Source organism: Streptomyces gamaensis, assembly GCF_042656465.1.
Lineage (GTDB): Bacteria > Actinomycetota > Actinomycetes > Streptomycetales > Streptomycetaceae > Streptomyces > Streptomyces gamaensis.
Genome location: NZ_JBHSPB010000004.1, coordinates 164,431 through 221,060, shown reverse-complemented (window position 1 = coordinate 221,060; position 56,630 = coordinate 164,431). Strand labels below are relative to the sequence as shown.

Genomic DNA, 56,630 nt, shown 5'->3' with positions numbered 1-56,630 from the left:
GATCATCGGCGGCACCGCCAATCTCACCCGCTTCGGCCACGACTTCCCGCTGACCATCCGGCCCGTGCTGGAGGCGCTGGAGGAGCAGGTCGTCCTGCTTCGGCTGCTGGGCGAGGCCACGGACTCGGGCATGACGGTGCGCATCGGCCATGAGAACGCCCACGAGGGGCTGAACTCCACATCCGTCGTCGCCGTCGGCTACGGTTCGGGCGACGAGGCTGTAGCCAAACTCGGCGTGGTCGGACCGACCCGCATGGACTACCCCGGAACGATGGGAGCGGTACGCGCAGTGGCACGTTACGTCGGACAGATCCTGGCGGAGTCGTAAGTGGCCACGGATTACTACGCGGTCCTGGGCGTCCGGCGCGATGCCTCGCAGGACGAGATCAAGAAGGCGTTCCGCCGGCTCGCCCGGGAGCTGCACCCGGATGTCAATCCGGACCCGAAGACCCAGGAGCGGTTCAAGGAGATCAACGCCGCCTACGAGGTGCTCTCGGACCCGCAGAAGAAGCAGGTCTACGACCTCGGCGGCGACCCCCTGTCCAACTCCGGCGGTGCCGGGGCGGGCGGCTTCGGCGCGGGCTTCGGCAACTTCTCGGACATCATGGACGCGTTCTTCGGGCAGGCGACGCAGCGCGGCCCGCGCTCGCGCACCCGGCGCGGCCAGGACGCCATGATCCGGCTCGAAGTCTCCCTGGACGAGGCCGCGTTCGGCACGACCAAGGAGATCCAGGTCGACACCGCCGTCGTCTGCACCACGTGCAGCGGCGAGGGCGCCGCCCCCGGCACCTCCGCGCAGACCTGTGACATGTGCCGCGGCCGCGGCGAGGTCTCCCAGGTCACCCGCTCCTTCCTCGGCCAGGTCATGACCTCCCGGCCGTGCCCGCAGTGCCAGGGCTTCGGCACGGTCGTGCCGACCCCGTGCCCGGAGTGCGCCGGTGACGGCCGGGTCCGCTCGCGCCGCACCCTCACCGTCAAGATCCCGGCGGGTGTGGACAACGGCACCCGCATCCAGCTCGCGGGCGAGGGCGAGGTCGGCCCGGGCGGCGGTCCGGCGGGCGATCTGTACGTGGAGATCCGCGAGAAGCCGCACCAGGTCTTCCAGCGGCGCGGCGACGATCTGCACTGCACGGTCACCATCCCGATGACGGCGGCGGCGCTCGGCACGAAGGTGCCGCTGGAGACCCTGGACGGCCCCGAGGAGATCGACATCCGTCCGGGCACCCAGTCCGGCCAGTCGATCCCGCTGCACCAGCGCGGTGTCACGCACCTGCGCGGCGGCGGCCGCGGTGATCTCGTCGTGCACGTCGAGGTGATCACCCCGGCCAAGCTCGACGCGCAGCAGGAGGAGCTCCTGCGCCAGCTGGCGAAGCTGCGCGGCGAGGAGCGGCCGATGGGCGAGTTCAAGCCGGGGCAGCAGGGGTTGTTCTCCCGTCTGAAGGATGCGTTCAACGGGCGGTAGCCCCCGCACGGTAAGCCTCAACAGGCGTTACGGCCCCCCAGGGTTCGATTCGGCGCGCGACGTCGCCCATGACACGATGTGGCCATGGCTTACGAATCCAGGGGGGCCGCCGCGCTGACCGGGCTCTTCCGGTGTCCGATCGTGCAGGCCCCCATGGCGGGCGGCGCGTCGGGGCCGGCGCTGGCGGCGGCGGTGTCGGAAGCGGGCGGTCTCGGTTTCCTCGCGGCCGGGTACAAGACGCCGGCGGCGATGTACGAGGAGATCAAGCAGCTGCGGGCGCGCACCTCCCGCCCGTTCGGTGTGAACCTGTTCATGCCGCAGCCCCCGGCGGCCGATCCGGCCGCCGTCGCGGTGTACGCCGAGCAGCTGGCCGCCGAGGCCACGTGGTACGAGACCCCGCTGGGCGATCCCGACCAGGGCTGCGACGACGCCTACGACGCGAAGCTCGCGATCCTGCTGGACGATCCGGTGCCGGTGGTCTCCTTCACCTTCGGCTGCCCCGAGCGCGCGGTCGTCGAGGCGCTTGCCCGTCTGGGGACGGTGACGGTCGTCACGGTGACGTCGGTCGCGGAGGCGCGGGCCGCGCGGGCGGCGGGCGCGGACGCGCTGTGCGTCCAGGGCGTGGAGGCGGGCGGCCACCAGGGCACGCACCACGACGACCCGCAGGCGGACGGTACGGGCGCGGGCCTGGGGCTGCTGCCGCTGCTGACGCAGGTCCGCGCGGAGGTGCCGGGGATGCCGCTGGTCGCGGCGGGCGGGCTGATGCGGGGCGCGCAGATAGCCGCCGTGCTGGCTGTCGGCGCGGTCGCGGCGCAGCTGGGCACGGCGTTCCTGCCCTGCCCGGAGTCGGGCGCGCACCCGCTGCACAAACAGGCGCTGACGGACCCGATGTTCACGGGTACGGAGCTGACGCGCGCGTTCTCCGGGCGTCCGGCGCGCGGGCTGGTGAACCGGTTCATGCGGGAGCACGGCCCGTACGCGCCCGCCGCCTACCCGCAGGTGCACTATCTGACGGCCCCGCTGCGCAGGGCGGCCGCGGCGGCCGGTGACCCGCAGGCGGTCAACCTGTGGGCGGGGCAGGGGCACCGGCTGGCCCGCGAGCTGCCGGCGGGCCGGCTCGTCGAGGTGCTCGCCGCCGAACTCGGCGCCGCGCGGGGCGAAGTGACCCGCGGGACGCCGGCCCCGTAACCGCACGGCACGCAACACCCGCACCAACACGCAAGAAACGCAAGGGAGCGCGACATGACGGCCCCGGTCTTCCTGGTCGAGGAGGGCGCGCTCACAGGCGTCTTCCCCGGCACCCTCTTCCCCCTGGGCGGCCCCGAGGGCCGGCACGCGGTCTCCGTGCGGCGGCTGCGCGTGGGCGAGGAGATCACGCTGACGGACGGGGCGGGCAACGGGGCCTTCGGCACGGTCGCGTCCGTCGAGGGCAAGGACCGGCTGGAGGTCGCCGTCACCTCGGTACGGTCCGAGCCGCTGCCCGAGCCGCGCATCACGGTCGTCCAGGCCCTGCCCAAGGGCGACCGGGGCGAGCTGGCGGTGGAGACGATGACGGAGACGGGCGTGGACGCGATCGTGCCGTGGTCGGCCGCCCGCTGCATCACCCAGTGGAAGGGCGAGCGCGGGGCCAAGTCGCTGGCCAAGTGGCGCTCGACGGCCCGTGAGGCGGGCAAGCAGTCGCGGCGGCTGCGTTTCCCGCCGGTCGCCGAGCCGATGACGACCAAGCAGGTCGCGGTGCTGCTCGCGGACGCGGACTTCGCGGCCGTCCTGCACGAGGAGGGCCACAGCGCCCCGCTGGCGACTGCCGGACTGCCCGCCTCCGGCAGTATCGTGCTCGTCGTCGGACCCGAAGGGGGCGTCTCCCCCGAGGAGTTGGCGGTCTTCGCGGACGCGGGCGCGCGTCCGTACCGGCTGGGCCCCAGCGTGCTGCGCACCTCCACGGCGGGTACGGCGGCGACGGCGCTGCTGCTGGGGCGTACGGGCCGCTGGTCCTGAACCGGCCCGTACGGCCCGTACCGGCGGCCCCGGAGCGTGCGCCGGAGTGGGAAAGGCGCAGGCCAGGAGCGCCGGATAGGAAGTCCTTCCTATGGCACGGGCCCCGCGTGTGCCGCAGGATCGAAGGCGTGGGAGGCGCCGCCGCCGACCGCGGGGGATTCGGTGGCGGCGCCCTGCCGACGGACCGCGGGGCCGACGCGAACCGGCCAACTCCGCCGTCCTGTACGGTCCCGGCGCCGGAGGGGAGGGCCGGGGCTGCCGTCGCACGCCTGCCCGGCTGGGCTCCTGGCGTGCCGTTTGCCATGCTGCGTACATGGCACAGCTCCAGATCCGGGACTACGAGCGCATCCTCGACCTCGTCCAGGCGGTGCTCCACGAGGGCGACCCCGACTCCGCGTGGCATCTGACCGCCGAGCGGCTGCACGCCGCGGTCGGCTGTGTCTCGGTGATCCTCGCCAGGCTGCCCTCCGACGGGCTGCCGGGCGTCGCCGACGGCTGGTCCCCGTACTGGCTCGGGCCCGACGTCGGTGAGCTCATCGCGCGCCGTATGGAACAGGGGCACCCGATGGTGCCGTATCTGCTCGCCGGGAACACCGATCCGGTCCGGGTGACCGACCTGTGCGACGACTGGCGGCAGGCGCCCTGGTACACCGAGGCGCGGGACCTGTGCGGTACGACGCAGCAGATCGCGCTCCCGCTGCCCGGCGGCCCGCCCGGCCACCGGGCCCTGAGCTTCGGGCGCGTGGGGGACTTCCACGACCGCGATGTCGAATTCCTGCGGCGCGTCCAGCCCTTGCTCGTCACCATGGACAGCCATCTGCGGGAGCTGAGCCGGCTGCGGGCCGCCGTGGCGGCCGCGCCCACCCCCGACGACCACGGGCTCACCCCGCGCGAGACGACCGTCCTGGGGCTGCTCGCGGAGGGGCTCACGACCCAGGCGATCGGCCGCCGCCTGGGGATCTCCCCGCACACCGTCAACCGTCATCTGGAGAAGGTCTACCGGAAGCTCGGCGCGAACAACCGGGTCACGGCGGTCGCCCTGGCCAGGCGCGGCGGACTGGTGGCATAAGGGACCGGAACGGAATATTCCCGAGCCAACTGGAACCATCGCGACCGAACGTCCGGAATCCGACCGGGACTTCCCGCACTCCATTGCCGAGCCGCCGCACGTGCCGCTTGCATGTCCCTCGCCCGAAATCCACAGGCGCTCGACATCCACAGGCGCCCGAACGCCATCAGCGTGTCGCGGAGGGGGAACACCTTGCGCAGCAACCGAGCACGTAAGGCGAGACCGAGAAGATCCACGGGGAGCGGAGCGTCCAGACCACACAGCGGCATATCCGGAATATCCGGTGCGGCGGCGCTGATCGGCGCCGCCGCACTCGTGGTCACGGCGGTGCCCGCCCACGCGGCGCAGCCCAAACCCCCGGGCCCCGGGGAGGTGGTCCCCGGGCAGCGCACCGAGACGCCCGCGCTGGTCGAGGGGATCCGGGAGGCGGCGAAGCCGGACGCCAGCGCGGCCGACGCCGCCCGCGGGCACCTGGCCGACAAGAAGAGCCGCTACCGCATCGCCGATCCGCAGCGCGACCTGAAGCCCGTGGGGACCACCACCGCAGGACGCACGGAGATCGTGCGCCTCCAGCAGAAGTACCGGGGCATCGACGTCCTCGGCGGGCAGTACGTCGTGCGCATGGAGAACAGCGGAAGCAAACGCGTCGTCACCGGCACCTCCGGCAAGTACTTCACCGGACTGAAGGCCGCCACCGAACCACAGGTCGAGACGGACCTCGCGATCGAGCGGGCCGTCGACGCGGTCACCGCGGGACTCCCCGCGCCGGGCGGCGGAGGCCAGGAGCCCGAACTGACCGGCACCGACCAGGGACTGGTCGTCCTGCCCAAGGGCGAAGGCGTCCTCACCCGGCACATCACCGTGCGCGGCACCGCCCCCGCCACCGGCGAGCCGGTCCTCCAGGAGGTGTACGTCGACGCCGCGTCCGGATACCCGGTCCTGCGCTACAGCTCCCTCAAGACCTTCGAGGGCCCGCAGCCCTTCCCGGCCGCGGGCCCGGCAGCGCGGGCGGCGCACCGCAGCGAAGCGGCCGCCGACGGCATCCAGGGCTCCGGCGCGAAACTCGACGGCACCACCGTCCCGTTGCAGATCACCCGCGACGACGCCCGCAAGCTGTACGTGCTGCGCGACCGCACCCGCTCCCAGGACACCAGTGAGAAGAACCGGATCGCCACCTGGGACGCGCGCGCCAAGAGCGTCGGCGACGTCTCCGGCACCTGGCCCTGGGACATCAAGGAGTTCGCCTCCCCGGCCCCGGCCTTCGGCAAGGACGCCACCGAGGCGGGCGCCGTCGACGCGCACTGGGCCGCCGGCAAGGTCTACGACTACTACAAGCAGCAGCACGGCCGCACCAGCCTCGACGGCCGGGGCATGGCCCTCAACTCCCTCGTCGGCGTCAGCTGGTACGGCATGCCGTACGTCAACGCCTTCTGGGACGGCACCAAGATGGTCTACGGCAACGGCGACAAGGAGTACCGGCCGCTGTCCGCCGGACTCGACGTCGTCGGCCACGAGATGACCCACGGCGTCGTCCAGAACACCGCCGACCTCGTCTACGCCGGACAGTCCGGCGCCATGAACGAGGCGCTGGCCGACTACTTCGGCAACGCCATCAAGACCGACACCTACGGCATCGCCATGGACAGCCCCGACTCGGGCCTCCTCGGCGACACCCTGTGCCGGACCAGGACCCCCCGCCAGTGCGCCATCCGCGACATGAACGACGGACGGACCACCTCCACGTCCTTCCTCGGCGTCGCCATCGGCACCGACAACGGCGGCGTCCACCTCAACTCCACCATCTTCTCCGGCGCGTTGTGGGACATCCGCAAGGACCTCGGCGGACCGCTCGCCGACAAGCTCGTCTACACGGCGCTCAGCGCGTACCTGACCCCGCTCGACGGCTTCACCGAGGGCCGCGCCGCCGTCCTCGCCGCCGCCCGGGACCTCAAGCTCACCGACGGCCAACTGCGCGCCGTCGAACGCTCCTTCAACGCCCACGGCATCGTGCCCGGCTGGGAGCTCGCCATGGGCGTGGACTCCGACGTGCTGCTCGCCGCCGTCAACACCGACGGCTCCCGCGTGGGCGCGGGCGGCGGCTGGTGGGCCGCGTCCGCCTCCAACGAGACCGGCACCGAGCCGTACTCGGTGTGGGCCGGCCGTACCGACGGCAGCGGACAGCGCAAGCTGATCAGCCCCAACAACGGCGCCTACAACGTGCACCCGGCCACCGACGGCAAGACCGTCGTCTGGCAGTCGTACCAGCGCCGGGTCGTACGCGTCCTGGCCCGGCCGATCGCGGGCGGCCCGGTCAAGGAGCTGTACGTCGCCCGGCGCGGTGTCGGCAACGTGCGCGTCGAGGGCGACATCGTGACGCTGGACGTCGGCTACCCCGCCCGGCACCGGCACGTGATGTACACGCGGCTCAGCGACCCGACGCACCGCTGGACCCCGGTGGACGCCGGCGGCACGACGTCCCTCGACGGATCGATCGGCCACGGCCGGATCGCCTACACCACCTACGACTTCCGCAAGAAGTCCTCGGACGTGGAGATCCTCGACCTGAGCACCGGCAACCGCACGCGGGTCCAGCAGCCCGCCTCGGCCGCCGGCTTCGGCCCCACCGCCATCAGCGGCAACAGCGTCTACTGGCTGGCCCCCGGCGCCACCTGGAAGGACCCGACCGTGGTGCGCCGCGCGAACCTCGACGGCACCGGCGTGAAGGACCTCACCCCGGCGCAGGGCCCGGACGCCCTGCGCGCCGTCGGCCTGACGGCCTCCGACGACGCCCTGACCGTCAGCGCCGTCAGCGTCCAGCCGGCCGACAGCCGGCCGCGCAACGAATCCCTCGCCAAGCTCTGGCAGTTCACGGCCGACGGCTCCCCGCGCGGCCGGGTCTCCTGCAACCGCGGTGAGCAGTCCGCCGCCGCCGCGGCCGGAGGCCGGCAGGTCGTCTGGGTCGACGCCACGACCGGCTCCACCGACCTCGTCACCCGCAACCGCCCGGCGGGCAACTGCGGCTGACCGGAACGGACCACCGCCGGGGCCCCGGACCGCGCGTCCGGGGCCCCTATGCGCACGTACGGCCCTTGCGGGACGCCAGGCGCCCGGCACGCGGCAGGTAGACGAGGGCCTCCGTGGCCGCGAAGCGCACCACGAAGGTCGTCAGCAGGGCGAGCGCGGTCGCGGGCAGCACCCCGATCCGCACCACGCCCACGAACAGGGCGATCAGCGGAATGCGCAGCAGCAGATCGGCGTTGGCGAGCAGCGCGAAGCGCGCGGCACGGTCCAGCCAGTGGCGGTGCCGCCGCCGGTCGCGGAAGAGCACCACATCGATCAGCAGGAAGTTCCACAGCACGCCCGCCTGGTTCGCGGCGATCTCCGCGGGCACGTAGTGCAGCCCGGCCGCCGTGAGCAGCTGGAGCGCAAGGAGGTTGGGGGCGAAGCCGGTCAGGCCGATGAACCCGAACAGCAGCATCCGCACGAAGGGGGGAGCGGTGCCCAGCCTGCCGAGGACGGCGGCGAGACGGCCCCCGTCGGCGCGCTCCGCGGCCTCGGCGCCGGTGCCGGAGAGCGTCATCGGGCGCTCCCGCGGGCGACCCGGCGGATCTCGATACGGTCCGCTCCCCCGCCGAAGACCGCGACGGGCCGGGAGTGCTCCAACGCGCCCTCGACCACGGGCAGGTCGACGGCGTCACGGCGCACCGTCGGGGAGGCCACCACGTAGTCGACGTCCCGCCAGCCGTGCGGCAGCCGCGCCCTGATCGCCGGGTCGAGGTCGGCCTTGTAGAACCAGATGGCGCCGGTGCCGGGGGAGTAACCGCGGTGCACGAGGTCGAGCCAGACCGCGTCGTCGGCGAGCACCCGCGCCCGGCCCGGGTCGGCGACCTTCCCCCGGTCGCCCAGCCAGGAAACGGCCTGCCGGTAGGGCCCGTTGAGCTCGCGGGTGACGGCCGCCCGGTCGCCGTCGTACCAGCGCGGCACGGTCCAGCCCAGCGCCCCGCCCGCGAGCAGCAGGACGGCCGTCCAGCGCGCCGCGTACCAGCGCCGCCGGAAACCGGGAGGGGTGTGCAGGATCCGCGCGGGCACGGCCGCGGCCAGCCCCGCCAGGCACAGCGCGAGGAACGGCAGCAGCTGGATGACGTACATCGCCGGCAGATAGCCGGAGGGGCGCAGCACCATCGCCGTCAGCGCGGCCACCGCCAGGGCCGGCCCCAGCAGCCGGCGGCCCGTCGTTCCCGGCCGCCGGGCGGTGACCAGCAGGACGGACGCGGCGGCGAGCCCGGCGAGCGGCAGGACACGGTCGTAGTACAGCCACGAGCCGAGCACCCGCCGCGCGCCCGTGCCCGGCGACAGCACGAAACCCGAACCGGCCCTGGTGAGCTGGTACTTGATGCCGTCGGCGAGCGAGACGTGGTCCGGTCCCGGGAACAGCTCGTGGTGGAGCAGCGCGAACAGCGGATAGGCGAGCCCGGTCAGCACACAGGCCGTCACCGCGCCCGTCACCGCGAACTTCCGGGTGGCACGGTGACTGTGCTGCCACAGCGTCACCAGCAGCGCCGGCAGCACGATCAGCATCGTCTCCTTCGACAGCACCGAGACCGCCGCCGCGAGCCCGGCCGCGAAGTGGTGCCACAGATGACGGCGCGGCGAGGCGGCCAGACAGAAGGCCAGCAGCATCCACACCACGGCGATGTTGTCGAGGAAGATCTGCCGCTGCAGCACCACCGACAGCGGCGAGAGCCCGTAGAGCAGCGTCGCGAGCCCCGCGACCCAGTGCGGCAGCCCCAGCCGGCGGCCCAGCGCGTAGCACAGGACGGCCCCCGCCGCGCTGACGGCCAGCATCGCCCAGCGCATCGGGGCGACCGTGAACAGCTCCGGGGAGACGACGGACGGCAGCCAGGTGACGGCGGCGAGCTGCAGCCAGCCCAGCGGCGGGTGGTCGTACCAGTAGGTGTAGTGGGCCAGGCCCCGGCCCTGCTGGACGGCCCACGCCTGGGCGAGGTAAGTCCCCTCGTCGTCACTGAGGTTGGGATAGCCGGTGATGTTCCAGCCCTGCACGCACAGGACCGCGCACAGCAGCGCCCCGCACAGCAGCACGTCCGGCGGGGAGTTGCGCAGGCGCAGCACCGGGCGGACCCTGGCCCGGGCGTGCCGGGGCCCCGCAGCGGGCCGGGCCGGTGCGGTGGGGAGGGTGGCGGTCACGAAAGGGCGTCCTCTCGGGTCAGATGCGCGCCGACGTGCCGGGTCAGTTCCCATTCGCCGCGGCCGCGCTGCTCCCGCCACACCGCGCGGATCGCCGCGACGGCCAGCAGCAGCTGGTAGAACGGCCCGCCGACGACGAGCTTGACGTAGTGGACGAAGCGGACACGCAGCCCGTACTGCGCGCCGAAGTCGTGCAGCCCGACGACCTCGAAGACGAAGGTGACGAAGGCCGTCACCGCCGGCAGGAAGGTGAGCACGGCGATGTGCACGGGGACGTGCAGGACGAGCGCGACCAGCACGTTCAACGGGATGACCACGCCGGTGAACGCCTGCATGAAGGGCGTCATCAGGGTGTGGCGGGCGAGCATGCGCTGCCCGAGCGTGGGCAGCCGGCGCCAGTCCCGCTTGCGGAAGACCTGGAGGAAGCCCTGGTTCCAGCGGGTGCGCTGCCTGAGCAGGCCCAGCAGGGAACCCGGCGTCTCCTCACGGGTGACCATCTCGCTGTCGTAGGCGACGACCACGCGCTTGCCCGCGCTGGACAGCCGTACACCCAGATCGCAGTCCTCCGCGAGACAGTCCGGATCCCAGCCGCCCGACGCGCGCAGCACGTCCGTGCGGACGAAGACGGTGTTGCCGCCGAGCGGGATGAAGCCCTTCTGCGCGTGCAGATGGAGTCTGCTGCGGAACCAGAAGAAGTACTCCAGGCAGTTGCGCAGGCTGTACCAGCTGGAGTGGAAGTTGATCAGCTGGACGCCGCCCTGCACCACGTCGGCGCCGGTGGCGCGGAAGGCGTGGTCGACGTGCGTGAGCAGCTCCGGGTGCACCTGGTCCTCGGCGTCGAAGACCCCCACGACCTCGCCGAGGCAGTGGGGGAGCGCGGTGTTGAGGGCCCTGGGCTTGTTCTTCACCGCGTGGGTGTCGGTGATGACCCGGACCCGGTTCGGGGAGAGGGCCGCGACCAGCTCGGCGACCTCGGCGGTCCCCGGATCGTCATGGCCGACGATCACCAGGACCTCGAAGCGGCGGTGGGTGGACCGCAGCAGCCCTCTGACGGTGTGTTCGAGCACGGCCTGTTCGTGCCGGGCCGGCACCAGCAGCGAGAACGACAGGGCGCCCGCGCCGCTCGGGGGCTCGAAACGGGTCGCGGCGAGCGTCTCCGGGGTGCGCCAGGCGTGCATCTGCCACCAGAGCGTGAAGGCCGCGATCCAGAACAGCGCCAGCGACACCAGGCAGACCACTACGGACGTGAGCAAGGAAGTCCCCCCTAGGACCCTCGCGCGACCCCCCGGTGCGCGCGTGTCTCTCCTTCGCAGGAGAAAGCGTAGGGGGAGCGGGTGAAAGTCAGGCGCTCAATGGAGAAAACCCGTGATTCCGAACTTGTGGGCGACGGACGGGAGTTGGCGGAGAAATGTGCCCCCGGCGCACGGGCGCACGGCCGCCCGGAGCGGCCTTCCGCCGGGGCCCGGCCGATGGGAAACTGTCCCGTATGGGTGCATCGCGGCGCTCAAGAGGCGGAAAGGCATGGTGTGCGGCAGGCGCGCTGGCGCTGCTCGCCCCGGCCGCCCTCGCCCTCACCGGATGCGAACCGGCGGGCGGCGGGCTGGACGTGTCCACGGTCTCCTACACCACCGGCGACCTGGCGGCCGCGCGGCTCAAACAGGCCGGATACGACGTGGCCTGGCTCGACTGCCTGGGCAAGGCGGACGCGGGCGGCGGCACCCCGGCCTCGGGCTCCCCGCGCCCCGTGACGGCCGTCGGCGTCGACTGCAAGGGCATGACCGCCGACAAGCGCGCGATCATCGTCTACGGGCGCGTCACCGGCATCGACGGCACCTCCTGCCTCCGGGGCCGGCTGACGGCGAAGGTCGCCGGCAAGGAGGTGTTCACGGCGAGCGTCCTGGGCGACTGTTCGGGCACGGGCACGGCGACGGGCAGGGCCACGGGCACCGACACGGCCGCGCCCGGCACCCCGACCGCGGAGTGCACCTGCCCTCCGGGCGCCTCGCCCTCCCCGACGGGCGCGCCCCCGAAGAAGCCGCAGAAACCCCAGAAGCCGCCGCACAAGCCACCGCCGTCCCCACCGTCCCCGACGTGCACACCGGACCCGCCCGGCGGCAAGCAGCAGCACCCTCCGGCCGCCAAGTAGCCTCGGCGCGAGGCGCGTTGCCGAAGCGGGCGGACACAGCGCCGTACGGCCGGGTGCGACAGGGGCGGCGCCCTCGCCCAAGGCCGTACGGAACCGGGTTCCGCACCGGACCCGTCCCGCCGCCCGGCACCGTCAGGTGCCCCCGGTAACATCCGGTCCGTACGATCCCGTACGGACCCACGACCCGGGAGGAGCCACCGGTGGCGGGAGAACCGCAGGCCGACTGCCTGTTCTGCAAGATCGTCGCCAAGGAGGTGCCGGCGACGATCGTCCAGGAGACCGACACCACCGTCGCGTTCCGGGACATCAACCCCCAGGCGCCCACCCACGTCCTCGTGATCCCCAAGGCGCACTACCCCGACGCCGCCTCCCTCGCGGCCGCCGAGCCGGGGATCGCCGCCGACATACTGCGCGAGGCCCGCGCGGTCGCGGTCATGGACGACATCGTCGACAAGGGCTACCGCGTCGTCTTCAACACCGGCACCGGCGCCGGCCAGACCGTCTTCCACGCGCACGCGCACGTCCTCGGCGGCCGCGGCCTGAACTGGCCTCCCGGGTAGGCGTCTTGTCCGTCCGCGAACTCGTCGTCCTCGGCACCGCCAGCCAGGTGCCCACCCGGCACCGCAACCACAACGGCTACGTCCTGCGCTGGGACGGCGAGGGCCTGCTCTTCGACCCCGGTGAGGGCACCCAGCGCCAGATGGTGCGGGCCGGGGTCGCCGCCCACGACCTGAACCGGATCTGCGTCACGCACTTCCACGGCGACCACTCGCTCGGACTCGCCGGCGTGATCCAGCGGATCAACCTCGACCGGGTGCCGCACCCGGTCACCGCGCACTACCCGCGCAGCGGACAGCGCTTCTTCGACCGGCTGCGCTACGCCACCGCCTACCGGGAGACGGTGGACCTGGTGCGGGAGCCGGTCTCCGGGCGGGGCGGGGAGCTCGCCCGTACCCCCGCCTACAGCCTTGAGGCGCGCCGGCTCTCGCACCCCGTGGAGTCCTACGGCTACCGGCTCGTCGAGCCGGACGGCCGCCGCATGCTGCCCGAACGGCTGGCCGCGCACGGCATCACCGGCCCGGACGTGGGCCGGCTGATGCGCGAGGGCGAGCTGCGCGGGGTCACCCTGGACGAGGTCAGCGAGGTACGGCGCGGGCAGCGCTTCGCGTTCGTGATGGACACCCGGCTGTGCGAGGGCGTGCACGCCCTCGCCGAGGGCTGCGACATGCTCGTCATCGAGTCGACGTTCCTGCACGAGGACGAGGCGCTGGCCACCGAGCACGGCCATCTGACGGCCGTGCAGGCCGCCCGCGCCGCCGCCGACGCGGGCGTGCGGCACCTCGTCCTCACGCACTTCTCGCAGCGCTACGACGACGCCTCGGAGTTCGAGCGGCAGGCCCGGGCGGCCGGCTTCGACGGCGAACTGACCGTCGCCCGGGACCTGTTGCGCGTCCCCCTCCCCAAACGGCGCTGACGACGGCGGCGGTTACGGCAGGTAGTACATCGGGTTCGGCAGCTTGTACGTACGCTCCGCGTAGCCGCCGCTCAGGTCGCTGTACTGGTCGCCGAAGTTGGCGACGATGCGGTAGCCCTGCGACTCGATGTGCTTGCGGGTCCCGGACTTGAACTCGATCGTCGAGCAGGCCGAGCCGCACGGCAGGTAGGCCGGCGGGTTCTTCTTGTTCTTCAGGTAGAAGTGCTCGGCGTCGGCGGCGGGCTTGTAGCCGGCGTTCTTCAGGTTGCGCACGCTCCACTCGCGCTGGTGCTCGTCCCGGCCGGTGACGAAGAAGACCGTCACACCCTTGGACTCCGCCCAGTTGACGAGCTCCGGCATCCCGAAGACCGGGCCCATGTCGGTGGACTTCAGATACGCGTCCTGCGACTCGGGCGTGAAGTGGAAGCCCTGCTGCAGCTCGTAGTTGTACGTCAGCAGCGTCGTGTCGTCGACGTCCAGCACGATCGCCGGCCGGCCCTTGGCGTGCTTGTTCCTCACCGCGCGGTCGATCTGGGCCTTGGCCTTCTTCTGGATGTCCGCGAGCTGCTTGGCGTAGTTGCTGCCCGGCGACGCGTAGTGCTGGCCGTTCTTGTCGACGGTGTCGCCGTAGAACGCCTTGATCTTGTCCTCGACCTGGGTCAGGTTCGGGATCTCCTTGTCCGTGCGCGGCGTGGAGTGATCGGCGCTCGCCGCGCCCGCGGTGTACAGACCGGCGCCGAGGGCGAGTGCCGCACCGGTGGCGGCGATCTTGACGCGCTTGGAGGACAGGGAAAGGGAGGGGGACACGCGGTGCTCCTGAATGGCAAGGATGATGCAGCGCGAAATTAGGGGGCGGGGTGGGGTGAGGCAAGACCTTTGAGCACAGAGAGTGCAACGTCACATCTGTGACAGGATGATCTCCGATGTGCAGGCAAGCACCCCACCCGCACCCCACCCCACCCCCGTACGCCCCCTACGCCGCGTACTCCCGCATCCGTTCCAGAATGCGTGCCGCCACCGCCGGCGAGTCCACCAAGGGATGCAGGGACAGGGCCCGCAGAGCCGCCCCGCGGTCCTCGCCGACCGCCGCCTCGATCGTCGCCCGCTCCACCGCCTTGAGCTGGAGCATCAGCCCGAGCTGATCCTCGCGCAGGGGCGCGGACGGCACCGGCTTCGCGCCCCGCGCACTCACCTCGCACACGGTCTCGATGATCGCCTCGGGATCCAGCTCCGGCACCGTCTTGCCGTTGCGGACGTTGAGGACGAGCCGCGTGCGCTCGTCGCGCGCGATGGCCCGCATCAGGGCGAGCGCCACCCGGTCGTAGCCGCCGCCCTCCAGATCGCAGGAGTCCCGCTCCCAGCCGCCGCTGGCCGCGCGGCTCTCGGCCATGTACGTCTCCTCGCGCCGCAGCCGGGTCCGCTCCCACAGCTCGTACGCCCGTTCCGGCGCGAGCGCCGCGTCGCGGAAGAAGCCCGACTGCTGCCGGTCGAGGAACTCCCCGCGCGTCTCGTCCCCTTGGAGGACCGAGTGCAGCGCCTCGCGCCGGAAGTAGTAGTAGTGCAGATACTCGTTGGGCAGCAGGCCCAGCGCCCGCAGCCACTCCGCGCCGAAGAGTCTGCCCTCCTCGAAGGAGGCCAGCGCCCGCTCGTCACCGAGCAGCCTCGGCAGCAGCTCCTCCCCGTCGAGCGTCAACGAGCTGAGCCAGCCGAGGTGGTTGAGACCCACATAGTCGAAGACGATCCGGTCCGGATCCGCGCCCAGCGCCCGCGCGGCACGCCGCACCAGCCCCACGGGGGAATCGCAGATGCCGATGACGCGCTCACCCAGCACGGCGGCCATCGCCTGGGTGACCATCCCGGCGGGGTTGGTGAAGTTGATGACCCAGGCACCGGGGGCGACTTCGGCGATACGGCGCGCGAGGTCCAGCGCCACGGGGATCGTCCGCAGCCCGTACAGCACGCCGCCCGCGCCGACCGTCTCCTGCCCCAACACCCCCTCGCCCAGGGCGATCCGCTCGTCGCGCACCCGCCCCGCCGTACCGCCCACCCGGATCGCCGAGAAGACGAAGTCCGCGCCGCGCAGGGCTTCGTCAAGCTCGCGCACGACCCGTACGGAGGGCGCGTCCGGCACCCCCGCCGCCTGCTCGGCCAGCACGGTCTCGATCACCTTCAGCCGGCCCGAGTCCGTGTCGTACAGCACGAGTTCCGTGCAACGGCCGGGCGCCGCCCGCCGTGCGTCGTCCAGCAAGGCCCGGTGCACCAGAGGCACCCGGAATCCGCCACCACCGAGAATCGTCAGCCTCATGGCCGGAACGTACCGCAGGATCGGGCACACTGTCCGTCACCCGCACCCGAGAGAGGAGCAGCGAGCGAGCATGACGACCACTTCGCCGCACGCGGCACGTCAGCAGGGCTTCCGCAGCGAGCGCTTCCAGGGGCGCGAGGGGTGCGCGTCCGACGGCTTCGAAGGGGCGGCCCCCGCCCTCGACCCGCTGGCCGACGTACGGGCGCCGGGCGATCCGCTGACCGACGTCTATCTGACCGGAACCGTGTTCCTCGACATCATCCTCACCGGCCTGGACTCGGCCCCCGTGCGCGGGACCGAGTCCTGGGCGCGCGGCATGGGTTCGAGCCCCGGCGGCATCGCCAACATGGCCACCGCCCTGGCCCGGCTGGGGCTGCGCACCTCGCTCGCGGCGGCGTTCGGCGACGACATGTACGGCGAGTACTGCTGGGACGCCCTCGCGCGCGGCGAGGGCATCGACCTGTCCCTCTCCCGCACCGTGCCCGGCTGGCACTCGCCCGTGACGGTCTCCATGGCCTACGAGGGGGAGCGCACCATGGTCTCCCACGGCCACGAGGCACCCCCGCCCGAGGAACCCGCCCCCGAGTGCCCGCCGCCCGCGCGCGCCTGCGTCGCGCTGCTGGAACCCGGCGCCCGCGAGGAGTGGATCGCCGCGGCGGCCCGGCGCGGCAGCCGGGTCTTCGCCGACGTCGGCTGGGACGACTCCGGCCGCTGGGACCCCGCCGACCTGGCCGACCTGGAGCACTGCGAGGCGTTCCTGCCCAACGCCGAGGAGGCCATGCGCTACACCCGCGCCGAGGACCCGCGCGCCGCCGCCCGCGCGCTCGCGGAACGGGTCCCGGTCGCGGTCGTCACGATGGGCTCGGAGGGCGCCTTCGCGGTGGACGGCGGGACGGGGGAGAGCGCCGAGGTACCCGCGATCGCCGTCGAGGCCCTGGACCCCACCGGCGCCGGCGACGTCTTCGTCGCGGGCTTCGTCACCGGCACCCTGGCCGGCTGGCCGCTCGCCGACCGGCTCGCCTTCGCCGGACTGACCGCCGCCCTGTCCGTGCAGGAGTTCGGCGGCTCCCTCTCCGCGCCGGGCTGGGTGGAGATCGCGGCCTGGTGGAAGCACGTGACCTCCTACGACGACCTGCCCCCGGCCACGCTGCGCCGCTACGCCTTCCTCGACGGCATCCTCCCCGCGGCCGTCCGCCCCTGGCCCCTGCGCCGGGCCGTGCCCACGCTGGGCTTCCGGCAGCCGTGACGGGGGCGGGTGCCCGTCCCGCTCACGTCACGCGGCGGTGCCTGCGCAGGGCCGCCACCACCATCACCATGGCGAACAGCGGCAACGCGATCCCCGCCGCGAGCAGAGGCCGTCTCTCCTCCCGTGCCACCGCGCCGCTCACCCGGCCGTCACCACGGCCCGCACCGTCCCGTCCGGCCCCGCCAGCAGCACGCGCGTGGCCGGGCCGCCCAGGTCGCGTACCGCCGCGCGGTCCTCGTCCGTCACAGCCTCGGCGTCCGAGACGACGGCCGCCGCCTCCAGGGACTTCGCTCCGCTGGCGACGGCCATCGCGACGGCGGTGCGCAGGGCGCTGAGGCGGAGCGAGTCGAGGGCGACGGTGCCGGCCACGTACGTGCGGCCGGTCCCGTCGCGTACGGCGGCGCCCTCGGGTACCGCGTTGCGGGCCCGTGCCGTACGGGCCAGGGTGACGATCTTGCGGTCCTCGGGGTCCAGGGGGGTCTCTGCCGTCTCCGTCATACGGGGAGCATAGGCGGCGGTCCGGCCGCCATGATCAAGAGGGCGTGATCAGGAGGCCGGTGGTCAGGAGACCGTGGCCTCCCCGTCCCGGGCCTCCTTCGGCTCCGCCGGTTCGACCAGGACCGTCACGATGCGGTTGCGGCGGCCCGCCGGGGCCTCCGCGACCAGGCGCAGGGCGGCCGGGCCCTGCTCGTAGTGCTCGTGGCGCCCGTACACCGCGAGGTCGACGACGGCCGTCGCGCCCGCGATCGGCACCCGGCCCAGGGACTTGGCGAGGAGGCCGCCCACGGTCTCCACGTCCTCGTCCTCGATCTCCAGCCCGTACAGCTCGCCGAGGTCGCCGAGGTCGAGGCGGGCGATGACGCGGTAGCGGCCCTCGCCGAGGTCCTCGACGGGGGGCAGCTCACGGTCGTACTCGTCGGTGATCTCGCCGACGATCTCCTCCAGGATGTCCTCGATCGTCACGATGCCGGCGGTGCCGCCGTACTCGTCGATGACGACCGCGCAGTGGTTGCGCTGCTGCTGCATCTCGCGCAGCAGGTCGCCCGCGTTCTTGGTGTCGGGGACGAACACGGCGGGCCGCATCGCTGTCGAGACCAGCTCGGACTCGGCGTCCCGGCTGATGTGCGTCTTGCGGACGAGGTCCTTGAGGTAGACGACGCCGACGATGTCGTCCTCGTTCTCACCGGTCACCGGGATCCGGGAGAAGCCTGAGCGCAGTGCGAGGGTGAGCGCCTGCCGGATGGTCTTGCCGCGCTCTATGACGATCAAGTCGGTGCGCGGGACCATGACCTCGCGCACGAGGGTGTCGCCGAGTTCGAAGACCGAGTGCACCATGCGGCGCTCGTCGTCCTCGATCAGCGACTCCTTCTCCGCGAGGTCGACCAGCGCGCGCAGCTCGGCCTCGGAGGCGAAGGGGCCCTTGCGGAAGCCCTTGCCGGGGGTGAGGGCGTTGCCGACGAGGATCAGCAGCTGCGGCACCGGGCCGAGAACCCGGGCGAGCGGCACCAGCACCTGCGCGGCGGCGATCGAGGTGCCGACGGGGTGCTGGCGGCCGATCGTGCGCGGGGAGACCCCGACGGCCACGAAGCTGACCAGCACCATGACGACGACGGCCACGGTCAGCGCCTGCCAGGTCTCCGCGAAGGCGCTCAGACACAGATAGGTGACGGTCACGCCCGCCGCCATCTCGCAGGCGACACGCAGCAGCAGCGCCAGGTTGAGATAGCGGGTCGGGTCGGCCGCGACGGCGGCCAGCTTCCGCCCGCCGCGCTTGCCCGTACGCAGCGCCTCCTCGGCGCGGAACGGCGAGATACGGGCGAGCCCGGCCTCCGCGCAGGCGGCGAGCCAGGCGAGGACGAGCAGCAGGACCGCGACCGCGATCAGCCGGCCGGTCACGTGAACGTGGGGGCCGGGGAGGGGCCCTCGATACCGCGCTCCGCGCGCCAGCCGTCGATGATCGCCGCCTGGAGGCCGAACATCTCGGCCTTCTCGTCGGGCTCCTCGTGGTCGTAGCCGAGGAGGTGCAGAACGCCGTGGACGGTGAGCAACTGCAGCTCCTCGTCCATGGAGTGCTTCGTCGGCGCGTCCTCGCCCTGCTTCTTGGCGACCTCGGGGCACAGCACGATGTCGCCGAGGAGGCCCTGCGGCGGCTCCGCGTCGTCCTTCGCCGGCGGACGCAGCTCGTCCATGGGGAAGGACATCACGTCGGTGGGGCCGGGCAGGTCCATCCACTGGATGTGCAGCTGTTCCATGGCCTCGGCGTCGACGACGATGACCGAGAGCTCGGAGAGCGGGTGGATGCGCATCCGGGCGAGCGCGTAGCGGGCGACGTCGAGGATCGCCTGCTCGTCGACCTCGGTGCCGGATTCGTTGTTGACGTCGATGGCCATGGTGCCGGTCGCTCTTACTTCCCCTTGCGGCTTTCGCCTTGTCCATTGCGGCTGTCGTACAGCTCGTACGCGTCGACGATACGGCCGACGAGCTTGTGCCGGACGACGTCCGTACTGGTCAGCCGGGCGAAGTGCACGTCGGGCACGCCCTCCAGGATCTCCTGGACCTGGCGCAGCCCGCTCTTGGTGCCGTTGGGGAGGTCGATCTGGGTGATGTCACCGGTGATGACGATCTTGGAGTCGAAGCCGAGCCGGGTGAGGAACATCTTCATCTGCTCGGGGTTCGTGTTCTGCGCCTCGTCGAGGATGATGAAAGCGTCATTGAGCGTGCGCCCGCGCATGTATGCGAGGGGCGCGACCTCGATCGTCCCTGCGGCCATCAGGCGCGGGATGGAGTCGGGGTCGAGCATGTCGTGCAGCGCGTCGTACAGCGGGCGCAGATACGGGTCGATCTTCTCGTAGAGCGTGCCGGGCAGGAAGCCGAGCCGCTCGCCGGCCTCGACCGCGGGCCGGGTCAGGATGATCCGGTTGACCTGCTTGGACTGCAGGGCCTGGACCGCCTTGGCCATGGCCAGATAGGTCTTGCCGGTACCGGCGGGGCCGATCCCGAAGACGACCGTGTGCTTGTCGATCGCGTCCACGTAGCGCTTCTGGTTGAGCGTCTTGGGGCGGATCGTGCGGCCGCGGTTGGAGAGGATGTTCTGGCTGAGGACCGAGGCGGGGGTCTCGCCGCCGCCCTCGCCGTTCTCGTCGCGCAGCATGGCGATCGACCGTTCCACCGCGTCCTCCGTCATCGGCGCACCGGTCCGGAGCACCAGCATCATCTCGTCGAACAACCGCTGTACGAGGGCGACTTCGCCGGACTCCCCGGCGGCACTGACCTCGTTGCCCCGGACGTGGATGTCGACCCGGGGGAAGGCCCTCTCGATCACGCGCAGGAGCGCGTCACCGGACCCCAGGACCGAGACCATGGGGTGCTGTGCCGGGACTGTGAAGCGGGCGGTTGCTGTCGCTGCGGCCTGCTGCCGTGTGGGTGTCGAAGTCATGGGCCGGCTCTGTGGCCTGCTCGTCCCTCTTTCCGAAGTCGGCTTCCCTTGAGTACCAAGGGTACGACGGGGTGGATGGGACCCGGCGACGAATTTCCGCGGCCCATGAGCGGCCCGTGAGCGGCATACAGCGGCACAGAGGGCGCACCGCTGGTCCAGGGTTTTGAAACGATCGGGGAGAATGTTCTCCATGGAAAGAGCGTCCTCCCCCTCCCAGGCCCCCCACCGCGCGGGCTTCGCGTGCTTCGTCGGCCGGCCCAACGCGGGCAAGTCGACCCTGACCAACGCACTGGTGGGGACGAAGGTCGCCATCACCTCCAACCGCCCGCAGACCACCCGGCACACCGTGCGCGGCATCGTCCACCGCCCCGACGCCCAGCTCGTGCTCGTGGACACGCCCGGTCTGCACAAGCCGCGCACCCTGCTCGGCGAGCGCCTCAACGACGTCGTGCGCACCACCTGGGCCGAGGTCGACGTGATCGGCTTCTGTCTGCCCGCGGACCAGAAGATCGGCCCCGGCGACCGGTTCATCGCCGGTGAGCTGGCGGAGATCAAGAAGACGCCGAAGGTCGCGATCGTCACCAAGACCGACCTGGTGGACTCCAAGACGCTGGCCGAGCAGCTGCTGGCCATCCAGAAGCTGGGCCAGGACCTGGGCATCGAGTGGGCGGAGATCATCCCGGTCTCGGCTGTGGCATCAGAAGGGGCGGGGCGAAGCCCCTCCACCAAGGGCGGTGGTGGGCGAGGGGCTGGCCAGGTGGGTCTGCTGGCGGATCTGCTGGTTCCGCTGCTTCCCGAGAGCCCCGCCCTCTACCCGGAGGGCGATCTCACCGACGAGCCCGAGCAGGTCATGGTCGCGGAGCTGATCCGCGAGGCCGCTCTCGAAGGCGTGCGGGACGAGCTGCCGCACTCCATCGCCGTCGTGGTCGAGGAGATGCTGCCGCGCGAGGGCCGCCCGGCGGACAAGCCGCTGCTGGACATCCACGCCAACGTCTACATCGAGCGCCCCAGCCAGAAGGGCATCATCATCGGCCCGAAGGGCGCCCGGCTGAAGGAGGTCGGCATGAAGTCCCGCAAGCACATCGAGGCCCTGCTCGGCACTCCGGTCTACCTCGATCTGCACGTCAAGGTCGCCAAGGACTGGCAGCGGGACCCCAAGCAGCTCCGCAAGCTCGGCTTCTGACCGGCGGGCCGCACGGCTCTCACGCGCCCTCCTTCAGCACCAGCCGGATCAACTCCCTCTGCTCGTGCGTGAGATGGGGATCGGCGCAGTGGATCCGCCGGCCGTCCACCGTGATCTCGTAGTGGAAGCCGTCGGGGACGCCCCGCACGGGGGCGTCCCGTCCCGGGGCGAGCGCCCGGTGGGCCAGCGCCTCGACGTGGGTGGCGTCGGGCCGGCCGGAGGTGTCCAGCTCGGCCCGGCGCTCGATGCCGGCGAAGCCGCCGGTGCGGGTGATGGCGATGCGCATGGAGCCATCCTTACCCCGTCGGCCCCGCGTTACGAGGCGGGGACGCCCACCTGGGACCACGCCTTGAGCACGGCCTGCGTCTGCCCGCCCTCCCCGTAGCGGGCCCGCGCGGCGGCGGCGGTCTGCCGGGCGAAGGCCGCGAAGTCGGCGTCGGAGGCGAGCTGCCCGCCGGTGAGGGTGTCGTACCAGATCTGCCCGGCCTGCTCCCACGCGTGCCCGCCCAGCGCGGTGGCCACCAGGTAGAACGCGTGGTTGGGGATGCCCGAGTTGAGGTGCACGCCCCCGTTGTCCTGCGGGGTGTCCACGTAGTCGTCCATGGTGGCGGGCTGCGGGTCCTTGCCGAGCTGCGGGTCGTCGTAGGCGGTGCCCGGCGCCTTCATCGAGCGCAGCGCCTGCCCGTGCACGCCGGGGGCCAGCAGCCCGGCGCCGATCAGCCAGTCCGCCTCCGCGGCGGTCTGCCCCAGCGCGTACTGCTTGATCAGCGATCCGAAGACGTCGGAGACCGACTCGTTGAGCGCGCCGGACTGGCCCTGGTAGTCGAGGTTGGCGGTGTACTGGGTGACGCCGTGGGTCAGCTCGTGGCCGATGACGTCGACGGGGATGGTGAAGTCCAGGAACAGCCTCCCGTCGCCGTCGCCGAAGACCATCTGCTCGCCGTTCCAGAACGCGTTGTCGTAGGAACGCCCGTAGTGGACGGACGCGTTGAGGGGCAGCCCGGCGCCGTCGACCGAGTGCCGCCCGTAGACGTTCAGGTACAGGTTGAAGGTGGCGCCGAGCCCGGCGACGGCGCGGTTGACCGTGGCGTCCTTGGAGGGCTTGTCGGTCTCGGCGTGCACCTCCTTGCCCGGCAGCGTCTGCTGGTGCCCTGAGTCGTAGATCGTGCGGTCGGGCTTGTCGGAGAGCGCGGCGGCGGGTTCGGCGACGGCCGCGCGGGCCGCGGTGAGGTGGCGGTGGGTGCGGTGCAGCGCGTCGTGTTCGAGGGTGCGCCGCGCGGTGGCGGCGATCGTCTCGTCGTCGTGGCGGGCGAGCTTGTCCAGCAGGTGTGGGGGGACGATCGTGCAGAAGACCGGGGTGGCGGTTCGGTTCACAGGCCGATGCGTGCGCTGGTTCATGGCCTGCAATGTGACACCGGCCCTCGCCCCTGTCATCGCCTCGCACGAGGATTAGCACATTCGAGTGATAAGCCTGCCAAGTGCGGGGATGTGTTCCGGACCGTGCCGCGTCCCGCATGCTGATACGGGGGCGGCGGCGCGCACCGTGCTCGGTTATCGTGCTGCACATCATGCGTTACGGGCAGCTTCTTCTTAGCCGCCGCGGCGAGGGCCCGCAGTCGTAGGCCGACCCCCTCCCCGCGGAGTCCGGTGCTGCGGTCCCTTCGATGACCAGCCCCCGTCGGCCGTCCCCCAGGACAGGACGAGGAGCCCTGCGCAGATGTCCAGTATTTCGGTCGGCCGTCCCACCCCCGTCACCGCCGCGACCGTCACCCAGCGCCCCTCCGGGATGCCGGTGCACAAGTACGGCCCGTACGAGGCCGTGCACCTGCCCGACCGCACCTGGCCCGAGGCCCGGATCACCAAGGCGCCGCGCTGGCTGTCGACCGATCTGCGCGACGGCAACCAGTCGCTGATCGACCCGATGTCCCCGGCCCGCAAGCGGGAGATGTTCGACCTGCTGGTGCGCATGGGCTTCAAGGAGATCGAGGTCGGCTTCCCCTCCTCGGGTGCCACCGACTTCGACTTCGTCCGCTCGATCATCGAGGAGGACGCGATCCCCGAGGACGTGACGATCTCGGTGCTCACGCAGGCGCGCGAGGAGCTGATCGAGCGCACCGTGGAGTCCGTGCGCGGGGCGCACCGCGCGACCGTGCACCTGTACAACGCGACCGCGCCGGTCTTCCGCCGGGTGGTCTTCCGCGGCTCGCGCGAGCAGATCCGGCAGATCGCGGTCGACGGGACCCGGCTGGTCATGGAGTACGCCGACAAGATCCTCGGCGAGGAGACCGTCTTCGGCTACGAGTACACCCCGGAGATCTTCACCGACACCGAACTGGACTTCGCGCTGGAGGTCTGCGAGGGCGTCATGGACGTCTGGCAGCCCGAGGACGGCCGCGAGATCATCCTCAACCTGCCCGCCACGGTGGAGCGTTCGACGCCCAGCACGCACGCGGACCGCTTCGAGTGGATGTCGCGCAACCTCTCGCGCCGCGAGTTCGTGTGCCTGTCCACGCACCCGCACAACGACCGGGGCACCGCCGTCGCCGCCGCCGAGCTGGCCGTGATGGCGGGCGCGGACCGCGTCGAGGGCTGTCTGTTCGGCCAGGGCGAGCGCACCGGCAATGTCGACCTGGTCACCCTGGGCATGAACCTGTTCTCGCAGGGCGTCGACCCGCAGCTCGACTTCTCGCAGATCGACGAGATCCGCCGTACTGCCGAGTACTGCAACCAGATGGAGGTCCACCCGCGCCACCCCTACGCGGGCGACCTGGTCTACACCGCCTTCTCCGGCTCCCACCAGGACGCCATCAAGAAGGGCTTCGAGGCCCTGGAGGCGAGTGCCGCCGCGGCCGGCAAGAGTGTCGACGACATCGAGTGGGCGGTGCCGTACCTGCCCATCGACCCCAAGGACGTGGGCCGCTCCTACGAGGCCGTCATCCGCGTCAACTCCCAGTCCGGCAAGGGCGGTATCGCCTACGTCCTCAAGCACGACCACAAGCTGGAGCTGCCGCGCCGGATGCAGATCGAGTTCTCGAAGATCATCCAGGCGAAGACGGACGCCGAGGGCGGCGAGGTCACCCCGCAGGAGATCTGGTCGGTCTTCCGCGACGAGTACCTGCCGGCCGACGGCCAGGGCGAGAGCTGGCGCCGGATCGCGCTGCGCGGCGCCACGAGGACCTCGGCCACGGGCGAGGGCACGGACGCGCTGACCGTCGAGGCGGTCGTGGACGGCGCGCAGACGCTGCTGACCGGTACCGGCAACGGTCCGATCTCGGCCTTCGTCGACGCGCTCGCCGGCATCGGCGTGGACGCGCGGCTGCTGGACTACACCGAGCACACGATGAGCGAGGGCGCGAGCGCCCAGGCCGCCTCGTACATCGAGTGCGTGATCGACGGACAGGTGCTGTGGGGCATCGGCATCGACGCCAACACCACGCGCGCCTCGATCAAGGCGATCGTCTCGGCCGTCAACAGGGCGTACCGCGGCCGCTGACGAGCGCTCGCCGGGCCGTGCTTCCGGCGCGGTCCCGGCACGCCGCCGTCGTCAAGGATTCGCCGCCCGAATCACCGTATCCGGTGAGGGGGTGGTGAATCCGGCCAACGTGCCCTGGTCATCGGCGTACGGGGTACTGACGCCACCTCGACGATGTGGCTAACATCACGTCAACGCGGCGACAGGGCCGTGGTGTTCAGGAGGTACGCCGTGATGCACGCGCAAGGCCGAGCCGACCGGGACCGGAGTGTGGTGGGCGTACGCACCGTGTGGCGCACCGTGGGCGACGGCGAGTTCTTCTGCCCCGGCTGCGGCGGCGACCGCAACTACCGCCGCCGCACCGGCCGCCGCCGCCTCGTCGCCTTCGGGGTGCCGCTGCTGCCGCGCGGTCCGGTCGGCCCGGTCGTGGAGTGCACCGCGTGCCGCGCCCGGCACGGGACGGACGTCCTCGACCACCCGACCACCACCCGCTTCTCCGCGATGCTCCGCGACGCCGTGCACACGGTCGCCCTCGCCGTCCTCGCCGCGGGCGGCACCGAGGCGCACACGGTCCGCCGCGCGGCGGTCGGCGCGGTGCGCGCCGCCGGGTTCGCCGACTGCAGCGAGGAGCAGCTGATCACGCTGATCGAGGCCCTCGCGGCGGACACGGGCCGGCTGGCCGCCTCGTACGGGGCGGGCGGCACGTCGGACGCGGACGGTGCGGGCGGTACGGACCGTACGGGCGGTACGGGCGCGGGCGCGCCCGGTGACGGCGGCGCGGCGGCCGCCGCAGCGGGCCGCGAGGGCTTCGACGCGCGCGGCACCGCGCTGGCCATCGAGCTCCACGAGGCCCTCGAACCGCTCGCCCCGCACCTGGCCCCCGCCGGCCGCGAGTCGATCCTGCTGCAGGGCGCGCGCATCGCCCTGGCCGACGGACCGTACCGGCCCGCCGAGCGGGAGGTGCTGGCGACGGTGGGGCGGGCGCTGATGCTCTGCCCCGAGGACACCGACCGGCTGCTGGCGGCGGCGCGCACGCCCTCGTGAGAGCCGGGGACTGAGCGCGGTGCGGGCCTGCCCGCCGCGTACGCAACAATGTCCCCATGAGTCTGTTCCGCGACGACGGCATCGTGCTGCGCACCCAGAAACTGGGCGAAGCGGACCGGATCATCACCCTCCTCACCCGCACCCACGGCAGGGTGCGGGCCGTCGCGCGCGGGGTGCGCCGCACCAAGTCGAAGTTCGGGGCCCGGCTGGAGCCCTTCACCCACGTCGACGTGCAGTTCTTCGCGCGTGGCAGCGACCTGGTGGGCCGCAGCCTGCCGCTGTGCACGCAGAGCGAGACCATCGCCGCGTACGGCAGCGGCATCGTCACCGACTACGCGCGCTACACCGCCGGCACCGCGATGCTGGAGACCGCCGAGCGCTTCACCGACCACGAGGGCGAGCCCGCCGTGCAGCAGTACCTGCTGCTCGTCGGCGGCCTGCGCACCCTCGCCGCCGGAGAGCACGCCCCCGGCCTGATCCTCGACGCCTTCCTGCTGCGCTCGCTGGCCGTGAACGGCTACGCGCCCAGCTTCGAGGCGTGCGCGCGCTGCGGGATGCCGGGGCCGAACCGGTTCTTCTCGGTCGCGGCGGGCGGGGTCGTCTGCGGCGACTGCCGGGTGCCCGGAAGCGTCGTACCCTCCTCGGAGGCCGTCGCCCTCCTCGGCGCGCTGCTGACCGGGGACTGGGCGACGGCGGACGCGTGCGAGGCGCGGCACGTCAGGGAGGGCAGCGGCCTGGTGGCCGCGTATCTGCACTGGCACCTGGAGCGGGGGCTGCGCTCGCTCCGTTACGTCGAGCAGTGACCGAGCAGTGACCGAGCAGCAAGAATCGGCGGCGACGCCGTAACCGACCGACGCCGTAACTGAGCAGGGACCGAGGAGAAGTGGCAGCCATGGCACGACGCGGCATTCTGGGCCGTTCCCGACGCGAGTACCGCGCACCCGACCCGCACCCCTCCGGCGCCCGCCCGCCGAAGATTCCGGGCGAGCTGGTGCCCGAGCACGTCGCGATCGTCATGGACGGCAACGGCCGCTGGGCGAAGGAGCGCGGCCTGCCCCGCACGGAGGGCCACAAGGTCGGCGAGGGCGTCGTCCTCGACGTCCTCAAGGGCTGTCTGGAGCTGGGCGTCAAGAACCTCTCCCTGTACGCCTTCTCCACCGAGAACTGGAAGCGCTCGCCCGACGAGGTCCGCTTCCTGATGAACTTCAACCGCGACGTCATCCGCCGCCGCCGCGACGAGATGGACGAACTCGGCATCCGCATCCGCTGGGTGGGCCGCATGCCGAAACTCTGGAAGTCCGTCGCCCAGGAACTCCAGGTCGCCCAGGAGCAGACCAAGGGCAATGACGCGATGACCCTGTACTTCTGCATGAACTACGGCGGCAGGGCGGAGATCGCGGACGCCGCGCAGGCCATCGCCCGCGATGTCGCGGCGGGCAGGCTCGACCCGTCGAAGGTCAACGAGAAGACCTTCGCGAAGTACATCTACTTCCCCGACATGCCGGACGTGGACCTCTTCCTGCGCCCCTCCGGCGAGCAGCGCACCTCCAACTACCTGATCTGGCAGAGCGCTTACGCCGAAATGGTCTTCCAGGACGTCCTGTGGCCGGACTTCGACCGCCGCGACCTGTGGGCGGCCTGCCTGGAGTACGCGCAGCGGGACCGGCGGTTCGGCGGGGCGGTTCCGAATGAGGTGCGGGGGGCGGAGAGCAGGGGCTGAGACGGCTTCCGGGTGGACGGTGCGGAGGGCGGCGGGCCGGTTGGGGTGAAACGCTGTATCGAGGTTGACGGCGGAAGGCCGTGGAGACCGTTTCCCTGGCACACTGGTGTTTGCCCGGAGGAGGTGAGGGACTCGTGAGCGTCGCGCATCAGCACAGCGGGCCGTGGACGTTGGACGATGTTCTGGCGTTGCCGGAGGACACGAGCCAGCGGGTCGAGCTTGTAGGGGGAGCACTGATGATGAGTCCCGCGCCGGGGCAGCCCCACCAGCGGGCGTCATACCGGTTGCACGTGCTGCTGGAGCGGGCGGCCGAGGCTGCCGATGCCCCGGTCGAGGTGCTTGAGGGGATCAACGTCATCGTCCCGGACGGGCTGCTCATCCCCGACCTGGCCGTTGTCGACGAGGCTGCCGACCCCGACAGGGTGACCATCAACGCACACGACGTCCTCATGGTGGTCGAGATCGCCTCGCCGTCGACCCGGATCGCTGACCGCAAGCTCAAGCCGTCGCTCTACGCGGCGGCCGGCATTCCGCACTACTGGCGAGTGGAGCTGGAGCCCGCTCCACGGGTGCTGACCGGTCGGCTGCGGAACGGCTCGTACGTGGACGAGCCGCCCCGCCTTGCGGGCGCCGTGGCCCGGATCGAGCAGCCGTTCCCGGTCGAATTCGATCCGGCGGTTCTGGTCGGCCGCAGGTAGCCCTGCGGGCTGCTTGATCAGGCCTTCTTGACCACGCTCGACTTCAGCTGCATCGCGCCGAAGCCCTCGATCTTGCAGTCGATGTCGTGCCCCGCCACCCCGCTCACCAGGCGGATGTTGCGTACCTTGGTACCGGCCTTGATGCCGGTCGGGTGGCCCTTGACCTTCAGGGTCTTGACCACGGTGACGGTGTCACCGTCGGAGAGCACGTTGCCGACGGAGTCACGGACGACCCCTTCCTCAGCGGCGCCCGCCGCGTCGGCGGCAGCGTTCTCGGGCGTCCATTCGTGCCCGCACTCGGGGCACACGAGCAGGGCGCCCATCTCGTAGGTGTAGGTGCTGGAGCACTCGGGGCAGGGGGGAAATGTCTCACTCACGAAGAAAGTGTATTTCACGAAGCGGGGCCCCGCCCCGCCGAGCCGTGCCCGCGTACGGGACCCTACCGCTGTTCGCGGGGCGGCCGGGACGCGTTCCCGGCCGCCCCGCGCGCCCGTGCGGCTACTCCTCCGTGTGCGGAGCAATGAACTCCAGGGTCCAGGTCTCCTGGAACTCCGGCTTCGGCGGGACCAGTTCGAGCTGGGCGCCGCGGTGGCCGGCCCGGAGGGCCAGGCCCTTCTCGGAGAGAATCTTGACGCCGCCGATGACCCGCTCGAACGTGAACTTCGCCCACTCCGGGCGCGGGACGGCGTTGACCCACAGCTTGTCCTCGTGGACCACGAGCCCCGCCGCTTCGTGATGCGCCAGGTGGATCACGTACGGGGAGCCGGGTACGGGCTCGACGGGGTCGATGGCCCATTCCTGCTCGATCGGGAGCGGGTTGAGGCGGTCGGTGATGACGGGGGCGCCGTACTGCACGGCGTGCTCGGTCGCCGTCACCAGGGAGGTCGGGCCGATGATGTGGGCGTGGATCTTGTAGATGCCAGGACGTACCGGGATCGGAGGCATGTGCCACTTCCTCTCTCGCGGTTCGTTCCACCACTGACGGCATGTCAGGGCGCGCCCATCACGTTCGCCGATGGTCCGCGCCCGGCCTAGGGCGAGTTGTCGCCAAGTCCACTACGGCTCGGACCGTTCGGTCAGGGGTGCGAGCCCGCCGATGAGGTGGAGTGGCGGGGGCCTGGGCGGTAGGCTCGGGCCCAGTCATGGGGAAGCCACTCTTCCTTGATGACCAGGCCCTCGACCGGGATGCCAGTCCTGTCGGGGGCCGTCTGCGTGTCCGGTGTTCTCGCCGTGAACGTACACACGCAACTCGCCCCGCATCCCGCGTACTTCGGCAACAGGGCTGGAAGGCCGCCGAGTTCAGCTCCGCGAGGCCGGTTCGCGCACCGCGCGGGCGTACCAGCCCGGTCCGGCACCCACGATCCGTTTGAAGTTCCGTGCCAGGTGCGACTGGTCGCAGAAGCCCGTGCCGGCGGCCACCGCGTGGGCGGGCTGTCCTTCCAGCAGAAGACGGCGTGCCCGGTCCACGCGGCAGGCCGTCAGATACTGGTGGGGTGCGATCCCGAACTCGCGGCTGAACGCCCGGACGAGGTGCGTGGGGTGGGCGTGCAGCAGGCCCGCCGCCTCCTGGAGCGTGAGACCTTCGAGGACGCGCTCGTCGAGGAGGTCGCGCAGCCGGCGGGCCAGGCCGCTGCGGTCGGGGCGGGACGGGGGCGGGGGGACGCGGCGGCCCAGGTGGCCGAGGAGGCGCTCGCAGATGAGGGAGAGGCGGGACTCGGCCTCCAGGTCCTCCCCGCGTTCGGCGAGGACCGTGTGCAGTTGGTGGATGCGCCGCCGTAACAGCGGGTCGTCCAGGGCGGGCCCGTCCACGGCCCGGCCGATGTGCTCCTCGCCCAGCACGTCCGCGTCCAGGTACAGGACCCGTTTACGGAATCCGCGGGGTGTCACCGGGCAGCCGTTGTGCGGCACGTGCGGCGGGAGGAGGGTGACCAGGTCGCTCAGCGCGCCGTGCTCGTGGCGGTCCAGGTCGTAACGGACCATGCCGTCGTCGACGATCAGGAGGGTCCATGTGCCGTGCGCGTGCATGGGGTAGACGTGGTCGGTGAAGTGGGCGTGGAGGACCTCGGCGACCCCGGCCACGGCCGGCCGCCACGCCGTGAGGTCGGGGCGGGCAACCATGCAAAGATCGTACAAGACCCGGGTCGTTGTACCAGGTCACAATCCGGTGCATGGAAACCGAGAACGCGCCCGTCCGCTTCGACACCAAGATCGCCGTCCTGCTCCGTGACGACCTGCACACCTGGCAGCGCCTGAACGTCACGGCCTTCCTGGTCAGCGGCATCGGCACCGCGCTCCCCGAGGTGATCGGCGAGCCCTACGGGGACGCCGACGGCACCGAGTACCTGTCGATGTTCCGGCAGCCCGTGCTGGTCTTCGAGGGCTCGAAGGAACTCCTGACGACAGCGCACAGCCGCGCCCTGGGCCGCGGCATCCCTCTGTCGGTCTTCACCTCGGACCTGTTCACGACCAACAACGACCGCGACAACCGCGCCGCGGTGCGCGCGGTCGGCAAGGGCCGGCTCGACCTGGTCGGCATCGCCCTGTACGGGCCGCGCAACGGCGTGGACAAGGTGCTCAAGGGTGCCAGGATGCATCCCTGATGCGACCCGACAGGCCGTCGGGTCGGGTCAGGGTGTGCCCGAGGTGATCACGCAACTCGCCCCGCATGCCGCGGACTTCGGCACCTCGCCGATGGAGCGAGCCTGGCCCCGGGAGGCGGTGTGCTCTGTGCCTCGGGTGCCCGGCCATATCATTGAGGCTGCCGGCAGCGAGCGTCGGCGCGACGTCGCCCGAGCTCAGGAAGGATCGCCACCCGTGGACCCGCGTCACTTCGAACTGCTCGAAGCAGCCCGCCGTGCCCTGCCCGAAGGCTTCAAGACCGAGCTGTCGGGCGACATCATTGTCATGCAGGCATCGCCGTCAGCCATGCACCAGCTCAACCTCAGCAAGGTCCGCCAGCAGTTCGATGCGCACGTCCCGCCCGGCTACATCGATTCCGGCAACACGGACCTCGAATCCCCGCAGACGGCCAAGGTCCGCAACCCGGATCTCACCTATCTGCCCGAAGAGGCCATGGCCACCACGGAAAGCAGCGTCCCGGCCGAACTCGCGCTGATCGCTGTGGAGATCGTCTCCCCGTCGAATCCCGAGAACGACTGGGTCGGCAAGCTTCGCGACTACCCGCTGATGGGTATCCCGCTGTATCTCATCGTCGACGCGCGGCAGAAAGTCGTGACCCTCTTCAACGAGCCGGAGAACGGCCGCTACCGGCTGCGCGAGGACGCTGCCTTCGGGGAGACCGTGCACATTCCGGAACCCTTCGGCTTCGCGCTCGACACGGGCGTCTTCCGGCCGTACTGACCGTACCGAGGAGCACCTGCGGAGAAAGCCCCCGGCAGCGCCGTGAAACGCCACCGGGGGCTCCCCGAACCTCGCAGCAACAAGCGTCAGCTCTTCGCCGCGCACTCCCCGCACGTCCCGAAGACCTCCACCGTGTGGGCCACGTCCACGAAGCCGTGCTCGGAGGCGATCGCCTCGGCCCACTTCTCCACGGCCGGGCCCTCGACCTCGACGGCCTTGCCGCAGACGCGGCAGACGAGGTGATGGTGGTGGCCCTGGGAGCAGCGGCGGTAGACGGCCTCGCCCTCGCTGGTGCGCAGGACGTCGACCTCGCCGGCGTCGGCGAGGGACTGCAGGGTGCGGTAGACGGTGGTGAGCCCGACGGACGCGCCGCGGTGCCGGAGCATGTCGTGGAGCTCTTGCGCGCTACGGAACTCGTCCACCTCGTCCAGCGCCGCCGCGACGGCGGCCCGCTGTTTGGTGGACCGGCCGCGTACCGGGGGACCCGCGGTCGCCACAGTTGCCTCCTCATGCTCGCGTGAACGCCCATCCGCACATGTCGCGTGGCCAATTGTGCCAGCCCGTGCGGTCAGGTGTGGCAACCCTAAGCCGTGAGCTCGGTCCCTGGGGGTGGTGCGGGGGTCAGTGGGCCGGAGCGCGGACCTCCACATCGTCCGCCCCCTTGGCGGCCGCGCGGGCGCCCGGTACGGGGAGGGTGCAGCCTTCCCCGGCGGTGGCTCGCGCACGGCGGGCGCGTTTCTTCGCGAGCGGTGCGGCGAGCGCGGTGAGCAGGACGAAGACACCGATGGCGAGCAGCACGATCGTGGCGCCGGGCGGTACGTCCAGGTAGTACGAGCCGGTCGTGCCGAAGACGGTGACCAGGACGCCGAGGCCCAGGGCCGCCGCGAAGGTCGTCGCGAAGCTGCGGGTGATCTGCTGGGCGGCGGCGACGGGGATGACCATGAGCGCGCTGACGAGCAGCAGGCCCACGACGCGCATGGCGACGGTGACGGTGACGGCGGCGGTGATCGCGACGAGCAGGTTCAGCAGCCGTACCGGCAGCCCGGTGACGCGTGCGAACTCCTCGTCCTGGCAGACCGCGAACAACTGGCGGCGCAGCCCGAGGGTGATCGCGAGCACGACGGCGGCCAGGGCGCAGATCGCGACGACGTCCTCGTCGGAGACCGTGGTGATCGAACCGAAGAGGTAGGACATCAGGTTGGCGTTGGAGCCGCCGGAGAGGCTGGTGAGCATCACGCCGCCCGCCATGCCGCCGTAGAACAGCAGGGACAGCGCGATGTCGCCGCGTGTCCTCCCGTACCAGCGGATCAGCTCCATGATCACCGCGCCCGCGACGCACACGCCGGTGGCCACCCACAGCGGGCTCGCGTTGAGCAGGAAGCCCAGGCCCACGCCGGTGAGGGCGACGTGTCCGATGCCGTCGCCCATGAGGGCCTGGCGGCGCTGGACGAGGTAGACGCCGATCGCGGGGGCGGTCACGCCGACGACGAGGGCGGCGAGCAACGCCCGCTGCATGAAGGCGATGTCGAGGATTTCCATCAGGAGAGCAGCCCCGTCCGGATCGGTTCCGCCGCCGGGCCGGCGTGCGGGTGGACATGGTCGTGGCCCGGGAGGGCATGCTGGCCGACGGCCTCCGGGGGCGGGCCGTCGTGGACGACGCAGCCGTCGCGCAGGACGACCGCGCGGTCGATCAGCGGCTCCAGCGGGCCGAGTTCGTGCAGGACGAGCAGGACGGTCGCGCCCCGGGCGACCTGTGCGCGCAGTGCCTGCGCGAGGACCTCCTGGCTCGCGAGGTCGACGCCCGCCATCGGCTCGTCCATGATCAGCAGTTCGGGTTCGCCGGCGAGGGCGCGCGCGATGAGGACGCGCTGGTGCTGGCCGCCGGAGAGCGCGTCCACAGGATCCCCCAGGCGGTCGGCCATGCCGACCAGCTCCAGGGCCCGGACCACGGCCTCCTTGTCGGCGCGGCGCAGCGGGCCCAGGCGCGTACGGGCCAGCCGCCCGGCGGAGACGACCTCGCGCACGGTCGCGGGCACCCCGCCGGCGGCGGTGGTGCGCTGCGGTACGTACCCCACGCGCGCCCACTGCCGGAAGCGCCGGAACGGGGTGCCGAACAGCTCCAACTCGCCGCTCGACAGCGGGACCTGTCCCACGATCGAGCGTACGGCCGTGGACTTGCCGGAGCCGTTCGCGCCGAGCAGCGCGACGACCTCGCCGCGCCGCACGGTCAGGTCGACGCCGCGCAGCACCGGCCGGGAGCCGAGCGCGGCGCTCGCCCCCCGCAGGGCTATGACCGGCTCCTTGGTGTTCGTGGTCGTCGCCGTGGTCACGGTCGCCTCCTGCGGGGGAGCGGTGGTGCGGGAAGTGGTGGTCACTTGGTGCCGAGCGCCTTCTGCAGGGCGGTGAGGTTGGCTTCCATCACCTCGAAGTAGTCGCGGCCCTTGGACTTGTCGGTGATGCCTTCGAGGGGGTCGAGGACGTCCGTCCTGAGCTTCAGGTCGCCCGCCAGGGTCTTGGCCGTGGCCGGGTTGGCGATCGTCTCGAAGAAGACCGTGCTGACGTGGTGGTCCTCGGCGAGCTTGTGCAGCTCCTTGATACGGGCGGCGCTCGGCTCGGCCTCGGGGTCGAGGCCGCTGATGGCCTCCTCGGTCAGCCCGTAGCGCTCGGCGAGGTAGCCGAAGGCGGCGTGCGTGGTGATGAAGGTGTCGGAGGTGCGGTTCTTCAGGCCGTCCGCGAACTTCTTGTTCAGCTCGTCCAGCCGCTTCAGCAGGACGTCGGTGTTCTTCTCGTAGTCCGCCTTGTGCGTGGGGTCGGCCTCGGCGAGGGTCTTGGAGACGCCCTTGGCGGCCTCGGCGTACTTCACGGGGTCGAGCCAGATGTGCGGGTCCTTGCCGCCCTCGGACTCGGAGTGCGAGTGGTTGTCGCCGGTGGTGTGGGCGTGGCCGTCGACCTCGGTGCCGTGCTCCTCCTGGGTGGTGAAGGAGGCGGTGTCGGCGATGTGCTTGTTGCCGGACTGCTTGACGGCGGCGTCCACGGCGGGCTGCAGGCCCTTGAGGTAGACGATCGCGCCGGCCTTGCCGAGGGAGGCGGTCTGCTGGGGTGTGAGCTCCAGGTCGTGCGGTTCGGCACCCGGCTTGGTCAGGCCGGTGACGCTGACGTGCTCGCCGCCGATCTCCTTGGCCAGGAACTCCATGGGGTAGAACGACGCGATCACATCGAGTCTGCCGTCCTTCGCCTTCTCCGCCGAGCCGGAGGAGGAGCACGCCGAGAGCGTGACCAGGCCGGTCGCGGCGACCGCGGCGACGACGGCGCTGGATATTCGACGGATCTTGAACGCGGTGCGCAGGGCGGGGGGACGGCTGATGTTCATGACAGTCATTTTCAACAAAACTGGAAACGATTGTCAACAAGGGGGCCGCTGCTCCCCCGAACGGGGGGTCCGCGCAGGGCACGGGGGAAAAGGTCCGGCCACCGACAGGGGCGCAGGTCAGGCCACGGCGGGGACCGATTTGATTAGGGGGGTGCCGACGCCGGTAACCTGAAGCATTCGCTGTTCGTCGTCGCAATGAAGAGAGCACCGTGGCCGCCGACAAGATCGACACCATCGTCAGCCTGAGCAAGCGCCGTGGCTTCGTCTATCCGTGCAGTGAGATCTACGGCGGTCAGCGTGCCGCCTGGGACTACGGACCGCTCGGCGTCGAGCTCAAGGAGAACATCAAGCGCCAGTGGTGGCGCTCCGTGGTCACCTCGCGCGACGACGTGGTCGGCATCGACTCGTCCGTGATCCTGGCCCGTGAGGTCTGGGAGGCGTCCGGCCACGTCGCCACCTTCACCGACCCGCTCACCGAGTGCACCTCCTGCCACAAGCGCTTCCGCGCCGACCACCTGGAGGAGGCGTACGAGGCCAAGCACGGCAAGCTCCCCGAGAACGGCCTCGCCGACGTCAACTGCCCGCACTGCGGCAACAAGGGCGGCTTCACCGAGCCCAAGCAGTTCTCCGGCCTGCTGTCCACCCACCTCGGCCCCACCCAGGACACCGGCTCGGTGACCTACCTGCGCCCCGAGACCGCGCAGGGCATCTTCACCAACTTCGCCCAGGTCCAGCAGACTTCGCGCAAGAAGCCGCCGTTCGGCATCGCCCAGACCGGCAAGTCCTTCCGCAACGAGATCACGCCGGGCAACTTCATCTTCCGCACCCGCGAGTTCGAGCAGATGGAGATGGAGTTCTTCGTCAAGCCGGGCGAGGACGAGCAGTGGCACGAGTACTGGATGGAGCAGCGCTGGGGCTGGTACACCGACCTCGGCATGCGCGAGGAGAACATGCGGTGGTACGAGCACGCCGCTGAGAAGCTCTCCCACTACTCCAAGCGCACCGTCGACATCGAGTACCGCTTCAACTTCGGCGGCACCGAGTACTCCGAGCTGGAAGGCATCGCCAACCGCACGGACTACGACCTCAAGGCGCACGCCCAGGCCTCCGGCCAGGACCTGAGCTTCTTCGACCAGGAGGCCGGCGAGCGCTGGTTCCCCTACGTCATCGAGCCGGCGGCCGGCCTCAACCGCGCCATGCTCGCCTTCATGCTCGACGCCTACACCGAGGACGAGGCCCCCAACGCCAAGGGCGTCATGGAGAAGCGCGTCGTCATGCGTCTCGACCCGCGCCTGGCCCCGGTCAAGGTCGCCGTCCTGCCGCTGTCCCGCAACCCGCAGCTCTCCCCGAAGGCCAAGGGCCTCGCGGCCGCCCTGCGCAAGAACTGGAACATCGAGTTCGACGACGCCGGCGCCATCGGCCGCCGCTACCGCCGCCAGGACGAGATCGGCACGCCGTTCTGCGTCACGGTCGACTTCGACACGCTCGACGACAACGCGGTGACGGTGCGCGAGCGCGACACGATGAAGCAGGAGCGGGTGTCCCTCGACCAGATCGAGGGCTACCTGGCGGCGCGGCTCATCGGCTGCTGACGCCGGCCGGCGCTGCCGGTGCCTCTTTGACGGGCCGAGGGCCCCGGTTCCGCCTTGTGGGGCGGGCCGGGGCCCTCGGCCTGTGCGTCAGGCTTCCCAGCCTGCCGTGTCCAGTTCGCAGTCGAACGGTGCGGGGATGCGCACTCTGTCGCCGAACTTGATGTGGGTGAGGGTCCGGTAGCCGAGGTCGGGCGACGGGTCGGAGAACACGGTGACCTGTGCTTGCAGCATGTCGACCAGTACGTAGACCGGAACCCCGGCTTTGCCGTAGACCTCCAGCTTTTCGGTGTGATCGGTGTGGGCGGTGGACGGAGAGGTCAACTCCGCGACGAGAGAGAGCGCTTCACCGGGCAGTTTGAAGTTGTCGACGTCTACGAGAACTTCGTCAGAGACGTGGATATCGGGGCCGTAGGCCTTCTCCCGTACAGGGAAGGCGAAGAGGCACGGTGAGGTGTCGATCGCGTGGCCTTCCGGCACATGGGGGCCGACCTGCTTGGTGAAGCTGCGCATGATGGGTAGGTACTTGCCCCTGGACCACGGCGACACGACGACCTTCCCCCCGATGATCTCCGTGCGATACCCGTCAGGGAGACCTGCATCGATCTGTTCAAGAATCCGGCACAGCTCGTCGAACCCCCCTCGGGGCTCCGGGGAACGGTCTATCGATTGCGGCGGCGGTGTCTCGACCATGACTGCCATGATGCGCCTCCTTGCCTCGGTGAGCACGACACCACACACCGTAGCGGCCGCCACTGACAGCGCCCCCGCCTCCGGCGCGTTTACGCGCCCCCGCCTCCGGCGCCCTACGCGCGCAAACTCCGCAGCACCAGCTCGCACACCGCCTCGAAGGCGGCATCGATCTCCGGCCGCGACCACTCCGCGGCGTACGCCGGATCGTGGAAGCGGCCGGTCGCGTCCCAGACGGCGCGGGCGGTCGTGGCCGGGTCGAGCTCTCTGAACTCGCCCTGCCGCACGCCGGATTCGACGATCCCGGCCAACTGGCCGATCATGGTGGCGATGTGGCGGTCGACGGTGCCGCTGTTCTCGCCGACGAGGACCATGTAGGTCGCGAAGAGCTCCGGATCGTCGCCCGCCTTGCGGCGCTTGGAGGCGAAGAGGGCGGCGAGCCAGTCGCGCAGACGGGGGGCCGCCGGGCCCTGCGCGCCCGCGACGGCGGAGAGTTCGGCGTGGGCCTGGTCGAGCCAGCGCTCGGTGACGGCCTCGCGCAGGGCCGCCTTGCTGCCGAAGTGACGGTAGACGCTGCCGTGGCTGACGCCCAGCGTGCGGGCCACGTCGACCACGGTGGCCTTGGCCGGGCCGTAGCGGCGCAGCACCTCCTCGGTCGCTTCGAGGATGCGTTCGGGGGTCAGGGTCTCGGGCGGCATCGGAGCGCGGCGGTCCTTCCGGGTGCGGGCGGTGGCGGGCGTACGGTCCGTACGGGCGGGTGCGTACGGCCCGTACGGACCGTACCCGGCGCCGGGAAGCGGGGGCGAGCCGGGCGCCGTCGCCGGCCCGCCCCGGAGGGGAGCCCGTAGGGGACCGGGGTCAGCCCTGCTCGCTGTCCAGGTGCGCCATCTGCTCGGCCGGGTAGCGCTCGCCGGCGGCGGCGCCCGCCGGGACGGCCCGCTCGATGGCGGCCAGGTCGGCCTCCTCCAGCTTCACGTCCAGCGCGCCCAGCGCCTCGGTGAGGCGGTCGCGGCGGCGGGCGCCGACCAGCGGCACGATGTCCTCGCCGCGCGAGAGGACCCAGGCGATCGCGGTCTGCGCGACGCCGGCGCCCTTGGCCTCGGCGACCGCGCGCAGCGCGTCCACCAGGTCGAGGTTGTGCCGCAGGTTCTCGCCGCTGAAGCGCGGGCTCATGCCGCGGAAGTCGTTCGCGGCGAGCTTGCGGTCGCGGCTCCAGTGGCCGCTGATCAGGCCGCGCGAGAGGACGCCGTAGGCGGTGACGCCGATGCCCAGTTCGCGGCAGGCCGGCAGGATGTCCTGCTCGATGCCGCGCGAGAGCAGCGAGTACTCGATCTGGAGGTCGGCGATCGGGGCGACGGCGGCGGCCCGGCGGACGGTCTCCGCGTTCACCTCGGACAGACCGATGTGCTTGACGTGGCCGGCCTGGACGAGTTCGGCGATGGCGCCGATCGTCTCCTCGACGGGCACGTCCGGGTCGATACGGGCGATGCGGTAGATGTCGATGTGGTCGGTGCCCAGGCGCTGGAGCGAGTAGGCCGCGAAGTTCTTCACGGCGTTCGGGCGGCCGTCGTAGCCGGTGAAGCCGCCCTCGACGGTGCGCAGGGCGCCGAACTTCACGCTGGTGAGGGCCTGTTCGCGGGCGGCCGCGGGGGCCGTGCGCAGGGCTTCGTTGATGAGCAGCTCGTTGTGGCCCATGCCGTAGAAGTCGCCGGTGTCGAGCAGGGTGATGCCCGCGTCGAGAGCGGCGTGGATCGTGGCGATGGACTCGGCGCGGTCGGCGTCGCCGTACAGGGCGGACATGCCCATGCAGCCGAGGCCGAGCGCGGAGACCCGGGGGCCGGTGGTGCCGAGGGTGCGGTGCTGCACGAGGACTCCTTGAGTGGCGGACGGTTCGGGGGAGCGCACCTTCTCGGACGATGCCGACGAAGCCGACGAAGTCGGCGGGGGCTTTCCGGGGGCGCACCAGAAGAGTGGCACATGGAATGACAGATTTCAATATCTGTCATTCCATGTGCGTCCTCCGTGTGTCCCGAAGTCCGCGCCAGGGACCCCCAGGGGCGATTTCAGGCCATCCTGCGCGGCAGCCGGAAGCTCAGCGCGAAGGTCACCGCCACCGCCACCAGCTGCACCGCCAGCGTCACCGTCAGCGCGTTCCGCATCCCCAGCCCCGGGGCCAGCGAGACGAACAGCGAGCCCAGCGTCGCCACGCCCAGCGCCATGAACGACTGCTGCGTGGTGACCATGACCCCGCCGCCGACCCCCGCCTGCGCCACCGGCACCTCACTGAGGACCGACCGCAGCGTCGGCGGGAGCAGCAGCCCCTGGCCCAGCCCCAGCACCGCCAGCGCCGGCGCGAGCCCCAGGGCGTCGAGCCCGTCCCAGCCGAAGCGGAACGTCGCGAACGCCGCCAGCAGCCCGGCCGCCTGCAGCAGCACCCCGGCCATCACCACACGCCGCCCGAACCGCGCCGCCAGCCGCGGCCCCGACGCCGAACCGGCGAAGAACGCCACGCACAGCGGCACCAGCGCCAGGCCCGCCTCCATCGGACCCAGCCGCAGCCCGTCCTGCAGCGCCACCGCGATGACGAACATGAACCCGCCCCAGCCCAGGCTGAACGGCACCAGCATGGTCAGCCCGCCGCGCACCGAGCCGATCCGCAGCAGCGACGGCGGCACCAGGGGAGTGCGCCCCGCCCGCTCCTCGCGCCGCTCCACCACCGCGAACGCCACCGCCGCGAACGGGAAGACGGCCAGCAGCACCCACGACCACACCGGCCAGCCCGCCGCCCGGCCCTCCGTCAGCGGCAGCAGCAGCGAGACCAGCGTCAGCGACAGCAGCGCGGTACCGCGCCCGTCCACCCGCGTCGGGTGCTCCGAGCGCGACTCCGGGATCCAGCGCACCGCCGCGAACAGGGCGAGCACCGTGGCCGGCACGTTCACCAGGAAGATCGACCGCCAGCCGGTGCCCCACAGGTCCACCGACACCAGCACCCCGCCCAGCACCTGGCCGACCGCGCTCGCGACCCCGGCCGTACCGCTGTACGCGCTCATCGCCCGGGTACGGGCGCCACCGCTCGTCGTCGCCTGGATCGTCGCCAGCACCTGCGGCATCAGCAGCGCCGACGCCGCGCCCTGCGCGACGCGGGCCGCGACCAGCGTCCACGCGTCCGGCGCCAGACCGCAGGCCAGCGAGGTCAGCCCGAACGCGACCAGCCCCCACAGGAACAGCCTTCTGCGGCCCGCCATGTCGCCCAGCCGCCCGCCGAGCACGAGCAGCACCGCGTACGCGACGCCGTAACCGCCGACCACCATCTCCAGCAGGGCCGGGCCCGCGTGCAGATCCTGGTCGATCGTGGGCAGGGCGACATTGACGATGAAGAAGTCCAGCATCGGCAGCGCCGCGCCCAGCAGCACGGTGACCAGGCCCGCCGGGGTCAGGGCGGCGGGGAGGGCCGGGGGAGCGGTGGCACGGGCGGGCCCGGCGGAGTTGGTGGGCTCGGCGGACTCAAGGGGACGGCCTGGACTCAGGGTTCGGGAATCGCTCACGGACAAGAGGATGCGGACCCGCGCAGCCGGGTACCAGAGTCTTCCTATCCTGGTACCGGCACTACCTGGCAACCGGCTGCCGGTTCCCCCACCCTGGAGGACATGACCACGATGGTGACGGAGAAACCGACGGCCCAGGCCGCCCCGACCCCCGCGTCCCGGCCCGCCGTCCCGGCCCCCCGGGCGGCCGACGGCATCCGCCGCGCCGAGCTCGCCGCCTTCCTGCGCAGCCGCCGCGAGCGCATCTCCCCGGAACAGGCCGGGCTGCCGCGCGGGCCCCGGCGGCGCACCCCCGGACTGCGCCGCGAGGAGGTCGCCCACCTCGCCGCCGTGGGCGTCACCTGGTACACGTGGCTGGAGCAGGCCCGCGACATCAGGGTCTCCGCGCAGGTCCTCGACTCCATAGCCCGCGCCCTGATGCTCGACCGCACCGAGCGCAGCCACCTCTTCGCGCTGGCCGGTGTCACCGACCCGCTGCCCGGCACCGAGTGCACCGGCGTCTCGTCCGGACTGCTGCGCATGCTGGAGCAGTTGGAGCCCTTCCCCGCCTGCGTGCAGAACGCCCGCTACGACGTCCTCGCCCACAACCGCGTCTACGGGCAGCTCATGTGCGACCTGGACGCGCTGCCGCCGGAGGACCGCAACTGCATGTGGCTGTCCTTCACCCACCCCGAGTGGCGTGCCGCCATCGCCGGACAGAACGAGGTCGTCGCCGCCATGGCCGCGAAGTTCCGCGCCTCGATGGCCGAGCACATCGCCGAGCCCGCCTGGAAGTGCCTCCTCAAGCGGCTGCTCGACGCCTCCCCGGAGTTCCGCCGGCTCTGGGAGCGGCACGAGGTCGACGGCCTCGACTCGCACCGCACACGGGTGTACTACCAGCGGTGGGTCGGGCCGCTGCGCCTCGACTACACCAGCCTGTGGACGGGCCCCCACCCCGGTGCGCGGCTGCTGACGTTCACGCCGGCCGACGAGGAGTCGCGGGCGGGGCTGCTCCGGCTGGCGGAGCTGGTGGGGGCGAAGGGCTGAGGCGCGGGTCCGCCGTCAGACGGAGGGGAGCGCCTCGGGGTCCGTACGCCCCGAACGCCCGCCGTCCGCGGGGGAGTCCGTCAACCGCCCGAGGATACGGTCCAGTTCCGCCAGGTCCTCCGCCGGCAGCGCGAGCAGCGGCGCCGGCGGCGTCCCCAGGATCGCATCGGCCCGCGCGGCCGCCGCCCGCCCGGCCTCCGTCACCGAGACGATCTTGGAGCGGCGGTCGGCCGGGTTGGCCGTGCGCTCGACGAGGCCGCGCCCGGCCAGGTCGTCGACCACGAGTGTGGTGTACGGGCGGTCCGTCGTCAGCTGGTCCGCGAGCTCCCGCAGGGTCAGCGGTCCCGCGGCGATCCGGCGCAGCGCCTTGATCCGGAAGAAGCTCATCCCGAGGGCCTCCACGACCTCCTTGCGGCGCTCGTTGCCGCCCAGGACCAGCTCCCGCAGCCGTATCCAGACGCGCTGCGCCGCCGCCGACCGCTCGGCGGCGGCCGCGCCGTGCCCGTTCGGGGAGGACGGCTCGTGCGGGGAAGACGGCTCGTGCGTGCTCATGGGGTCCTCACGTCCTCGCTCGCCGGACTCACCGGCGTCGTGTCCGCCAGGCGTGCCGCCGCCCGCCGCGCGGTCGCGGCGGCCCAGCGGCCGGTGGTGATCGTACCCAGGGCCAGGATCACGGCCCCGCACCCGACGACGATCCACCAGCCCGTGAGCCGCAGTCCCGCCGCGACCGTCGCGCCGATCACCGCGACACCCAGGGAGGAGCCGACCTGGCGGCTGGTCGAGGCCACGGCGGCGGCGACCCCGGCCCGCGAGCGCGGCATGCCGGAGACGGCGGTATTGGTGATCGGCACGTTCACCAGCCCGAAGCCGATGCCGAAGAGGACGTACGCGGTCATCAGCAGCGGCGTCGAGGAGTACGCGTCCAGCGCCGCGAACAGCAGCCCGCTGGCCGTCGTCGCGACCCCGGCCAGCACCAGCGGCGGCCGCGGCCCGTACCGGCCGACCAGTCGCCCGGACACCGGCGCGAAGACCAGGCACATCGCGGCCATCGGCAGCGTGAACAGCCCGGCCCGCAGCGCGGAGAGGCCGCGCTCTTCCTGGAGGTGGAGGGTGTTGAGGAAGAGGAACCCGCCGAGCGCGGCGAACGCGCACACCGCCGTGACGGTCGCCCCGCTGAACGGGGCGCTGTGGAACAGCCCCGGTTCGACGAGGGGTTCGGCGCGCCGCCCCTCGTAGCGCACCAGCGTCACCAGCGAGGCGAGCGCGAGCGCGAAGCAGCCCAGGATCAGCGGTGAGGTCCAGCCCTCGGCGGCGCCCTCGATGATCCCGTAGGTGACCGGGCCGAGCAGCGTGATCACCAGCAGCTGGCCGAGGGGGTCCACGCGGCGCGGGCGCGGGGCGCGGGACTCCGGGACGTACCGGGCGGTCATGGCCAGCGCGAGCAGCCCCACCGGCAGATTGATCCAGAAGATCGAGCGCCAGCCCACCGACTCGACGAGCACGCCGCCCACGAGCGGGCCCGCGGCCATGGAGATGCCCACGACGCTGCCCCAGACGCCTATCGCGCGGGCGCGCTCGCGCGGATCGGTGAAGGTGTTGGTGATGATCGACATGGCGACGGGGTTGAGCATCGAGCCGCCGACCGCCTGCACCATGCGGAAGGCGACCAGCCAGCCCAGCCCGGGGGCCAGGCTGCACAGCGCCGAGCCCGCGGTGAACAGTACGAGGCCGGCCTGGAAGGTGCGGCGGCGGCCGACTCGGTCGGCGGTCGAGCCGGCGAGCATCAGCAGCGAGGCGAGGACGAGCGTGTAGGCGTCGACGGTCCACTGCAGACCGGAGACGGAGGCACCGAGATCCCGGCGGATCGAGGGCAGCGCCACATTGAGGATCGTGTTGTCCAGGCTGACGATCAGCAGGCTCGTGCAGCAGATGGCCAGGACGAGCAGGCGCCGGCGTCTGGAGAGCTCGGGCACGCGATCCGCCTCCGATGGTTGTATTCCTGTAATCATTACAAGAGTACAACCAATCGGGGTCCGGGGGTACGGGAGAATGGACGCATGACCCATGACGCCGGCTCGCAGCCCGCGCCGCCCGCCACGGCTGCCCCCCTCGCCTCCCGGACCACCGCCCTGAAGCCGCTGGACATCGGCCCGCACACGGTGTGGCCGCCGGTGGTGCTCGCCCCCATGGCGGGGATCACCAACGCGCCGTTCCGCACGCTGTGCCGGGAGTTCGCGCAGGGAGGGACGGAAACGCAAGGGGACGCCCGCGCCAGCAAGGGCCTCTTCGTCAGCGAGATGATCACGACGCGCGCGCTGGTCGAGCGGGACGCCAAGACCATGCGGCTCGTCCACTTCGACGGCACCGAGAAGCCGCGCTCGATCCAGCTCTACGGCGTCGACCCGGTCACCGTCGGCAGGGCCGCCCGCATGATCGCGGACGAGGACCTCGCCGACCACATCGACCTCAACTTCGGCTGCCCGGTGCCCAAGGTGACCCGCAAGGGCGGCGGTTCGGCCCTGCCCTACAAGCGCAACCTGCTGCGCTCGATCCTGCGCGAGGCCGTCGCGGGCGCCGGCGGCCTGCCCGTGACGATGAAGATGCGCAAGGGCATCGACGACGACCACCTCACCTACCTCGACGCCGGGCGGATCGCCGTCGAGGAGGGGATCACCGCCATCGCCCTGCACGGCCGCACCGCCGCCCAGCACTACGGCGGCACCGCCGACTGGGAGGCGATAGCGCGGCTGAAGGAGGCCGTGCCCGAGATCCCCGTGCTCGGGAACGGCGACATCTGGTCGGCCGAGGACGCCGTGCGCATGGTCCGCGCGACCGGCTGCGACGGCGTCGTGGTCGGCCGCGGCTGCCTGGGCCGGCCCTGGCTCTTCCATGACCTGGTCACCGCCTTCGAGGGCGCCGCCGAGGGACGTACGGCCGCCCCGGCCGCGCCCACGCTCAAGGAGGTCGCCCAGGTCATGCTGCGCCACGCGGAGCTGCTGGGCCGGTGGCTGGAGAGCGAGGAGCGGGGTGTCATCGACTTCCGCAAGCACGTCGCCTGGTACACCAAGGGCTTCTCGGTCGGCTCCGACATGCGCAAGAAGCTCGCGATCGCCTCGTCCCTGAACGAACTCGACGCGCTGCTGGGCGCGTTGGACCTCGACCAGCCCTGGCCGGCCGGTGCGGACGGCCCGCGCGGGCGTACCTCCGGCCGTGACCGGGTGGTCCTGCCCGACGGCTGGCTCGACGACCCGAACGACTGCGCGGCCGTGAGCGCGGACGCCGAACTTGACACCTCCGGGGGCTGACACGGCCGGGGGCGGGGTGATTCTCGCCACGCCTGATCAAGGGTTCGCTCAGATGAGCGAGCCCTGACGGGGTGCACTTTTCGGAAGGGTGGCACTGGGTGCCACCCTTCTTGCGTTCATTTTCCGAAGCGCGACCGATCGGAAGTCGGCGCTGCGTGATCGTGCGGCTGCTTTTTGTCATCCTGGCTTCACCTGTCGAACGGCGGCCGTGCTCACCGCTCTTGCGGGAGCGACTTTCGATCTGCTGGCAGATGGGTGGTTGAGCCCGTGCGACGGGTCAGTGGACCTCCCGATCTGCCTTCGATCTGGGTACGCTCCCCGCCGTCAACCGTTTGAGCAGCCCTCCCCTCACCTGTGTACGGGGGGACCCCAGTGAGGAGTCGAGTCCCGTGCCGGAACAGCGCGAGTCCAGCAAGACCGAGTCCCCGAAGTTCGTCTACGACTTCACCGAGGGAAACAAGGACCTCAAGGACCTGCTCGGCGGGAAGGGAGCCAACCTCGCCGAGATGACCAACCTCGGCCTGCCCGTCCCGCCCGGCTTCACCATCACCACCGAGGCATGCAAGGTCTACCTCGCCAGCGGCAACGAGCCGGCACAGATGCGCGAGGAGGTCAGCGCCCATCTCGCGGCGCTGGAGGAGCGGATGGGCAAGCGGCTCGGACAGGCCGACGACCCGCTGCTCGTCTCCGTCCGCTCGGGCGCGAAGTTCTCCATGCCCGGGATGATGGACACCGTCCTCAACATCGGCCTCTCCGACGCCTCCGTCGCCGGGCTCGCGGCACAGGCCGGTGACGAGCGCTTCGCCTGGGACTCCTACCGCCGCCTCATCCAGATGTTCGGCAAGACCGTGCTGGGCGTGGACGGCGACCTCTTCGAGGAGGCACTGGAGGAGGCCAAGCGCGCCAGGGGAGCGGCGAGCGACGTCGACCTCGGCGCCGGGGAACTCAAGGAACTCGTCGCCGAGTTCAAGACGATCGTCGCCAAGGAGACCGGCCGGGACTTCCCGCAGGACGCGCGCGAGCAGATGGACCTCGCCATAAGGGCCGTCTTCGACTCCTGGAACGGCGAGCGCGCCAAGCTCTACCGCCGCCAGGAGCGCATCCCCGGCGACCTCGGCACGGCCGTCAACATCTGCTCGATGGTGTTCGGCAACCTCGGCCCGGCTGCAGGCTCTTTGGGGGGTGGCACCGGCGTCGCCTTCACCCGCGACCCTGCCAGCGGCCAGCAGGGCGTCTACGGCGACTACCTGCAGAACGCGCAGGGCGAGGACGTCGTGGCCGGCATCCGCAACACCGTGCCGCTCGCCGAACTGGAGCGCATCGACAAGAGCTCCTACGACGAGCTGCTGCGCATCATGGAGACGCTGGAGACGCACTACCGCGACCTGTGCGACATCGAGTTCACCATCGAGCGCGGCAAGCTGTGGATGCTGCAGACCCGGGTCGGCAAGCGCACCGCCGCCGCGGCCTTCCGCATCGCCACCCAGCTCGTCGACCAGGGGCTCATCGACGAGGCCGAGGCCCTGCAGCGGGTGACGGGCGCGCAGCTCGCGCAGCTGATGTTCCCGCGCTTCGACGAGCACGCGAAGACGGAACTGCTGGGCCGGGGCATCGCCGCCTCGCCGGGCGCGGCCGTCGGCAAGGCCGTCTTCGACTCCTACACCGCCGTCAAGTGGTCCCGCTCCGGCGAGAAGGTCATCCTCGTCCGCCGCGAGACCAACCCCGACGACCTCAACGGGATGATCGCCGCCGAGGGCATCCTCACCTCGCGCGGCGGCAAGACCTCGCACGCCGCCGTCGTCGCCCGCGGCATGGGCAAGACCTGCGTGTGCGGCGCCGAGGAACTCCAGGTCGACACCAAGCAGCGGCACATGACCGCCGCCGACGGCACCGTCGTCGAGGAAGGCGACCTGATCTCCATCGACGGCTCCACCGGCAAGGTCTACCTCGGTGAGGTGCCCGTCGTGCCGTCCCCGGTCGTCGAGTACTTCGAGGGCCGTACGGACCCCGCGGCCGCGGGCGCGGACGAACTGGTCCGGGCCGTGCACCGGGTCATGACGTACGCGGACAGCACCCGCCGGCTGTGGGTGCGCGCCAACGCCGACAACGCCGAGGACGCCGCCCGCGCCCGCCGGTTCGGCGCCCAGGGCATCGGCCTGTGCCGCACCGAGCACATGTTCCTCGGCGAGCGCCGCGAGCTCGTCGAGCGGCTCATCCTGGCCGACACCGACGCCGAGCGGGAAGAGGCCCTCGGCGCCCTGCTGCCGCTGCAGAAGGCCGACTTCGTGGAGCTGTTCGAGGCCATGGACGGGCTGCCCGTCACCGTCCGGCTCCTCGACCCGCCGCTGCACGAGTTCCTGCCCGACATCACCGACCTGTCGGTGCGCGTCGCCCTCGCCGAGGCCCGCCACGAGCCGCACGAGAACGACCTGCGGCTGCTTCAGGCCGTCCACAAGCTGCACGAGCAGAACCCGATGCTCGGCCTGCGCGGTGTCCGGCTCGGCCTGGTGATCCCCGGTCTGTTTGCCATGCAGGTACGGGCCATCGCCGAGGCCGCCGCCGAACGGCGGGCCGGCGGGGGAGACCCGCGCGCCGAGATCATGATCCCGCTCGTGGGCACCGTCCAGGAGCTGGAGATCGTCCGTGAGGAGGCCGAGCGCGTCGTCGCCGGCGTCGAGGCCGCGACCGGCACCGCACTGGGCCTCGCCCTCGGCACGATGATCGAGCTGCCGCGCGCCGCGCTGACCGCCGGTCAGATCGCCGAGGCCGCCGAGTTCTTCTCCTTCGGCACCAACGACCTGACCCAGACCGTGTGGGGCTTCTCGCGCGACGACGTCGAGGCCAGCTTCTTCACCGCCTACCTGGAGAAGGGCATCTTCGGCGTCAGCCCCTTCGAGACGATCGACAAGGACGGCGTCGGCTCGCTCGTCCGCTCCGCCGTCGAGGCCGGCCGGGCCACCCGCCCGGACCTCAAGCTCGGGGTGTGCGGGGAGCACGGCGGCGACCCGGAGTCGGTCCACTTCTTCCACGAGGCGGGACTGGACTACGTCTCCTGCTCGCCGTTCCGGGTGCCGGTGGCGCGCCTGGAGGCCGGCCGCGCCGCCGCGCGGGGCGCGGGGAGCGACAGCCGCTGACCCTGAAGGGGTGGCCGCGGCACGGTAACCCCCGCGTAACGCGGGCCGTACCCCGTGGTCACCCCGCCCCGCCCCGCCGGGGGCGGAAGGCATGGCGAAGGGGCGGCGCCCGTGCGGGAGCGCCGCCCCTCATTACTCCCCCACCGGGAGTTGTTGCCGCCCGCATCGGCTCGGGCGGCAACTCGCATACTCAGCGGCCGCTTTTTTCGCTCGCCACCCCCCACGGGAACGAGCGGGTGCGGCCCCGAGTGCGTGAATAGCATTTCGCAGGGCCCCCGTTCGCCGCGAGTCCTTTCAACTGTGGCCAAAAGGACGTGGTAACAGCTCGTATCGGTGTGCATACTCAGTGAGCGGGGGGTGGCTGCGGATGTCTCATGTGGGGGTTTGGTGCTACGCGTCCATTTCACGGGACTCGATCTGGCCCGGTTGCGGCTGGCCGGAGACCCGGACGCACTCTGGGAAACCGTATTGAGCCTGCACCGACTTCGGGACAAACAAGGCGAGTCGATCTTCGGTGATTGGCGTGCCGAAACCCGGGGCCGGTTGAATGGTGAAACTCGGCTTCTGGCGCCGCTCGTTCCGCCGCGCGGCTATTTTCCCGACTTCCTGACACCGCCCGAAGCGGGACTCGGCCTGGACGCGGGCCTGCAGGCCCTGCGCGAGACCCCCGGCGACCGGGTGCACCGCGAGCTGGGCCGGCTCCCCACGGTGCGTACGCTCCCGGCTTGGATACGATCCATGGCCGAGGGCGACGACCGGGCCGTGGCACGGCTGACGGGCGCCCTCGCCAGCTACCACGAGGCGGCCATCGCGCCGTACTGGCCGCACATACAGGCGCAGATCGAGGCGGACCGCGCGGTGCGCGGCCGGGCCCTGCTCGACGGCGGCGCCGACGCGCTGCTGTCCTCACTGCCGCCGATGATGCGCTGGCGGGCACCGGTGCTGGAGGCGGACTACCCCGTGGACCGCGATGTCCACCTCGACGGGCGGGGGCTGCTGCTCATCCCCTCGTTCTTCTGCCGGCGCACCCCCGTCACCTACGCGGACCCCGACCTCACCCCCGTGCTCGTCTACCCCGCCCGGCACGCCTCGGAAGCCGCCCCCGCCGTCGCCGCCCCGCCCCGCTCCCTGGGCAAACTCGTCGGCCACACCCGCTCGGCCGTCCTCGGCTCGATCGGCGGCGGCTGCACCACGAGCGAACTCGCCCGGCGGGTCGGGGTGTCGGCGGCCTCCGCGAGCCAGCACGCGGGTGTGCTGCGCGAGGCGGGTCTCGTCCTGACGCTGCGGCACGGCAGCGCCGTCATGCACACGTTGACGCCGCTGGGGGCGGCGCTGTTGCGTGGGGGTGCCACGGTGCGGCGTGCGCCGCAGGTGCCGGAGCGGTCTACAACGGCGTCGATGTGAGATCCAGCCCGTCCGGCGTTTGAGGACCGGGGTCTGGGGCGGAGCCCCAGTTCCGGGAAGGGGCGGGTAGGGGAAAGCGCCGCAGGCACCACCCGGCCCGCACCCGCCCTCAGTTCGGCACTTCCCCCAAGCGGAACCGCAACCGGCAGATCACCGCATCCGTGTCCCGCCGCACCGCATGCGCCACAACCGCCCCCCGCTGGTTCTGCAGCAGCCGCTGCCACACGTGGGCGGGCTCCACCTCGGGGATCAGTACGGTGACCCGGTTGTCGGGGTGCCGGTCGGCCAGTTCGCGGACGTAGCGGACGATGGGGCGGCCCAACGCCCGGTTGGGTGCGGGCAGTTCGACGAGCTCGACGCCCGGGTTCCACAGCTCCCAGTCGCGGCGCAGCGACTCCGCCGCCCGCTGCCCGTCCGTGTCGGGCTGGGCCACGGTCACCGCGACCACCTCGTCGCCGAGCGACACCGCGGCCGTCAGCGCCTTGCTGGTGAGCCGGGACAGCGAGGAGACGGGTACGACGACCACCGAGTGGCAGCGGCGCGGCGCCTCCGGGACGCGGCCCAGTTCCAGGTGCCGGCCGATCCGCTCGTACGCGCGGTGCACGGACTCGAAGGCCAGCACCAGCACCGGCAGTGCGAGCACGATCAGCCAGGCGCCCTCGGCGAACTTGGTGGCCGTGACGACGACGGCGGAGACGCCGGTGAGGACCGCTCCGAAGCCGTTGAGGACGGCCTTGCCCGTCCAGCCGGGCGAGCGCTCCAGCCGCCAGTGCCGCACCATGCCGACCTGGCAGATCGTGAAGCCGACGAACACCCCGATCGCGAACAGCGGCACCAGCGTGTTGACGTCGCCGCCGGAGAAGACCAGCAGCAGCGCGGAGACCGCGGCGAGCGCGAGCACCCCGTGCCGGTGCACCTGGCGGTCGGCCTTGAGCGCGAAGACGTGCGGCAGGTAGTTGTCGCGGGCCAGCAGGGCCATGAGGACCGGCAGTCCGCCGAAGGACGTGTTCGCGGCGAGCGCCAGCAGTACGACGGTCGCGAACTGCACGACGTAGAAGGCCCAGTTGTGGCCCAGGGAGGCGTCCGCGAGCTGCGCGAGGACGGTGACGCCCTCGACCGGCTGCAGATGGAAGCGGCCGATGAGCACCGACAGGCCGATCAGCATGACGCCCAGCAGCGCGCCGAGCGCGACCTCCGTGCGCTGTGCGCGCCGGGCGGCCGGGGCGCGGAAGGAGGGCACGGCGTTGGCGACGGCCTCGACGCCGGTGAGGGCCGAACAGCCGGAGGCGAACGCCTTGAGCAGCAGCAGCGCGCCGACCGAGGTCGCGTTGCCGGCGAGGACGGACGCGTGCCCGGCGGCCGCCTCCGTACTCGCCGGGGCGTCACGGAACAGGCCGACGGCCACCATCGCGAGGATCGAACCGACGAAGACCGCCGTCGGCAGCATGAACGCCTTCGCCGACTCCACGATGCCGCGCAGGTTCACGCCCGTGACCAGGGCCAGCACCCCCAGGCACAGCCACAGCCGGTCCTCGTAGAGGGAGGGGAAGGCGGAGGTGAGCGCGGCGACGCCGGCGGTGACGGACACGGCCACGTTCAGCACGTAGTCCAGGACCAGCGAGGCGGCCGTCACCAGCGCGGTGCGCCGGCCCAGGTGGCGCTTGGCCACCGCGTACGAGCCGCCGCCGTCCGGGAAGGCCGCGATGACCTGCCGGTAGGAGGCGACGAGGACGGCCAGCAGCGCGGCGATCGCGAGCGTGACCGGGAGGGTGAAACCGAGGCCGTGCGCGCCCGCCGCCGCGAGGACCAGGACGATCGACTCGGGCCCGTAGGCCACCGATGCCATCGCGTCGAGGGACAGGGCGGCGAGGCCCTGGGTGGCGGTGAGCCGGTGCCGTTCGCCGTCGGCGGGGCGTCGCGCGCCGGGTGGTTCCTCGTCCGTCCCGGCGGCCTGTGCATCCGTCCTGGCCAGCATGGACATCTCCTGTCGTACCTCTGTGCAGTGGAACGCCCAGCGTGCGGCTGCCCCTCGGCGGCTTCGCCGGGCCTTGGCGTGCTCTTGGCGCCTCTTGGCGGGATCTTCACGTGTTCTTGACGCCGAGGGGCGCGCGGTAGGCACACAGGGGCGCGCGGGGCGAGCGCGCCGTCAGTAAAGCGTCAGATTTGACCGCCGCGCCATCAGCGCCTCGTCAAGACCCCTCCCACCGGCCGGAGTCCGCCCTAGCGTCACGACCATGGGACGGCGACAGCCCTTACGGCCGCGGGCAGGCGCACGCGAGACACACCGGATCCCCACGTGGCGGCCCCGGGGGGCACGGCGGGCCGTCCTCGCCCACGACCGGGGCTGGGCGCACGAGGCCCGCTCCGCCTGGCTGTGCGGTACGGGGCTGGCCGGCCTGCTCTTCGCCGTCGACCTCGCGCGCGGCAGCCTCGACTGGCCGCGCGGCTGCTGCTGGGGATCGCTCGGCGTGCTGCTCGCCGCGATCCTGTGCCCGCAGCGCATCACGGCCGGGGACGGCTGGCTCGCCGCCCGCGGCCTGCTGCGCGAACGGCGCGTCCACACCGACCTGCTCACCCGGGTGCGCCGCTCCGACGGCATCACCCCGCGCCTGGTGCTCGGCGACGCCGGCGGCAACCGCGTCGAACTCGACCCCGAAGTGCTGGTCGCCAACCCGCTGCTGTGGCACCTGCTGGACACCGGCGTCCGCCGGGCACGCGCGTCCGGACTGCTGCGGGAGGGCGCGGCCCCGCTGGCCGCCCTCGCGCGGCGCGTCGACGACGAGGGAGCCCGCAGGCTGCTGGAGTCCTCCGGGCTCGACTGACCTCAACCCGCCGTCAAGGCAGGGACGTTCAGGCCGACGGCCAGCTGTAGGCGACGCCCGTCAGCCGCTCCGACGCCTGCCACAGGCCCGCGCTCGCCGTGTCGTCACGCGTCCAGCCGGCCCGCGGCGAGAGCGTGGGCCGGCCCCGCCACAGCGCGAACCGGGGCCCGTAGAAGTCGTCCTGCCGCACGCCCGGCGCCGTCGCCGCGTACAGCGAGGGCAGCGCCCCGTGCTCCGGGCTCTGCGCGGCGAAGCGGTTGCTGAGCTCCGCCAGCCGCTCCGCCCAGGCCCGCTCCTCCATGCGCGGCCCGGCCGTCTGCAGGTTCGTGGCCGCGTAGCCGGGGTGCGCGGCGGCCGCGACGACGGGGGAGCCCGCCGCCGTCAGCCGGCGCGCCAGCTCGTGGGTGAACAGCAGGTTCGCGCTCTTGGAGCGGCCGTAGGCGGTCCAACGCCGGTAGCGGTGCTCCATGTTGAGGTCGCGCGGGTCGACCGTGCCCAGATAGTGCAGCCCGCTGGAGACGGTGACCACGCGCGCCCCGTGCCCGGCCTCGTGCAGCCGCGGCAGCAGCAGCCCGGTGAGCGCGAAGTGCCCCAGGTGATTGGTGCCGAACTGCATCTCGAAGCCGTCGACCGTCTTGCGCTGCGGCAGCGCCATCACCCCCGCGTTGTTGACCAGCAGATCCAGCCGGTCGCCGGGGAGTTCGGCCGCGAAGGCGCGCACGGAGGACAGATCCGCCAGGTCCAGCGGCGCGAACACCACGTCCGCGCCCGGCGCCTGGGCCCGCAGCCGCTCCTCGGCCGCCTTGCCGCGCGTCGCGTCCCGGCAGGCCAGCACCACCCTGGCCCCGCGCCGGGCCAGCTCCCGGGCGGTCACATAGCCGATGCCGCTGTTGGCGCCGGTCACCACGGCGGTGCGGCCGCTCTGGTCGGGGATGTCGCTCGCGGTCCAGCCGTTCACGTCGGCTCTCCTTCGGGTCTGCAAGCTCCTTGGTGTGCCCACAGCGTAGGGGACCGGCGGCGCGTGCGAGAGGCAGCGCTCCCCGGGGCGCCCACGGGCGCGGGCCACGGCGCCGGGCGTGAACGCGCCGCCCGGCCGGCCGCCGTGCGCCCGCCCCGCCGCCGGTCCGGGCGCGTACCGGTCCGTACGATCACCCCCGTGACCCCGGACATATCGCTGGCCACCCTCACCGTGCTGTGCCTGGCCGCCGCCGCTGCCGGGTGGATCGACGCCGTGGTGGGCGGCGGCGGACTCATCCAACTCCCCGCGCTGCTCGTGGGCTTGCCCCATGTGCCGGCCGCCTGGGTGCTCGGCACCAACAAGGCCGTCGCGATCTGCGGGACCACCGCGGCGGCCGTGGCCTACGCCCGCCGCTCGCCGCTCGACCTGCGGCGCGCGCTGCGCATCGGCCTCGCCGCGCTCGCCGGCTCCCTGGCCGGGGCCTTCTTCGCCTCCGGCATCCACAGCGGCGTGCTGCGGCCGATGGTCATGGCGGCGCTGCTGGCCGTGCTGGCACTCGTGCTGCTGCGGCCCTCCTTCGGTACGGGCGTGGCCCCCGCCGCCGGGCCCTCGCGCCGCCGGGTGCTGGCGGCCGTCCTCGTCGCGGGTCTGGGCATCGGCTTCTACGACGGGCTCGTCGGGCCGGGCACCGGCACCTTCCTGGTCCTCGCGCTCGCCGCCCTGCTCCACCTGGACCTGGTCGTGGCCTCCGGCACCGCCAAGGTCGTCAACGTCTGCACCAATGTGGGCGCGCTCGTCACCTTCGGGCTCCAGGGCTCGGTGCTGTGGCAAGTGGCCGCCCCCATGGCCCTGTTCAACCTCGCGGGCGGGGCGGTGGGCGCGCGGATGGCGCTGAAGCGGGGGAGCTCCTTCGTGCGGTCCGTGCTGGTCGTGGTGGTGCTGTCGCTGGTGTGCAAGCTCGGCTGGGACCAGTGGGGCGGCTGACGGACCGCGGGGCCCGCTCAGAGCCCGGCCGGAGCTGAAAAACGGTCAAGAGTGCTCCCTTGCGCCACGCCGGAGGATAAATTCGGTCAGGTTCTGTCGCCGCTTCGTACTCTGGCCTCACCTCCGCAACCTGTCATCCGACTGTGAGGAAAGCAGTCCGGAGCCCGGTGGAGCGCGGTCCTGCGGTTAGCCTGTCGACTACCTTCCTGACGTGGTGGGGGTTGTTGTGCGTTTCTCCCGGTGGCGCCGGGCCCGGTGGGTCCGGGCCGTGCTCGCGGGGCTCTATGTCGTCACCCTGGCGGCGGCGGTACCGCGCGGCGCCGGCGGACACGGGCGCGACGGCAGCTGGTCCAGCGAGGAGGCCCGGCGGTTCTGGGGCCCGGAACGGCTCTCGGAAGCGGCCGGCGGCTCGGACGGGGCCGACGCCCGGCCCGACCGCGACGCCGGCTCCCAGGCCCAGGCCATCACCGGCTCCGCCCGCCACTTCGACGGCATCCCCTCCGTCGGGGTGCTCGTCTACGTCGGCGAGGACCTGAAGAACCACCACTGCACCGCCAGCGTCGTACACAGCCCCAAGGGCAACCTCATCGTCACCGCCGGGCACTGCTCCTTCGGCGACGAGGCCGCCTTCGTCCCCGACTACCGGGCCGGCGCGAGCACGGACCGGCAGCCCTACGGCGTGTGGGCCGTCGACCGCACCTTCGTCGACCCCCGGCGCACCGACCAGGGTGAGGGCTCCGACCTCGACTTCGCCTTCGCCACCCTCAAACCCGACGCCCTCGGCCGCCAGATCGAGCGCGTCACCGGCGCCAACCGGCTCGTCCGCACCCCCGACTACGTCAACCGGGTCACCGTCATCGGCTATCCGGACGCCGACGACGACCCCGCCGACAGCGCCATCCGCTGCACCGCCATGACCGGCCGTCTCCAGGACCTCAGACAGATGACGATGCGCTGCGACGGCTTCTTCTCCGGCACCTCCGGCAGCCCGTGGCTGACCCGCTTCGACGAGAAGAGCAGGACCGGCGACCTCGTGGGCGTCCTCGGCGGGCTCAACGGCGGCGGGCCCGACGGCGAGACCAGCTCGCAGTACTCCTACAGCCCCATGAACGACGACGAGATCTTCAAGCTGTACCTCGACGCCATCAACGACCGGCAGCCCAAGCGGGACTGACGGCCCGTCGGACGGACCGGCGGACCGGCTGACCGGCGGTCCGTGCTCACAGCTCGTCGAACGGGGCCGCGTAGTGGAAGCGGCCGCGCAGACCGGGCTCGTACGCGCTGAGCGTGCGCACCTGGAAGTACGCGCCCCAGTCCGGGTCCGGCGGCTCGATGCCCAGGTCCGTCGCCGCCCGGAAGCCGTAGCGCCCGTAGTACGACGGGCTGCCCAGCAGCGCCACCAGCGGCTCGCCAAGTGCGTCGGCCGCACCCAGCACCGTGTGCACCAGGGCACTGCCCACCCCCCGGCGCTGATGCCCCGGGCGCACGCTCAGCGGGCCCAGCCCCAGCGCCGGAGCCCCGTCCACCCGGGCCCGCGTGCACACCACATGCCCCACGATCTCGCCCTGCTCGCCGAGCGCGACGAAGGACAGCGCGGGCAGCCAGCCCGGATCCTCGCGCAGCCGGTCCAGCAGCGTCACCTCGATCGGCACCGCGATCCCCGGCCTGGCGAACGCCGCCTCGGTGACCGCCCGCACGGCGGCCACATCGGCGGAGGTCTCCCGGCGGATCTGCACAGCCGCAGTCTGGACAACGACCTCAGGGGCCGCAACCGCGTTACGGGGCGGCCGCGCCCGGCGCGCGGCACGCTTCTTCTGCCGGAGCTCGGCGCGGGCCCGCCGGGCTCTTCCGATGCGCTGCTTCACCGTGCCTCCGACAGGGCCTGCTCGACCCCCGGCTCGTAGGGGCCAAGGAAATGCGGACCCGGCCGCACCAGCGCGCTCAGCACGGCCTTCCCCGAGGCCAGCACCTCCCGCGCGCCACCGGCG

The 56,630-nt window shown here is 72.0% G+C and carries 53 protein-coding genes and 1 pseudogene (2 of these 54 only partly in view); 26 read left to right on the top strand and 28 right to left on the bottom strand.

Annotated elements, in window-relative coordinates; all coding sequences use genetic code 11:
- The 6 genes from hrcA to ACFP1Z_RS08325 form a co-directional block, all read left to right on the top strand.
- Positions 1–328: the 3' end of a heat-inducible transcriptional repressor HrcA gene (hrcA, locus tag ACFP1Z_RS08350; protein ID WP_390315281.1), read on the top strand. It extends 689 nt beyond the left edge of the window; the window shows 328 of its 1,017 coding nt (coding positions 690–1,017); the start codon falls outside the window, past its left edge; its stop codon occupies positions 326–328.
- Positions 329–1,462: a molecular chaperone DnaJ gene (gene dnaJ, locus ACFP1Z_RS08345; protein ID WP_390315280.1), complete on the top strand. Its 1,134-nt coding sequence runs from the start codon at positions 329–331 to the stop codon at positions 1,460–1,462.
- 84 nt (positions 1,463–1,546) lie between these two features.
- A complete protein-coding gene (locus tag ACFP1Z_RS08340) occupies positions 1,547–2,650 on the top strand; it encodes a nitronate monooxygenase (RefSeq protein WP_390315279.1) in 1,104 nt (367 codons plus the stop codon).
- A 54-nt stretch (positions 2,651–2,704) separates the two neighbouring features.
- A complete protein-coding gene (locus ACFP1Z_RS08335) occupies positions 2,705–3,457 on the top strand; it encodes a 16S rRNA (uracil(1498)-N(3))-methyltransferase (RefSeq protein WP_390315278.1) in 753 nt (250 codons plus the stop codon).
- Between the two features lie 313 nt (positions 3,458–3,770).
- Complete coding sequence (locus tag ACFP1Z_RS08330; RefSeq protein WP_390315277.1) at positions 3,771–4,526, top strand: response regulator transcription factor; 756 nt, start codon at positions 3,771–3,773, stop codon at positions 4,524–4,526.
- A 327-nt stretch (positions 4,527–4,853) separates the two neighbouring features.
- Positions 4,854–7,550: a M4 family metallopeptidase gene (locus ACFP1Z_RS08325; RefSeq protein ID WP_390315276.1), complete on the top strand. Its 2,697-nt coding sequence runs from the start codon at positions 4,854–4,856 to the stop codon at positions 7,548–7,550.
- A 46-nt stretch (positions 7,551–7,596) separates the two neighbouring features.
- Here the strand turns inward: ACFP1Z_RS08325 and ACFP1Z_RS08320 are convergent.
- The 3 genes and pseudogenes from ACFP1Z_RS08320 to ACFP1Z_RS08310 form a co-directional block, all read right to left on the bottom strand.
- Positions 7,597–8,034: pseudogene (locus ACFP1Z_RS08320) on the bottom strand (GtrA family protein); the annotation flags it as partial.
- Positions 8,035–8,102: 68 nt separating this feature from the next.
- Positions 8,103–9,731, bottom strand: coding sequence for an ArnT family glycosyltransferase (locus ACFP1Z_RS08315; RefSeq protein ID WP_390315275.1), 1,629 nt, complete (start codon positions 9,729–9,731; stop codon positions 8,103–8,105).
- The gene (locus ACFP1Z_RS08310; protein WP_390315274.1) at positions 9,728–10,984 is read right to left on the bottom strand and encodes a glycosyltransferase; all 1,257 of its coding nucleotides are present in this window, start codon (positions 10,982–10,984) and stop codon (positions 9,728–9,730) included. The genes ACFP1Z_RS08315 and ACFP1Z_RS08310 overlap by 4 nt, the downstream gene beginning before the upstream one ends.
- Before the next feature lie 233 nt (positions 10,985–11,217).
- Between ACFP1Z_RS08310 and ACFP1Z_RS08305 the strand changes: the two genes are divergently transcribed.
- The 3 genes from ACFP1Z_RS08305 (at position 11,218) to ACFP1Z_RS08295 (ending at position 13,351) form a co-directional block, all read left to right on the top strand.
- Positions 11,218–11,877, top strand: a complete 660-nt coding sequence (locus tag ACFP1Z_RS08305) for a hypothetical protein (RefSeq protein ID WP_390315273.1) — start codon at positions 11,218–11,220, stop codon at positions 11,875–11,877.
- A 200-nt stretch (positions 11,878–12,077) separates the two neighbouring features.
- On the top strand, positions 12,078–12,437 hold the full coding sequence (locus tag ACFP1Z_RS08300; RefSeq protein ID WP_390315272.1) for a histidine triad nucleotide-binding protein: 360 nt from the start codon (positions 12,078–12,080) through the stop codon (positions 12,435–12,437).
- 5 nt (positions 12,438–12,442) lie between these two features.
- Positions 12,443–13,351, top strand: a complete 909-nt coding sequence (locus ACFP1Z_RS08295) for a ribonuclease Z (protein WP_390315271.1) — start codon at positions 12,443–12,445, stop codon at positions 13,349–13,351.
- A gap of 12 nt (positions 13,352–13,363) precedes the next feature.
- Here the strand turns inward: ACFP1Z_RS08295 and ACFP1Z_RS08290 are convergent, their stop codons facing one another.
- Positions 13,364–14,158, bottom strand: a complete 795-nt coding sequence (locus ACFP1Z_RS08290) for an HAD family acid phosphatase (protein WP_390315270.1) — start codon at positions 14,156–14,158, stop codon at positions 13,364–13,366.
- A gap of 166 nt (positions 14,159–14,324) precedes the next feature.
- Positions 14,325–15,656 (bottom strand): 6-phospho-beta-glucosidase, encoded by a 1,332-nt coding sequence (locus ACFP1Z_RS08285; RefSeq protein ID WP_390315269.1) that lies wholly within the window; start codon positions 15,654–15,656, stop codon positions 14,325–14,327.
- A 70-nt stretch (positions 15,657–15,726) separates the two neighbouring features.
- Here ACFP1Z_RS08285 and ACFP1Z_RS08280 point away from each other — a divergent pair, with 70 nt between their 5' ends.
- Positions 15,727–16,902: a carbohydrate kinase family protein gene (locus ACFP1Z_RS08280; RefSeq protein ID WP_390315268.1), complete on the top strand. Its 1,176-nt coding sequence runs from the start codon at positions 15,727–15,729 to the stop codon at positions 16,900–16,902.
- Positions 16,903–17,040: 138 nt separating this feature from the next.
- Here ACFP1Z_RS08280 and ACFP1Z_RS08275 read toward each other — a convergent pair whose 3' ends face one another.
- The 4 genes from ACFP1Z_RS08275 to ACFP1Z_RS08260 form a co-directional block, all read right to left on the bottom strand.
- The gene (locus tag ACFP1Z_RS08275) at positions 17,041–17,400 is read right to left on the bottom strand and encodes a cytidine deaminase (protein ID WP_390315267.1); all 360 of its coding nucleotides are present in this window, start codon (positions 17,398–17,400) and stop codon (positions 17,041–17,043) included.
- Positions 17,401–17,463: 63 nt separating this feature from the next.
- Positions 17,464–18,798, bottom strand: a complete 1,335-nt coding sequence (locus tag ACFP1Z_RS08270) for a hemolysin family protein (protein WP_390315266.1) — start codon at positions 18,796–18,798, stop codon at positions 17,464–17,466.
- Positions 18,795–19,292 carry an rRNA maturation RNase YbeY gene (gene ybeY, locus ACFP1Z_RS08265; RefSeq protein ID WP_390315265.1) on the bottom strand — a complete coding sequence of 166 codons (498 nt, stop codon included), beginning with the start codon at positions 19,290–19,292 and terminating at the stop codon, positions 18,795–18,797. The genes ACFP1Z_RS08270 and ybeY overlap by 4 nt, the downstream gene beginning before the upstream one ends.
- A gap of 14 nt (positions 19,293–19,306) precedes the next feature.
- Positions 19,307–20,338, bottom strand: a complete 1,032-nt coding sequence (locus tag ACFP1Z_RS08260) for a PhoH family protein (protein ID WP_390315264.1) — start codon at positions 20,336–20,338, stop codon at positions 19,307–19,309.
- 190 nt (positions 20,339–20,528) lie between these two features.
- Here ACFP1Z_RS08260 and ACFP1Z_RS08255 point away from each other — a divergent pair, with 190 nt between their 5' ends.
- Positions 20,529–21,521 (top strand): GTPase Era, encoded by a 993-nt coding sequence (locus ACFP1Z_RS08255; protein ID WP_390315263.1) that lies wholly within the window; start codon positions 20,529–20,531, stop codon positions 21,519–21,521.
- A 19-nt stretch (positions 21,522–21,540) separates the two neighbouring features.
- Here the strand turns inward: ACFP1Z_RS08255 and ACFP1Z_RS08250 are convergent, their stop codons facing one another.
- On the bottom strand, positions 21,541–21,807 hold the full coding sequence (locus ACFP1Z_RS08250) for a protealysin inhibitor emfourin (protein WP_390315262.1): 267 nt from the start codon (positions 21,805–21,807) through the stop codon (positions 21,541–21,543).
- A gap of 29 nt (positions 21,808–21,836) precedes the next feature.
- Positions 21,837–22,895, bottom strand: coding sequence for a M4 family metallopeptidase (locus ACFP1Z_RS08245; RefSeq protein ID WP_390315261.1), 1,059 nt, complete (start codon positions 22,893–22,895; stop codon positions 21,837–21,839).
- 343 nt (positions 22,896–23,238) lie between these two features.
- Between ACFP1Z_RS08245 and leuA the strand changes: the two genes are divergently transcribed.
- The 5 genes from leuA to ACFP1Z_RS08220 all read left to right on the top strand — a co-directional run bounded on the left by leuA (position 23,239) and on the right by ACFP1Z_RS08220 (position 28,455).
- The gene (leuA, locus tag ACFP1Z_RS08240) at positions 23,239–25,014 is read left to right on the top strand and encodes a 2-isopropylmalate synthase (protein ID WP_390315260.1); all 1,776 of its coding nucleotides are present in this window, start codon (positions 23,239–23,241) and stop codon (positions 25,012–25,014) included.
- Positions 25,015–25,227: 213 nt separating this feature from the next.
- Positions 25,228–26,037, top strand: a complete 810-nt coding sequence (locus ACFP1Z_RS08235) for a TerB family tellurite resistance protein (protein ID WP_390315259.1) — start codon at positions 25,228–25,230, stop codon at positions 26,035–26,037.
- Positions 26,038–26,093: 56 nt separating this feature from the next.
- On the top strand, positions 26,094–26,840 hold the full coding sequence (gene recO, locus ACFP1Z_RS08230; protein ID WP_390315258.1) for a DNA repair protein RecO: 747 nt from the start codon (positions 26,094–26,096) through the stop codon (positions 26,838–26,840).
- Positions 26,841–26,929: 89 nt separating this feature from the next.
- Positions 26,930–27,757, top strand: coding sequence for an isoprenyl transferase (locus ACFP1Z_RS08225; RefSeq protein WP_390315257.1), 828 nt, complete (start codon positions 26,930–26,932; stop codon positions 27,755–27,757).
- Positions 27,758–27,891: 134 nt separating this feature from the next.
- Entirely contained in the window at positions 27,892–28,455 is a 564-nt protein-coding gene (locus ACFP1Z_RS08220) for a Uma2 family endonuclease (protein ID WP_390315256.1), read from the top strand.
- 17 nt (positions 28,456–28,472) lie between these two features.
- On the opposite strand, the gene ACFP1Z_RS08215 is transcribed toward ACFP1Z_RS08220, so the two are convergent.
- From ACFP1Z_RS08215 to ACFP1Z_RS08205, 3 genes are all read right to left on the bottom strand, one after another.
- Entirely contained in the window at positions 28,473–28,832 is a 360-nt protein-coding gene (locus tag ACFP1Z_RS08215; RefSeq protein ID WP_390315255.1) for a zinc ribbon domain-containing protein YjdM, read from the bottom strand.
- A 121-nt stretch (positions 28,833–28,953) separates the two neighbouring features.
- On the bottom strand, positions 28,954–29,400 hold the full coding sequence (locus ACFP1Z_RS08210) for a hypothetical protein (RefSeq protein ID WP_390315254.1): 447 nt from the start codon (positions 29,398–29,400) through the stop codon (positions 28,954–28,956).
- A gap of 354 nt (positions 29,401–29,754) precedes the next feature.
- Positions 29,755–30,573 (bottom strand): helix-turn-helix transcriptional regulator, encoded by an 819-nt coding sequence (locus ACFP1Z_RS08205; RefSeq protein WP_390315253.1) that lies wholly within the window; start codon positions 30,571–30,573, stop codon positions 29,755–29,757.
- A 50-nt stretch (positions 30,574–30,623) separates the two neighbouring features.
- On the opposite strand from ACFP1Z_RS08205, the gene ACFP1Z_RS08200 reads away from it, so the two are divergent.
- Together ACFP1Z_RS08200 and ACFP1Z_RS08195 are read left to right on the top strand one after the other, a co-directional pair.
- Positions 30,624–31,055, top strand: coding sequence for a DUF2000 family protein (locus ACFP1Z_RS08200; RefSeq protein WP_390315252.1), 432 nt, complete (start codon positions 30,624–30,626; stop codon positions 31,053–31,055).
- Between the two features lie 43 nt (positions 31,056–31,098).
- Positions 31,099–31,815 carry a Uma2 family endonuclease gene (locus tag ACFP1Z_RS08195; RefSeq protein WP_390315251.1) on the top strand — a complete coding sequence of 239 codons (717 nt, stop codon included), beginning with the start codon at positions 31,099–31,101 and terminating at the stop codon, positions 31,813–31,815.
- An 86-nt stretch (positions 31,816–31,901) separates the two neighbouring features.
- On the opposite strand, the gene ACFP1Z_RS08190 is transcribed toward ACFP1Z_RS08195, so the two are convergent.
- From ACFP1Z_RS08190 to ACFP1Z_RS08175, 4 genes are all read right to left on the bottom strand, one after another.
- Positions 31,902–32,312, bottom strand: coding sequence for a Fur family transcriptional regulator (locus ACFP1Z_RS08190; protein ID WP_390315250.1), 411 nt, complete (start codon positions 32,310–32,312; stop codon positions 31,902–31,904).
- A gap of 124 nt (positions 32,313–32,436) precedes the next feature.
- Positions 32,437–33,354, bottom strand: coding sequence for a metal ABC transporter permease (locus ACFP1Z_RS08185; RefSeq protein WP_390315249.1), 918 nt, complete (start codon positions 33,352–33,354; stop codon positions 32,437–32,439).
- Entirely contained in the window at positions 33,354–34,190 is an 837-nt protein-coding gene (locus tag ACFP1Z_RS08180) for a metal ABC transporter ATP-binding protein (RefSeq protein WP_390315248.1), read from the bottom strand. Before ACFP1Z_RS08180 ends, ACFP1Z_RS08185 begins: the two co-directional genes overlap by 1 nt.
- The gene (locus ACFP1Z_RS08175) at positions 34,187–35,185 is read right to left on the bottom strand and encodes a metal ABC transporter substrate-binding protein (RefSeq protein ID WP_390315247.1); all 999 of its coding nucleotides are present in this window, start codon (positions 35,183–35,185) and stop codon (positions 34,187–34,189) included. Before ACFP1Z_RS08175 ends, ACFP1Z_RS08180 begins: the two co-directional genes overlap by 4 nt.
- Positions 35,186–35,394: 209 nt before the next feature.
- Here ACFP1Z_RS08175 and ACFP1Z_RS08170 point away from each other — a divergent pair, with 209 nt between their 5' ends.
- Positions 35,395–36,777, top strand: coding sequence for a glycine--tRNA ligase (locus ACFP1Z_RS08170; RefSeq protein WP_390315246.1), 1,383 nt, complete (start codon positions 35,395–35,397; stop codon positions 36,775–36,777).
- 87 nt (positions 36,778–36,864) lie between these two features.
- Here ACFP1Z_RS08170 and ACFP1Z_RS08165 read toward each other — a convergent pair whose 3' ends face one another.
- The 4 genes from ACFP1Z_RS08165 to ACFP1Z_RS08150 form a co-directional block, all read right to left on the bottom strand.
- Entirely contained in the window at positions 36,865–37,476 is a 612-nt protein-coding gene (locus ACFP1Z_RS08165; RefSeq protein ID WP_390315245.1) for a Uma2 family endonuclease, read from the bottom strand.
- 104 nt (positions 37,477–37,580) lie between these two features.
- Positions 37,581–38,162, bottom strand: a complete 582-nt coding sequence (locus tag ACFP1Z_RS08160) for a TetR/AcrR family transcriptional regulator (protein WP_390315244.1) — start codon at positions 38,160–38,162, stop codon at positions 37,581–37,583.
- Between the two features lie 160 nt (positions 38,163–38,322).
- Positions 38,323–39,330 (bottom strand): aldo/keto reductase, encoded by a 1,008-nt coding sequence (locus ACFP1Z_RS08155; protein WP_390315243.1) that lies wholly within the window; start codon positions 39,328–39,330, stop codon positions 38,323–38,325.
- Between the two features lie 197 nt (positions 39,331–39,527).
- On the bottom strand, positions 39,528–40,853 hold the full coding sequence (locus ACFP1Z_RS08150; RefSeq protein WP_390315526.1) for an MFS transporter: 1,326 nt from the start codon (positions 40,851–40,853) through the stop codon (positions 39,528–39,530).
- A gap of 258 nt (positions 40,854–41,111) precedes the next feature.
- Between ACFP1Z_RS08150 and ACFP1Z_RS08145 the strand changes: the two genes are divergently transcribed.
- Positions 41,112–42,035, top strand: a complete 924-nt coding sequence (locus ACFP1Z_RS08145; protein ID WP_390315242.1) for a helix-turn-helix transcriptional regulator — start codon at positions 41,112–41,114, stop codon at positions 42,033–42,035.
- 15 nt (positions 42,036–42,050) lie between these two features.
- Here the strand turns inward: ACFP1Z_RS08145 and ACFP1Z_RS08140 are convergent, their stop codons facing one another.
- Both ACFP1Z_RS08140 and ACFP1Z_RS08135 read right to left on the bottom strand, forming a co-directional pair.
- Positions 42,051–42,587, bottom strand: a complete 537-nt coding sequence (locus ACFP1Z_RS08140) for a MarR family winged helix-turn-helix transcriptional regulator (RefSeq protein ID WP_390315241.1) — start codon at positions 42,585–42,587, stop codon at positions 42,051–42,053.
- Complete coding sequence (locus tag ACFP1Z_RS08135; protein ID WP_390315240.1) at positions 42,584–44,008, bottom strand: MFS transporter; 1,425 nt, start codon at positions 44,006–44,008, stop codon at positions 42,584–42,586. Before ACFP1Z_RS08135 ends, ACFP1Z_RS08140 begins: the two co-directional genes overlap by 4 nt.
- Positions 44,009–44,092: 84 nt before the next feature.
- Between ACFP1Z_RS08135 and dusB the strand changes: the two genes are divergently transcribed.
- The 3 genes from dusB to ACFP1Z_RS08120 all read left to right on the top strand — a co-directional run bounded on the left by dusB (position 44,093) and on the right by ACFP1Z_RS08120 (position 49,878).
- The gene (dusB, locus tag ACFP1Z_RS08130; protein ID WP_390315239.1) at positions 44,093–45,340 is read left to right on the top strand and encodes a tRNA dihydrouridine synthase DusB; all 1,248 of its coding nucleotides are present in this window, start codon (positions 44,093–44,095) and stop codon (positions 45,338–45,340) included.
- A 389-nt stretch (positions 45,341–45,729) separates the two neighbouring features.
- Positions 45,730–48,474, top strand: coding sequence for a pyruvate, phosphate dikinase (gene ppdK / locus ACFP1Z_RS08125; protein ID WP_390315238.1), 2,745 nt, complete (start codon positions 45,730–45,732; stop codon positions 48,472–48,474).
- A gap of 387 nt (positions 48,475–48,861) precedes the next feature.
- Positions 48,862–49,878 (top strand): ArsR/SmtB family transcription factor, encoded by a 1,017-nt coding sequence (locus ACFP1Z_RS08120; protein ID WP_390315237.1) that lies wholly within the window; start codon positions 48,862–48,864, stop codon positions 49,876–49,878.
- A gap of 109 nt (positions 49,879–49,987) precedes the next feature.
- Here ACFP1Z_RS08120 and ACFP1Z_RS08115 read toward each other — a convergent pair whose 3' ends face one another.
- Positions 49,988–51,853 carry an APC family permease gene (locus ACFP1Z_RS08115; protein WP_390315236.1) on the bottom strand — a complete coding sequence of 622 codons (1,866 nt, stop codon included), beginning with the start codon at positions 51,851–51,853 and terminating at the stop codon, positions 49,988–49,990.
- Between the two features lie 259 nt (positions 51,854–52,112).
- On the opposite strand from ACFP1Z_RS08115, the gene ACFP1Z_RS08110 reads away from it, so the two are divergent.
- Positions 52,113–52,700: a hypothetical protein gene (locus ACFP1Z_RS08110; protein WP_390315235.1), complete on the top strand. Its 588-nt coding sequence runs from the start codon at positions 52,113–52,115 to the stop codon at positions 52,698–52,700.
- A gap of 28 nt (positions 52,701–52,728) precedes the next feature.
- On the opposite strand, the gene ACFP1Z_RS08105 is transcribed toward ACFP1Z_RS08110, so the two are convergent.
- Positions 52,729–53,658, bottom strand: a complete 930-nt coding sequence (locus ACFP1Z_RS08105) for an oxidoreductase (RefSeq protein WP_390315234.1) — start codon at positions 53,656–53,658, stop codon at positions 52,729–52,731.
- A 198-nt stretch (positions 53,659–53,856) separates the two neighbouring features.
- Between ACFP1Z_RS08105 and ACFP1Z_RS08100 the strand changes: the two genes are divergently transcribed.
- Both ACFP1Z_RS08100 and ACFP1Z_RS08095 read left to right on the top strand, forming a co-directional pair.
- Entirely contained in the window at positions 53,857–54,642 is a 786-nt protein-coding gene (locus ACFP1Z_RS08100; protein WP_390315233.1) for a sulfite exporter TauE/SafE family protein, read from the top strand.
- Between the two features lie 211 nt (positions 54,643–54,853).
- A complete protein-coding gene (locus ACFP1Z_RS08095; RefSeq protein ID WP_390315232.1) occupies positions 54,854–55,816 on the top strand; it encodes a trypsin-like serine peptidase in 963 nt (320 codons plus the stop codon).
- Between the two features lie 46 nt (positions 55,817–55,862).
- Here the strand turns inward: ACFP1Z_RS08095 and ACFP1Z_RS08090 are convergent, their stop codons facing one another.
- The gene (locus tag ACFP1Z_RS08090) at positions 55,863–56,378 is read right to left on the bottom strand and encodes a GNAT family N-acetyltransferase (RefSeq protein WP_390315231.1); all 516 of its coding nucleotides are present in this window, start codon (positions 56,376–56,378) and stop codon (positions 55,863–55,865) included.
- A 125-nt stretch (positions 56,379–56,503) separates the two neighbouring features.
- On the bottom strand, positions 56,504–56,630 hold the final stretch of the coding sequence (locus ACFP1Z_RS08085) for a SanA/YdcF family protein (protein ID WP_390315230.1). Its footprint extends 581 nt past the window's final position; the window shows 127 of its 708 coding nt (coding positions 582–708); its start codon lies off the right edge, out of view — the gene reads right to left on this strand; its stop codon occupies positions 56,504–56,506.

Coding starts and splice junctions, on each gene's coding strand:
- ACFP1Z_RS08340 (WP_390315279.1), top strand. CDS start 1,547: ATGGCTTACGAATCCAGGGGGGCCGCCGCGCTGACCGGGCTCTTCCGG.
- ACFP1Z_RS08335 (WP_390315278.1), top strand. CDS start 2,705: ATGACGGCCCCGGTCTTCCTGGTCGAGGAGGGCGCGCTCACAGGCGTC.
- ACFP1Z_RS08330 (WP_390315277.1), top strand. CDS start 3,771: ATGGCACAGCTCCAGATCCGGGACTACGAGCGCATCCTCGACCTCGTC.
- ACFP1Z_RS08305 (WP_390315273.1), top strand. CDS start 11,218: ATGGGTGCATCGCGGCGCTCAAGAGGCGGAAAGGCATGGTGTGCGGCA.
- ACFP1Z_RS08285 (WP_390315269.1), bottom strand. CDS start 15,656: ATGAGGCTGACGATTCTCGGTGGTGGCGGATTCCGGGTGCCTCTGGTG.
- ACFP1Z_RS08280 (WP_390315268.1), top strand. CDS start 15,727: ATGACGACCACTTCGCCGCACGCGGCACGTCAGCAGGGCTTCCGCAGC.
- ACFP1Z_RS08275 (WP_390315267.1), bottom strand. CDS start 17,400: ATGACGGAGACGGCAGAGACCCCCCTGGACCCCGAGGACCGCAAGATC.
- ybeY (WP_390315265.1), bottom strand. CDS start 19,292: ATGGCCATCGACGTCAACAACGAATCCGGCACCGAGGTCGACGAGCAG.
- ACFP1Z_RS08260 (WP_390315264.1), bottom strand. CDS start 20,338: ATGACTTCGACACCCACACGGCAGCAGGCCGCAGCGACAGCAACCGCC.
- ACFP1Z_RS08255 (WP_390315263.1), top strand. CDS start 20,529: ATGGAAAGAGCGTCCTCCCCCTCCCAGGCCCCCCACCGCGCGGGCTTC.
- ACFP1Z_RS08250 (WP_390315262.1), bottom strand. CDS start 21,807: ATGCGCATCGCCATCACCCGCACCGGCGGCTTCGCCGGCATCGAGCGC.
- leuA (WP_390315260.1), top strand. CDS start 23,239: ATGTCCAGTATTTCGGTCGGCCGTCCCACCCCCGTCACCGCCGCGACC.
- ACFP1Z_RS08235 (WP_390315259.1), top strand. CDS start 25,228: ATGCACGCGCAAGGCCGAGCCGACCGGGACCGGAGTGTGGTGGGCGTA.
- recO (WP_390315258.1), top strand. CDS start 26,094: ATGAGTCTGTTCCGCGACGACGGCATCGTGCTGCGCACCCAGAAACTG.
- ACFP1Z_RS08225 (WP_390315257.1), top strand. CDS start 26,930: ATGGCACGACGCGGCATTCTGGGCCGTTCCCGACGCGAGTACCGCGCA.
- ACFP1Z_RS08210 (WP_390315254.1), bottom strand. CDS start 29,400: ATGCCTCCGATCCCGGTACGTCCTGGCATCTACAAGATCCACGCCCAC.
- ACFP1Z_RS08205 (WP_390315253.1), bottom strand. CDS start 30,573: ATGGTTGCCCGCCCCGACCTCACGGCGTGGCGGCCGGCCGTGGCCGGG.
- ACFP1Z_RS08200 (WP_390315252.1), top strand. CDS start 30,624: ATGGAAACCGAGAACGCGCCCGTCCGCTTCGACACCAAGATCGCCGTC.
- ACFP1Z_RS08185 (WP_390315249.1), bottom strand. CDS start 33,354: ATGGAAATCCTCGACATCGCCTTCATGCAGCGGGCGTTGCTCGCCGCC.
- ACFP1Z_RS08175 (WP_390315247.1), bottom strand. CDS start 35,185: ATGAACATCAGCCGTCCCCCCGCCCTGCGCACCGCGTTCAAGATCCGT.
- ACFP1Z_RS08165 (WP_390315245.1), bottom strand. CDS start 37,476: ATGGCAGTCATGGTCGAGACACCGCCGCCGCAATCGATAGACCGTTCC.
- ACFP1Z_RS08160 (WP_390315244.1), bottom strand. CDS start 38,162: ATGCCGCCCGAGACCCTGACCCCCGAACGCATCCTCGAAGCGACCGAG.
- ACFP1Z_RS08150 (WP_390315526.1), bottom strand. CDS start 40,853: ATGCTGGACTTCTTCATCGTCAATGTCGCCCTGCCCACGATCGACCAG.
- ACFP1Z_RS08145 (WP_390315242.1), top strand. CDS start 41,112: ATGACCACGATGGTGACGGAGAAACCGACGGCCCAGGCCGCCCCGACC.
- ACFP1Z_RS08140 (WP_390315241.1), bottom strand. CDS start 42,587: ATGAGCACGCACGAGCCGTCTTCCCCGCACGAGCCGTCCTCCCCGAAC.
- dusB (WP_390315239.1), top strand. CDS start 44,093: ATGACCCATGACGCCGGCTCGCAGCCCGCGCCGCCCGCCACGGCTGCC.
- ACFP1Z_RS08115 (WP_390315236.1), bottom strand. CDS start 51,853: ATGCTGGCCAGGACGGATGCACAGGCCGCCGGGACGGACGAGGAACCA.
- ACFP1Z_RS08110 (WP_390315235.1), top strand. CDS start 52,113: ATGGGACGGCGACAGCCCTTACGGCCGCGGGCAGGCGCACGCGAGACA.